General features: G+C 59.7%; 45 protein-coding genes (1 of these 45 running past the window's edge). 26 read left to right on the forward strand and 19 right to left on the reverse strand.

The annotated features are described in order from the left end of the window. Positions 1-33 precede the first annotated feature (33 nt). On the reverse strand, positions 34-318 hold the full coding sequence (locus tag FJV80_RS07730) for a hypothetical protein (protein WP_095770308.1): 285 nt from the start codon (positions 316-318) through the stop codon (positions 34-36). 54 nt (positions 319-372) lie between these two features. Next, positions 373-1,377 carry an alpha/beta hydrolase gene (locus tag FJV80_RS07735; protein WP_095770309.1) on the reverse strand — a complete coding sequence of 335 codons (1,005 nt, stop codon included), beginning with the start codon at positions 1,375-1,377 and terminating at the stop codon, positions 373-375. A 152-nt stretch (positions 1,378-1,529) separates the two neighbouring features. On the opposite strand from FJV80_RS07735, the gene FJV80_RS07740 reads away from it, so the two are divergent. The 11 genes from FJV80_RS07740 (at position 1,530) to FJV80_RS07795 (ending at position 16,035) form a co-directional block, all read left to right on the forward strand. Next, positions 1,530-2,273 (forward strand): competence/damage-inducible protein A, encoded by a 744-nt coding sequence (locus tag FJV80_RS07740; protein WP_095788145.1) that lies wholly within the window; start codon positions 1,530-1,532, stop codon positions 2,271-2,273. Positions 2,274-2,355: 82 nt separating this feature from the next. Next, positions 2,356-3,189: a universal stress protein gene (locus FJV80_RS07745; RefSeq protein ID WP_095770311.1), complete on the forward strand. Its 834-nt coding sequence runs from the start codon at positions 2,356-2,358 to the stop codon at positions 3,187-3,189. Positions 3,190-3,305: 116 nt separating this feature from the next. After that, positions 3,306-3,806 (forward strand): xanthine phosphoribosyltransferase, encoded by a 501-nt coding sequence (gene gpt / locus FJV80_RS07750; protein ID WP_095770312.1) that lies wholly within the window; start codon positions 3,306-3,308, stop codon positions 3,804-3,806. 210 nt (positions 3,807-4,016) lie between these two features. Next, positions 4,017-4,505, forward strand: coding sequence for an NUDIX hydrolase (locus tag FJV80_RS07755; protein ID WP_019857844.1), 489 nt, complete (start codon positions 4,017-4,019; stop codon positions 4,503-4,505). Positions 4,506-4,607: 102 nt separating this feature from the next. Continuing rightward, positions 4,608-4,919 carry a PilZ domain-containing protein gene (locus tag FJV80_RS07760; protein ID WP_095788144.1) on the forward strand — a complete coding sequence of 104 codons (312 nt, stop codon included), beginning with the start codon at positions 4,608-4,610 and terminating at the stop codon, positions 4,917-4,919. A gap of 671 nt (positions 4,920-5,590) precedes the next feature. Next, a complete protein-coding gene (locus FJV80_RS07765) occupies positions 5,591-9,379 on the forward strand; it encodes a vitamin B12-dependent ribonucleotide reductase (protein ID WP_095791526.1) in 3,789 nt (1,262 codons plus the stop codon). Between the two features lie 225 nt (positions 9,380-9,604). After that, a complete protein-coding gene (locus FJV80_RS07770; protein ID WP_142876027.1) occupies positions 9,605-10,735 on the forward strand; it encodes a hypothetical protein in 1,131 nt (376 codons plus the stop codon). Positions 10,736-10,738: 3 nt separating this feature from the next. After that, on the forward strand, positions 10,739-12,967 hold the full coding sequence (locus FJV80_RS07775) for a ThiF family adenylyltransferase (protein WP_142876028.1): 2,229 nt from the start codon (positions 10,739-10,741) through the stop codon (positions 12,965-12,967). Next, the gene (locus FJV80_RS07780) at positions 12,967-14,106 is read left to right on the forward strand and encodes a patatin-like phospholipase family protein (RefSeq protein ID WP_142876029.1); all 1,140 of its coding nucleotides are present in this window, start codon (positions 12,967-12,969) and stop codon (positions 14,104-14,106) included. The genes FJV80_RS07775 and FJV80_RS07780 overlap by 1 nt, the downstream gene beginning before the upstream one ends. 296 nt (positions 14,107-14,402) lie before the next feature. Next, positions 14,403-14,849, forward strand: coding sequence for a hypothetical protein (locus FJV80_RS07790; RefSeq protein ID WP_246688922.1), 447 nt, complete (start codon positions 14,403-14,405; stop codon positions 14,847-14,849). Between the two features lie 343 nt (positions 14,850-15,192). Next, positions 15,193-16,035: a DUF3800 domain-containing protein gene (locus tag FJV80_RS07795; RefSeq protein WP_246688923.1), complete on the forward strand. Its 843-nt coding sequence runs from the start codon at positions 15,193-15,195 to the stop codon at positions 16,033-16,035. A 160-nt stretch (positions 16,036-16,195) separates the two neighbouring features. Here the strand turns inward: FJV80_RS07795 and FJV80_RS07800 are convergent, their stop codons facing one another. From FJV80_RS07800 to FJV80_RS07810, 3 genes are read right to left on the reverse strand one after another with little or no spacing between them, the layout of a single operon-like run. Next, positions 16,196-17,338 carry a hypothetical protein gene (locus tag FJV80_RS07800; protein WP_142876032.1) on the reverse strand — a complete coding sequence of 381 codons (1,143 nt, stop codon included), beginning with the start codon at positions 17,336-17,338 and terminating at the stop codon, positions 16,196-16,198. Next, positions 17,335-21,516: a DUF3883 domain-containing protein gene (locus FJV80_RS07805; protein ID WP_142876033.1), complete on the reverse strand. Its 4,182-nt coding sequence runs from the start codon at positions 21,514-21,516 to the stop codon at positions 17,335-17,337. The genes FJV80_RS07800 and FJV80_RS07805 overlap by 4 nt, the downstream gene beginning before the upstream one ends. Positions 21,517-21,569: 53 nt before the next feature. Then, entirely contained in the window at positions 21,570-22,490 is a 921-nt protein-coding gene (locus FJV80_RS07810; protein ID WP_185975151.1) for a restriction endonuclease, read from the reverse strand. 192 nt (positions 22,491-22,682) lie between these two features. Here FJV80_RS07810 and FJV80_RS07815 point away from each other — a divergent pair, with 192 nt between their 5' ends. Next, positions 22,683-23,951, forward strand: coding sequence for a Shedu immune nuclease family protein (locus FJV80_RS07815; protein WP_142876035.1), 1,269 nt, complete (start codon positions 22,683-22,685; stop codon positions 23,949-23,951). Between the two features lie 47 nt (positions 23,952-23,998). On the opposite strand, the gene FJV80_RS07820 is transcribed toward FJV80_RS07815, so the two are convergent. Both FJV80_RS07820 and FJV80_RS07825 read right to left on the reverse strand, forming a co-directional pair. Further along, positions 23,999-25,549 (reverse strand): hypothetical protein, encoded by a 1,551-nt coding sequence (locus FJV80_RS07820; protein WP_142876036.1) that lies wholly within the window; start codon positions 25,547-25,549, stop codon positions 23,999-24,001. 105 nt (positions 25,550-25,654) lie between these two features. Further along, the gene (locus FJV80_RS07825) at positions 25,655-26,131 is read right to left on the reverse strand and encodes a hypothetical protein (RefSeq protein WP_142876037.1); all 477 of its coding nucleotides are present in this window, start codon (positions 26,129-26,131) and stop codon (positions 25,655-25,657) included. A gap of 205 nt (positions 26,132-26,336) precedes the next feature. On the opposite strand from FJV80_RS07825, the gene FJV80_RS07830 reads away from it, so the two are divergent. Both FJV80_RS07830 and FJV80_RS07835 read left to right on the forward strand, forming a co-directional pair. Next, positions 26,337-26,783: a MucR family transcriptional regulator gene (locus FJV80_RS07830; protein WP_142876038.1), complete on the forward strand. Its 447-nt coding sequence runs from the start codon at positions 26,337-26,339 to the stop codon at positions 26,781-26,783. 209 nt (positions 26,784-26,992) lie between these two features. Next, the gene (locus tag FJV80_RS07835; RefSeq protein WP_142876039.1) at positions 26,993-27,976 is read left to right on the forward strand and encodes a DUF4238 domain-containing protein; all 984 of its coding nucleotides are present in this window, start codon (positions 26,993-26,995) and stop codon (positions 27,974-27,976) included. Between the two features lie 30 nt (positions 27,977-28,006). On the opposite strand, the gene FJV80_RS07840 is transcribed toward FJV80_RS07835, so the two are convergent. Beyond that, a complete protein-coding gene (locus FJV80_RS07840) occupies positions 28,007-29,683 on the reverse strand; it encodes a RecQ family ATP-dependent DNA helicase (RefSeq protein WP_185975152.1) in 1,677 nt (558 codons plus the stop codon). Positions 29,684-30,377: 694 nt separating this feature from the next. On the opposite strand from FJV80_RS07840, the gene FJV80_RS07845 reads away from it, so the two are divergent. Next, positions 30,378-30,959 carry a PIN domain-containing protein gene (locus FJV80_RS07845; RefSeq protein WP_281408727.1) on the forward strand — a complete coding sequence of 194 codons (582 nt, stop codon included), beginning with the start codon at positions 30,378-30,380 and terminating at the stop codon, positions 30,957-30,959. On the opposite strand, the gene FJV80_RS07850 is transcribed toward FJV80_RS07845, so the two are convergent. Continuing rightward, entirely contained in the window at positions 30,936-31,934 is a 999-nt protein-coding gene (locus FJV80_RS07850) for a hypothetical protein (RefSeq protein WP_142876041.1), read from the reverse strand. The genes FJV80_RS07845 and FJV80_RS07850 overlap by 24 nt on opposite strands. A 735-nt stretch (positions 31,935-32,669) precedes the next feature. Here FJV80_RS07850 and FJV80_RS07855 point away from each other — a divergent pair. The 3 genes from FJV80_RS07855 to FJV80_RS07865 all read left to right on the forward strand — a co-directional run bounded on the left by FJV80_RS07855 (position 32,670) and on the right by FJV80_RS07865 (position 36,277). After that, positions 32,670-33,980 (forward strand): trypsin-like serine protease, encoded by a 1,311-nt coding sequence (locus tag FJV80_RS07855; protein WP_142876042.1) that lies wholly within the window; start codon positions 32,670-32,672, stop codon positions 33,978-33,980. Beyond that, positions 33,977-34,846, forward strand: coding sequence for a hypothetical protein (locus FJV80_RS07860; RefSeq protein WP_142876043.1), 870 nt, complete (start codon positions 33,977-33,979; stop codon positions 34,844-34,846). Before FJV80_RS07855 ends, FJV80_RS07860 begins: the two co-directional genes overlap by 4 nt. Positions 34,847-35,119: 273 nt before the next feature. Next, positions 35,120-36,277, forward strand: a complete 1,158-nt coding sequence (locus tag FJV80_RS07865; RefSeq protein WP_142876044.1) for a DUF2235 domain-containing protein — start codon at positions 35,120-35,122, stop codon at positions 36,275-36,277. A gap of 250 nt (positions 36,278-36,527) precedes the next feature. Here FJV80_RS07865 and FJV80_RS07870 read toward each other — a convergent pair whose 3' ends face one another. Both FJV80_RS07870 and FJV80_RS07875 read right to left on the reverse strand, forming a co-directional pair. Beyond that, the gene (locus FJV80_RS07870) at positions 36,528-37,445 is read right to left on the reverse strand and encodes an NADP-dependent oxidoreductase (RefSeq protein WP_142876045.1); all 918 of its coding nucleotides are present in this window, start codon (positions 37,443-37,445) and stop codon (positions 36,528-36,530) included. 230 nt (positions 37,446-37,675) lie between these two features. Continuing rightward, entirely contained in the window at positions 37,676-38,062 is a 387-nt protein-coding gene (locus FJV80_RS07875) for a hypothetical protein (RefSeq protein WP_142876046.1), read from the reverse strand. A gap of 70 nt (positions 38,063-38,132) precedes the next feature. Between FJV80_RS07875 and FJV80_RS07880 the strand changes: the two genes are divergently transcribed. Then, positions 38,133-38,987, forward strand: coding sequence for an AraC family transcriptional regulator (locus tag FJV80_RS07880; RefSeq protein WP_246688924.1), 855 nt, complete (start codon positions 38,133-38,135; stop codon positions 38,985-38,987). Positions 38,988-39,367: 380 nt separating this feature from the next. Here the strand turns inward: FJV80_RS07880 and FJV80_RS07885 are convergent, their stop codons facing one another. Then, positions 39,368-41,305 (reverse strand): AAA family ATPase, encoded by a 1,938-nt coding sequence (locus FJV80_RS07885; RefSeq protein ID WP_142876047.1) that lies wholly within the window; start codon positions 41,303-41,305, stop codon positions 39,368-39,370. Between the two features lie 67 nt (positions 41,306-41,372). After that, positions 41,373-41,567, reverse strand: a complete 195-nt coding sequence (locus FJV80_RS34955) for a hypothetical protein (protein WP_246688925.1) — start codon at positions 41,565-41,567, stop codon at positions 41,373-41,375. Between the two features lie 779 nt (positions 41,568-42,346). On the opposite strand from FJV80_RS34955, the gene FJV80_RS07895 reads away from it, so the two are divergent. Beyond that, positions 42,347-42,598 (forward strand): hypothetical protein, encoded by a 252-nt coding sequence (locus tag FJV80_RS07895; protein ID WP_142876049.1) that lies wholly within the window; start codon positions 42,347-42,349, stop codon positions 42,596-42,598. Here FJV80_RS07895 and FJV80_RS07900 read toward each other — a convergent pair. After that, entirely contained in the window at positions 42,559-42,921 is a 363-nt protein-coding gene (locus FJV80_RS07900) for a hypothetical protein (protein ID WP_142876050.1), read from the reverse strand. The genes FJV80_RS07895 and FJV80_RS07900 overlap by 40 nt on opposite strands. Positions 42,922-43,678: 757 nt before the next feature. Here FJV80_RS07900 and FJV80_RS07905 point away from each other — a divergent pair. Genes FJV80_RS07905 through FJV80_RS07920 form a run of 4 tightly spaced genes read left to right on the forward strand, consistent with a single transcriptional unit; the run spans position 43,679 to position 49,615 of the window. Continuing rightward, positions 43,679-44,299, forward strand: a complete 621-nt coding sequence (locus FJV80_RS07905) for a hypothetical protein (protein WP_142876051.1) — start codon at positions 43,679-43,681, stop codon at positions 44,297-44,299. Between the two features lie 56 nt (positions 44,300-44,355). After that, the gene (locus tag FJV80_RS07910) at positions 44,356-46,602 is read left to right on the forward strand and encodes a Mu transposase C-terminal domain-containing protein (RefSeq protein WP_142876052.1); all 2,247 of its coding nucleotides are present in this window, start codon (positions 44,356-44,358) and stop codon (positions 46,600-46,602) included. After that, positions 46,599-47,639 carry an ATP-binding protein gene (locus tag FJV80_RS07915; RefSeq protein ID WP_142876053.1) on the forward strand — a complete coding sequence of 347 codons (1,041 nt, stop codon included), beginning with the start codon at positions 46,599-46,601 and terminating at the stop codon, positions 47,637-47,639. Before FJV80_RS07910 ends, FJV80_RS07915 begins: the two co-directional genes overlap by 4 nt. Positions 47,640-47,641: 2 nt before the next feature. Next, positions 47,642-49,615 carry a TniQ family protein gene (locus FJV80_RS07920; RefSeq protein WP_185975154.1) on the forward strand — a complete coding sequence of 658 codons (1,974 nt, stop codon included), beginning with the start codon at positions 47,642-47,644 and terminating at the stop codon, positions 49,613-49,615. Here FJV80_RS07920 and FJV80_RS07925 read toward each other — a convergent pair. Both FJV80_RS07925 and dgt read right to left on the reverse strand, forming a co-directional pair. Next, positions 49,569-50,348 carry a hypothetical protein gene (locus FJV80_RS07925; protein WP_142876055.1) on the reverse strand — a complete coding sequence of 260 codons (780 nt, stop codon included), beginning with the start codon at positions 50,346-50,348 and terminating at the stop codon, positions 49,569-49,571. The genes FJV80_RS07920 and FJV80_RS07925 overlap by 47 nt on opposite strands. After that, positions 50,345-52,048, reverse strand: a complete 1,704-nt coding sequence (gene dgt, locus FJV80_RS07930) for a dGTP triphosphohydrolase (protein WP_348643952.1) — start codon at positions 52,046-52,048, stop codon at positions 50,345-50,347. Before dgt ends, FJV80_RS07925 begins: the two co-directional genes overlap by 4 nt. Between dgt and FJV80_RS07935 the strand changes: the two genes are divergently transcribed. Then, positions 51,974-52,495 carry a hypothetical protein gene (locus FJV80_RS07935; protein WP_142876057.1) on the forward strand — a complete coding sequence of 174 codons (522 nt, stop codon included), beginning with the start codon at positions 51,974-51,976 and terminating at the stop codon, positions 52,493-52,495. The genes dgt and FJV80_RS07935 overlap by 75 nt on opposite strands. A 34-nt stretch (positions 52,496-52,529) precedes the next feature. Here FJV80_RS07935 and FJV80_RS07940 read toward each other — a convergent pair whose 3' ends face one another. Next, positions 52,530-53,642 carry a hypothetical protein gene (locus tag FJV80_RS07940; RefSeq protein WP_185975156.1) on the reverse strand — a complete coding sequence of 371 codons (1,113 nt, stop codon included), beginning with the start codon at positions 53,640-53,642 and terminating at the stop codon, positions 52,530-52,532. A gap of 270 nt (positions 53,643-53,912) precedes the next feature. Here FJV80_RS07940 and FJV80_RS34455 point away from each other — a divergent pair, with 270 nt between their 5' ends. Further along, positions 53,913-54,383 carry a hypothetical protein gene (locus tag FJV80_RS34455; RefSeq protein WP_185975157.1) on the forward strand — a complete coding sequence of 157 codons (471 nt, stop codon included), beginning with the start codon at positions 53,913-53,915 and terminating at the stop codon, positions 54,381-54,383. Between the two features lie 114 nt (positions 54,384-54,497). Here FJV80_RS34455 and FJV80_RS07945 read toward each other — a convergent pair whose 3' ends face one another. Together FJV80_RS07945 and FJV80_RS07950 are read right to left on the reverse strand one after the other, a co-directional pair. Continuing rightward, positions 54,498-56,720, reverse strand: coding sequence for a DEAD/DEAH box helicase (locus FJV80_RS07945; RefSeq protein ID WP_246688926.1), 2,223 nt, complete (start codon positions 56,718-56,720; stop codon positions 54,498-54,500). Beyond that, positions 56,701-57,671, reverse strand: partial view of an ATP-binding protein gene (locus FJV80_RS07950; RefSeq protein WP_142876060.1) — the 3' portion only. Its footprint extends 349 nt past the window's final position; the window shows 971 of its 1,320 coding nt (coding positions 350-1,320); its start codon lies off the right edge, out of view — the gene reads right to left on this strand; its stop codon occupies positions 56,701-56,703. The genes FJV80_RS07945 and FJV80_RS07950 overlap by 20 nt, the downstream gene beginning before the upstream one ends.

Consider the following 57,671-nt stretch of genomic DNA (forward strand, 5'->3'; position numbering starts at 1 on the left):
CGTCGTGGGTCCGACCGCTGCCCGGCGGCTGAACTATTTGCCGCAATACTGGTCGTTCACGTTGCCCTGAGCATTCGCATCAGGACCCGCTGTGCCGTATGCACACGGGCCGGCTGGACCAGAATTGCCAAGGCTGTCCAGCCCAGAGCGATCGCCATTGATGCTTCCGGTCGTGTTCTGGTCGACGCCTGAGGACTCTTCGTTGCCGAACGGCCACCAGCTGTGACGGTTCGAATATGCGCCGTCGGACGATTGTGCCATCGCCGATGTGGTGAGACCGATCGTCAGAACCGATGCTGCAAGAAATTTCCTGTACATTGCATTACTCCGTGTCTTGGTCGCCTTGGATGCGACACGGGGTAAACCCGGCGGTCAGCCGGTTGGTTCATTGAAATTGTCGTGAGGCTGTGGTGATGGAAATGTGCGGACCGCAATCCGCTCGATGAAGCCAATCACCCGCTTGGGCTCGGCGAACTGCGGCATATGGCCGACGCCGTCGACGGGTTCGAAATCGAGCCCTGCGATCTTGCCTTGCATCGGCTCGCCATGGATGCGGATGTCGATGACGCGGTCGGCCGTACCGAAGAGGATGCCGGCAGGCATGACAATCTCGCCATAGCGCTGTTCGATGCGGCCGAGATCCTGTTCGACGGCCACCACATCGGCTGATGTCGCCTGGAAATGGACTGGCCGCAGCCCGAGCCAGCCGCCGCCGTCAACCATGTAGTCCGCGGGAAAGACCTGCGGCGCGAAGATGAATTCCATTGTCGGCCGCGCATAGCGCAGGCTCAGGGGTATCGCCACAGTATAGGCCATCATCCAGCGCTGCAGGCGCGAGGGGATATAGAGCAGGTCAAATCCTTGCCGCGCCCTGTTTTCCAGATGCGTCAGCGGCGCCAGCAAGGCGATGCCCGAAATTGCCTCGGGATGTTCCACGGCCAGGGTCAACGTGACGGCGCCGCCCAGCGAGTGGCCCACCACCAGCGGCCTTTCCAGCGCCAATTTTTCGATGAAGCGGCGCACCAGGGCCGCCTGTTCAGGCAAGCGGCCGGTGGCACCGTTCGCGCGCGTCGAATAGCCCGATCCCGGACGATCGAGCGCGATCAGCCGATAGCCCGGGCCGAAATGTCCAAACAGGGTGTGCCGGAAGTGGTGGAGTTGCGCACCAAGCCCATGCAGGAAGACGATCGGCCGCCCCTCGCCGACATCGACATAGTGGATGCGGTTGCCGTCGATCTCGATGAATTTTCCGACCGGCGGCACCAACCTTTGCGCCTTCGCCGCGATCCATAGCGTCGCCAGCACCAGGCAGGCGATCCCCAGGACCGCCAGCAGGAACAGCAGGGCCAGCAGCCACGACAGGATCGATATCAGCATTGTTCACCCGGACCAGAACCCGTTTGAGCTTACCTGCATCCGGTCATGCTGCAACCTTGCATCGTCCAGGCACGGATGTTCACCGCCGAGGTGGCATTGCCGATAGCCACGCGCCGCGCTATTTCAGGCGACCCGTCCTGCCGGAGCCCTCCATGACCGAAATCGTTACCGCCGCCATGCTCGTCATCGGCGATGAGATTCTCTCCGGCCGCACCAAGGACAAGAACATCGGCCACCTCGCCGATATCATGACGGCCGTCGGCATCGACCTGAAGGAGGTGCGCATCGTTCCCGACGAGGAAGAGGAGATCGTCGCGGCGGTGAATGCCGTACGTGCGCGCTACACCTATGTGTTCACCACGGGCGGCATCGGGCCGACCCATGATGACATCACCGCCGATTCGATTGCCAAGGCGTTCGGCGTGCCCTGCGAATACGATGCCAAGGCCTATGCGCTGCTGGACGCAAGCTATGCGGCGCGCGGCATCGAATACACCGAGGCACGCAAGCGCATGGCGCGGATGCCGCGCGGTGCCGACCATATCGATAACCCGGTGTCGGTAGCGCCCGGCTTTCGCATCGGCAACGTCCACGTCATGGCCGGCGTGCCCTCGATCTTCCAGGCCATGCTCGACAATGTCGTGCCGACGCTGAAGACCGGCACGAAAATGCTGTCGGCGACGGTGCACTGTCCGTTCGGCGAAGGCCTTGTCGGCGGGCCGTTGGGTGAGATCCAGAAAGCGCATCCGGATACGATCATCGGCTCCTATCCAAAGTATGGCGACGGCAAGTTCTGGACCGAACTGGTCGTTCGCGCCCGCAGCCAGGAGGCCCTCGACGCCGCGCGCGCCGATGTCGAGGCAATGGTGGCGGGTTTCGTCGCCAAGGCGAGTTGAACCCGTTGTGGCCGGAACAAAGCATGGCGCGCCGGCGTTGCTTTCACGCGAGTTCGAACACTCGCCAGATTGAGGGATCACCATGCGCTTCAGGACCATCGTTGCCATTCTGCAGAACGAGCAGGACGCCGAGCGCGTGCTCGACTGCGCCATTCCGCTCGCCAACCGCTTCCAGAGCCACCTGATCGGCATTCATGCCGAGGCGCTTCCGGTGCCCTACACGTCGGCGACCGGCTTTCCCGATACCGAGTTCCTGCAGGTCTCGGCCGACATGAGCCGGGAGCGGGCCGACAAGCTGCAGGCCGTCTTCCTCAGGCGCATCGAGGATTCCGGCCTCTCCTTCGAGTGGCGCAGCCTGGAGAGCTTCTCCGGCGACAGCGCGTTGACCGGCATTTCAAGCGTGCGCGCCGCCGATCTTATCATTGCCGCCCAGCGCGAAACCGGCGGCGATCCGAGCGCCGATGTCGACACGCTGGTCTATGACGCCGGCCGGCCGGTGCTGGTGGTGCCGAGCGCGGGTCCGCTGGTCACCACGTTCAAACGCGTGCTGCTCGCCTGGAACGGCAGCAAGGAGGCCGCCCGCGCCGCCTTCGACGCCCTGCCCTTCATCATCGAGGCCGAGAAGACCGACATATTGGTCATCGATCCGCCCGATACGTTCGACGAAACCCCGGAGGCCGCCGGCGCCGAAATCGCGTCGGCGCTGTCACGCCACGGCGCCAATGTCAGCGTCTCGGTGCAGAAATCGGGCGGCACCTCGGTCGACGACATGATCCAGAACCGGGTCGCCGAAACCGGCGCCGATCTGCTGGTGCTTGGTGCCTACAGCCACTCCTGGCTGCGCCAGCTGCTGTTCGGCGGCGTGACGCGCACGGTGCTGCGCACGGCACAGGTGGCGGCCTTCCTGTCGCGATAAGTCCACAGCCATCGCGGTAAGCCGCCCTTGCCAAGGCCGAGGCTTTCCAGTTAATTCCGCGCGCATTCCCCTGTTTTTGTGCGCGCGGTCCTCGCGTGCTGCGGAGTGCGCGAAAAATGTCCCTTCCCGAAAAAGCCTTCCCGGTCTCCTGGGACCAGTTCCATCGTGACGCCCGCGCGCTTTCCTGGCGGCTTTCCGGCGCCAACAAGGGGCAATGGAAGGCGATCGTCTGCATCACACGCGGTGGGCTGGTTCCCGCGGCGATCATCGCGCGCGAACTCGGCATCCGCATCATCGAGACGGTCTGCGTCGCCTCCTACCACGACTACACCAGCCAGGGGCAGTTGCAGGTGCTGAAGGAGATTACCCCCGCCCTGCTGGCCGACGACGGGGCCGGCGTGCTGATCATCGACGACCTGACCGACACCGGCAAGACCGCCGGCATCGTGCGCGCGATGATGCCCAAGGCGCATTTCGCCACCGTCTACGCCAAGCCGAAGGGCCGGCCGCTGGTCGATACTTTCGTCACCGAGGTCAGCCAGGATACCTGGATCTATTTCCCCTGGGACATGGGCTTCACCTACCAGAAGCCGATCGCCGACGACCACGCCGGCTGATTCGCGACACGCCGCTTTTTCCAACTAAGCCGCCACCGACGACAATATTTGCTTCCGTGGATGGCTCCCCGGGGCAGGATATCCTGTGAAATCGACCTCTGTTGGCGGGAATCGGCCAGCCTGATCAAAGTTTTTACTTTTATTGGTCAGAATTAGCCGTAAGATTCGTAAGGCGGCAAACGATTCTGGAGGCTGGGGCTAGCTTCTCCGATGTTGACAAGGCCAACGACGCACAACCATCTGGCCGAAAGGGTCCGGCGACTCTTCGGCACCGCTCCGTGCCGTCTGCAGGTTGCCGCGCTGCCCTGGCGCGACACCGGGAATGGCGTCGAGATCATGCTGATCACCAGCCGCGACACGGGCCGCTGGGTGTTGCCGAAGGGCTGGCCGGAAGCCAAGGAGCCGCTCTGCGAGGCGGCGGCGCGCGAGGCAGGCGAGGAAGCCGGATTGCGCGGAACCGTCTCGCATCTCGAAGCCGGCCGCTACTTCTATGCCAAGGTTCTGGCTTCGGGTGAAGAAGTGCCCTGCGAGGTGCTGGTGTTTCCGCTGCACGTCGACAAGATCGCCGACCGCTGGAAGGAAAAGCACTCCCGCACCCGCAAATGGGTCAATTCCAGCGAAGCCGTACGCATGATCAATGAGCCGGACCTTTGCCAGATCATCGCCTATTTCTGCGCCGACCCGCACAGATTCTCCTAGCGGACCTCCGCCTTCTCCATATTCACAACCCTGTGATGTGACGGGCATGAAAGGTTTGCTAATCCTTCTTCGCTAAGAATCGACCAATCTGGCGTTTGATCGATGGCGAATCCTGTAGACCCACTTCAGCAGCATACCGGCGAGCCCGAGCGCGAGCACCGTCCGCGCGTGCTCAAGGGTGGAACCGTCATCACCGGGATTCAAAACTCGGAAATCGCCGTGATGCTGCGCAACCAGCATGCGGGCGGCGCCGAATTAAAAATACCGCTCGAGGCGCGGGTGCCCGATCATTTCCTGCTTTATGTGCCGCTCGACGGAGTCGCCTATCGCTGCGAGGTCCGCTGGCGCCGCAACGACCGGGTCGGCGTGCAGTTCACCGGCACCGAGCCGAAGCCGAAGCTGCATTACGGCTGATATCTGGCATATCGGCCCGACAGGTTTTTCGAGGCGGCCAGATTGCTCACGACCGACGCCTCCCGGCGGTCAAAGTGCACAGATCCACCGCTCGAAACGGCAATCGCCGCGGCGCATTTCTATCCCCGTTATCCACATGTGTGACACACAAGATGTTGGGGTCACAAAAGCTACGCAAACGAATCCTTGACGGCGCAAAACGAGTCGCCTTTTATAGGCCATGTGCTCCTGTTGAGAGCGCGACCGGAAAGTTCTGAGCCCGGTCTTTTTCCCGGATTATGTGCGTTTTTGCCCGCATTTCCGCCCGTTTACGAGGCCGGCGGAAGCGTTGGGATTGTGGGGTGGCGGGGCGACGAAAGGGAGAATTGTCGGACTGGAATAAATTGTCTGTTAATACTATATTTAGTGTTTGCAGGTAGGTTCGACGCTAGATAGTGTGAATTTCCCTCGAGTGAGGGAATCGAAAAAATCAGATTTGAGGGACCCGCAGGGTTCGCCGGCGCGTTGTGACAGAGGCTTCACGAGAAGCCCAGGCCGCAAGTGCTGGGGGAGATCGCGGAATGGAGAGCCGGCCGTTTTCGAACGCCGGCAGACGGCGGACATGCGCGTTTCGCATCAGGGGGAGAAATCCCTGGGGAAAAGCGCTATATATAGACAAAAGGACCGAACCAATGCGCATCGAGCGTCGCTTCACCAAGCAAGGGCAATCGGCTTATGCGGAGATCGAATTCCGCAAGGCGCTTTCCGAGATCAAGAATCCGGATGGCTCGGTGGTGTTCCGCCTCGACAACATCGATGTGCCGGCGCAGTTCTCCCAGGTCGCCGCCGATATCCTGGCGCAGAAATATTTCCGCAAGGCCGGCGTGCCCGCGCGGCTGAAGAAGGTCGAGGAGAACGACGTCCCCTCCTTCCTGTGGCGCTCCGTCGCCGACGAAGCCGAACTGGTCAAGCTGCCGGAAGCCGAGCGCTACGGTTCCGAGATCGACGCCCGCCAGGTCTTCGACCGGCTGGCCGGCACCTGGACCTACTGGGGCTGGAAGGGCGGCTACTTCAAGTCGGAGGAAGACGCGCGCGCTTTCCGCGACGAGCTCGCCTATATGCTGGCCACCCAGCGCGTCGCGCCGAATTCGCCGCAATGGTTCAACACTGGGTTGCACTGGGCATACGGCATTGACGGTCCGAGCCAGGGCCACTTCTATGTCGACCCCTTCACTGGCAAGCTGACCAAGTCGAAGTCCTCCTACGAGCACCCGCAGCCGCATGCCTGCTTCATCCAGGGCGTTCAGGACGACCTCGTCAACGAGGGCGGCATCATGGATTTGTGGGTGCGCGAGGCGCGCCTGTTCAAATATGGCTCGGGCACCGGTTCGAACTTCTCGCTGCTGCGCGGCGAAGGCGAAAAGCTGTCGGGCGGCGGCCGCTCGTCCGGCCTGATGAGCTTCCTCAAGATCGGCGACCGCGCCGCGGGCGCCATCAAGTCGGGCGGCACAACGCGCCGCGCGGCGAAAATGGTCATCGTCGACGCCGACCACCCCGATATCGAGGAATTCATCGACTGGAAGGTCAATGAAGAGCAGAAGGTCGCCTCGCTGGTGACCGGCTCCAAGATCGTCAAGAAGCATCTCGAAGCCATCATGAAGGCCTGCGTCAATTGCGAAGGCAATGGCGAGGACTGCTTCGATCCGGCCATCAACACGGCCCTGAAGCGCGAGATCAAGGCAGCCAAGAAGTCGGCGGTGCCGGAGAATTACATCTACCGCGTCATCCAGTTCGCCAAGCAGGGCTACACGTCGATGTCGTTCAAGACCTACGACACCGACTGGGATTCGGATGCCTACCTGACCGTTTCGGGCCAGAACTCCAACAATTCGGTGTCGCTGAAGGACAATTTCCTGCGCGCCGTCGAGGACGATGCCGACTGGCACCTGACCGCCCGCAAGGACGGCAAGGTCTTGAAGACGCTGAAGGCCAGGGACCTGTGGGAAAAGATCGGCTATGCCGCCTGGGCGTCGGCGGATCCGGGCCTGCATTTCAACACGACGATGAACGACTGGCACACCTGCGCTTCGGCCGGTGCGATCCGGGCCTCCAACCCGTGCTCGGAATACATGTTCCTCGACGACACGGCCTGCAACCTCGCATCGATCAACCTGCTGCCCTACCGCAACGCCGACGGCACGATCGACATCGCCGCCTACGAGCATACCGTGCGTCTGTGGACCATCGTGCTGGAAATCTCGGTGATGATGGCGCAGTTCCCGTCGAAGGAGATCGCCAAGCTTTCCTACGAATACCGCACGCTCGGCCTCGGCTATGCCAATATTGGCGGCCTGCTGATGACCTCGGGCATTCCCTATGATTCCGACGAGGGCCGCGCCATCTGCGCCGCGCTCACCGCGATCATGACTGGTGTGGCTTATTCGACATCGGCGGAAATGGCCTCCGAACTCGGCGCCTTCCCCGACTATGACCGCAACGCCCAGAACATGCTGCGCGTCATGCGCAACCATCGCCGCGCTGCCTATGGCGACAAGGACGGCTATGAGAAGCTCGCCGTCAATCCGGTGCCGCTGGTCGCCTCCGACCTCAAGCAGCAGGCGCTTGCCGAACATGCGAAAGCCGCCTGGGACCGCGCCATCGAGCTCGGCGAGGAGCATGGCTACCGCAATGCACAGGCAACCGTGATTGCGCCGACCGGCACGATCGGCCTGGTCATGGATTGCGACACCACCGGCATCGAGCCCGACTTCGCGCTGGTGAAGTTCAAGAAGCTCGCCGGCGGCGGCTATTTCAAGATCATCAACCGCGCCGTGCCGGAAGCGCTGCGCACGCTCGGCTATTCCGAGAGCCAGATCGCCGAGATCGAGGCCTATGCGGTCGGCCACGGCAATCTCAACCAGGCGCCCGGCATCAACCCCGGCTCGCTCAAGGCCAAGGGTTTCAGCGACGACAAGATCGCCGCGCTCAATGCGGCGCTGAAGTCAGCCTTCGACATCAAGTTCGTCTTCAACCAGTGGACGCTCGGTGCCGACTGGGTGAAGGAGACTTTTGGGTTCACCGACGAGCAGCTCAACGACTTCTCGTTCGAGATGCTGCCGGCGATGGGCTTCTCCAGGAAGGACATCGAGGCCGCCAACATCCATGTCTGCGGTGCCATGACGCTGGAAGGAGCGCCTTTCCTCAAGGCCGAACACCTCGCCGTGTTCGACTGCGCCAGCCCCTGCGGCAAGATCGGCAAGCGCTCGCTGTCGATCAACAGCCACATCCAGATGATGGCGGCCGCGCAGCCCTTCATCTCCGGCGCCATCTCCAAGACCATCAACATGCCCAACGATGCGACGGTTGAGGACGCCAAGGGCGCCTACATGCTGTCGTGGAAGCTGGCGCTGAAGGCCAACGCGCTCTACCGCGACGGCTCGAAGCTGTCGCAGCCGCTCAACGCCTCGCTGCTCGCCGATGGCGAGGAGGATGAGGACGAAGCCGTCGAGCAACTGATCGCGTCCCCGCAGGCGGCGCGCGCGGCGCAGATCACCGAGCGGATTGTCGAGCGCATCATCGAGCGCGTGTCGCGTGAGCAGGAAAAGCTGCCCGGCCGCCGCAAGGGTTACACCCAGAAGGCCAAGATCGGTGGCAACACCATCTTCCTGCGCACCGGCGAATATGATGATGGCCGCCTCGGCGAGATCTTCATCGACATGAACAAGGAAGGCGCCACGCTGCGTGGCCTTCTCAACAACTTCGCCATCGCCATTTCGCTCGGCCTGCAATACGGCGTGCCGCTCGACGAATATGTGCACGCCTTCACCTTCACCAAGTTCGAGCCGGCCGGCATGGTCATCGGCAACGATGCCATCAAGAGCGCGACGTCGATCCTCGACTACGTGTTCCGCGAACTGGCCATCTCCTATCTCGGCCGCAACGACCTCGCCCATGTCGACCAGTCGGACTTCTCCAACACCGCACTTGGCCGCGGCATCAGCGAAGGCAAGACCGACGCCGTTTCCAAGGGCCTGACCCGCGGTTCGCCGGTGAAGCTGGTGTCGAGGGCGATCGGCAATGAGCCGAAGGGCTTTGCCGGCGGCTCGACCGGCACCCCTGCCCGCTCGGCGCCCACCGCCTTCTCCGGCTCCAACGTGCTGGCCCTGAAGCCGGCCAGCGACGAGGCGATCGCCTACAAGCGCGACTATGAGGAGCGGGCCAAGGAACTGGCCGAGGACATCGCCTTCGAGGAAGCGGCGGGCTCTGCTTCGGTAGCCTCGGACGCGACGGCGGCGCTGTTCACCGATGCGGCTGCGAACGAAGCCGCCGAAGCGAAGAAACTCGCCGCCGACCGCCGCGCCAAGTCACTGCTGCAAGGCTACACCGGCAATTCCTGCTCCGAATGCCAGAATTTCACCATGGTGCGGAACGGGACCTGTGAGAAGTGCGACACGTGCGGCGCTACGAGCGGGTGCAGCTGAGGGGATTTGATTGATGGTGCCACACCCAAAGTTGGGTACCTGAAAGCCAATGTTATGTACTTGGAGCGGCTCTGCGGCCGCTCTTGGCTCACCCTCCGGCAAACGTCGGAAATGCAATAAACCCGGGCGCTTCGGCGCCCGGAAGAACAAGAAGGAACAAATTGGCAACGCTCGAGAGAAGCAGTTCAAGCATCCTCGCTCCAATCCCAAAGGAATGGCCTCACGATGACTGCATACCTGACATTTTTCCCCCTCGGCAACGCTGACACTACGTTGATCCGGCTCGCTAACGATGACCTCGTCCTGATGGACTACGCCAACATGCGCAGCACGGACGATCCGACGGACAAGCGCATCGACCTTCCTAACGCGCTCCGGGACGAATTGGATGATGCCGACCGCAAGTCATTTCGCGTCGTCGCATTCACCCATCTGGACGATGACCACATCTGCGGTTCTCGCGATTTCTTCTGGTTCGACCACGCCCGCATCTTGCAAGGAGATGACCGCGTTAAGATCGACGAACTCTGGGTGCCAGCGGCTGCGATCACCGAAACCTCCCTCGAGGGTGACGCTTGGACCATCCGATCCGAGGCTCGCCATCGTCTGAAAGAAGGCTACGGCATCAAGGTGTTCTCGCGCCCAGCCAACCTCGCCAAATACCTCGCCGAATGGGATCTGACCGTGGAGGACCGTGCGGATTGCATAGTCAATGCCGGAGAACTCGTTCCGGGCTTCTCGAAGTGGGACGCGGGCCAAGCGGAATTCTTCGTGCATAGCCCATTCGCCTGGCGCACCGACGACGGCCTCGAGGATCGAAACGAGTGCTCTATCGTGGTGCAGATGACGGCGCGCGAAGGACTGAGCGAGAGTTTCGCCCTTCTAGGCGCCGACATCGATTACGAGTCACTCTCGCAGATCGTCCGGACATCGAGGGAGCACGGCAACGAGCATCGCCTTCACTGGGACGTGCTGAAGCTCTTTCACCACTGCTCGTACAAGTCCCTGTCTCCCGAAAAGGGCGATGATATCACCGAACCCGTTGAAGACGTGAAGTGGCTGTTTGAGGAGCTTGCGCGCCAGCGGGAGATCATCGTCTCGCCGAGCTGGCCGATTCCGGCGAAAGGCACTGCCGACGATAAGGACAAGCAGCCGCCGCACAGGCAGGCCGCGAACTACTACAAGGAAATCATCAAAGACTCGAACGGGCAGTTCAAGGTCACGATGGAAACGCCGACCGAGTCGAACCCGAAGCCGATCAAGCTGAGGATTTCCTCGACAGGCGTAGCGGTCATGATGACGACGGCACCGAGCGTCACCAGCATAGCTGCGGCTAGCACGACGCGGGCGGGATGACGCATGTGGCAGCCCGAAGGAAGCGAACCGATCAGACGGAATGGCCTCGCCATCCCGCTGGCCATCGCCTTTGCGGACCACATAACAAAGGCATGCACCGAATTCGCCCGCTCGGTCGGATACCGCAGGCTTCCCGGGAAAGACTTAGAAATCGTTTCTTTCGAGATCGACCTGGGCGTGCCACAGCGCCCGGTCTACGCCATCAATCCCGTCGAGACAGTCTCGGTCTGCTTCTGGCCGAGCAACGCCGCCCCTCCTCTCGTCGCGGTCGCACGGCCCGACTTCCCCGACACCCCTCACCAGAACATGGTGCCCGAGGGATTGCCGTGCGTCCTTTGCGTAGATGACAGGCCATGGCAGGACGTGCGCAGCGACTATACCGCTTCGGAGCTAATGGCACGTATAGCTGTATGGTTCGAGAAGGCGTGCGAGGGCGAGCTTCACGGCGACGACCAGCCGTTTGATCCTGTCTTCCCATATGACGGTGCCCACGAGCTGATCGTCACGCAGGACGGAGCAGAGGCAATGGCCGAGGGTCGCAAGCTGAGCGTGTGGGCGGCGGACGAGCGCGCCCGCTTCCTGCTCGTGACGAGCGCGCAGGACAGAAGGAGCGTCAATGGTCAAGTAAACGTGCACCTCCTGCATGTGCAGGTTGAGCCGCAGTCGATGAAGCGTATGCGCAAGGCTCCTGGCACGCTAGGCCAGCTTGCGCAGCTTCTGACGGAAAGGGACGCTGATCTTGTGACCGCCCTGAAGCAGGCGATCCTCGAATGGCAAAAGCTGGGTAAGGCAGACGAGGACAGAACCTGGATCACCTGCATCCTGGTCAGTATGCCTCAGCTTCATCCCCACACCGGAGAGATCGGCGCGACGAAGCCGGTGGCGTTTCTTTGCAACGAGAGTCCTGGCAGGATCGGGGAGGCACTAGGTCTTCTCGGCCTGAATCCATCCCAAGCAGCAACGGCTGTCCGCTACGTACCGCTATTTGCGCCCACGATCACCCGATCTGGGTTGGATGACTTTCCAATCCAAATCGCACCCGTCCACCGTGAGCTGGATTCAGCGCGGGCTTGTGAAATCGCAGGAAGAACTGCCGACCTCCGACGACTGGTGCTGGTCGGCGCAGGATCGCTGGGGTCGCACCTAGCTGAATACCTTGCGCGAGAAGGGCTGTTTCGCTGGACGGTGGTCGATGACGACGATTTCCTCCCTCACAATGTGGCACGCCACACGCTGACCGCTGGCCAGATGGGGCAAGAGAAGGCCTGCAACCTGGCTGCGCGCTTGCAACTCATCCGCCGCGATACATCCCCTAGCGCCATCCGGGAGAACGTGTTGGCCCGTGAACAGAGCGATGGGCTTGCGGAGGCGCTACGGGGTGCGGATCTCATTCTTGACGCTTCAGCATCCGTCCCAGTGTCCCGCCGGCTCTCGGACCGTCCAGAGTTCGCTCGTCGCATGTGCGCCTTCTTCACGCCTGACGGACGGTCGGCGGTCCTCATGGCGGAGGCGGCCGACAGGTCGGCGAACCTGCGCGACATCGAAACAACATACCTTCGCGAAATCTTGGCGAACCCCTCGTTGAAGGACCATCTCCGGCCCGGACAACAACTTCGTTACACGGGGGCATGCCGCGCCCTTACCAACAAAATTCCCGCCTCTTCCGTTGCCGTACTCTCGGGCCTCCTTGCGGCAGGTGTCGCGACTGCCTCGCGCGACGATACCGCCGTCCTGCGGATCTGGACGATGCGGGAGGATGGAGGGATCGATTGCTTGAATGCCCCTACTTCCGTGATCAGGAGCTCCATGGCTGGCTGGACCGTCACCCTTCCGGCGGAGCTGCGCGATGACCTAACGGCGAGGCGCGAAGGCGCCTTGCCGAACGAGACAGGCGGACCGCTCGTAGGTGTCGTCGATCAAGAGGCAAAGCATGTCGCTGCGGTCCACGCCCTTACCACGCCCTCTGACAGCGCCGGGACGAGATCGGAATTCGTCCGCGGTACCCGAGGCCTGCGGCGGCTCATTGAGGAGGCACGAGGCCGTTCCGGAGGTCAGGTGCGCTACATCGGCGAGTGGCACTCGCATCCGCGCGGGGCATCGGCATCGCCCAGCACCACAGACATCCGACAGATCTGTCAGCTGTCGCTGGTGCTTGACCTGGATGGCCTTCCGGCGCTTTCGCTGATCGTTGGCGAGCAGGACCTGGCAATGCTTGTCGGCAAGGTGGCCTGATGGGCGGGAAGGTTCCGCTTGGTAAGACCAGCATCGGTCTAGCCCTTTCAGGGGGAGGCTTCCGCGCTGCCGTTTTCCACCTAGGTATCCTTAGGTGGCTGGCAGAGGAACACCTCCTTGAACGGGTCACACAGGTCTCAACCGTTTCCGGCGGCAGCCTTGTGACTGGCGCCATATTCTCAGCTGCTGGCGGGAAATGGCCATCGTCATCGGAGTTCCTACAGACGGTCTATCCTTCTGTCAGAGACATGCTCGTGTCCCGGGACCTCTTTAGCTTTCGAGCGCTAGGGGCTGACGGTTTCCTGCGCCAAAACTTCCGCATTTTCTTCCGCCGCGCAAACGTGCTGGCCTGGCTCATCCGCGAGCGTTGGCAGATCGGCCTGAAGCTCTCCGACCTTCCGGAGAGCCCAATATGGCATGTCAACAGCACCTGTCTTGAGACCGGAAAAAACTGGCGCTTCACGCGCGACTCTATGGGCGACTGGCAGTTCGGGAGGCACTACTCCCCTGATGTGGCGGTCGCGGATGCCATGGCGGCCTCGGCCGCTGTGCCCTACGTCATCGGCGCCCTCAAGCTCGAACTGCCTAAGGAGGGGTGGTGGCAAACTGATCCCGCCACGAAAAGCCCGTTGCGGAAAACGGAGCTGCGCTACGCGAGCGTCCGGCTCTGGGACGGAGGCGCTTACGAGAACATGGCCCTTGAACCTCTTTATAAGCCCATAGAAGGCCTTCAAGGATGCGACGTGTTAATATGCAGCGACGCCTCAGGTCCTCTCGGCCCACCCTCTCGAATTCTGTCGAGCCTGTTGAAAGGAAGGCTCGCGTCGCCACGCCTATTCGATATCGCAAGCGATCAGATACGGGCGCTCCGTTCGCGAATGCTGATGAAGGCTATAAGTCAGGAGGAGATAGCGGGATTCCTTTTCCGGCTCGGCACTTCTCCGAGGCAGTTTAAGATGCAGGCTGGTAACGTAGGGGGCCTCACTGACGAAGAATGTGCATCCTGCCTGAACTATCCGACCAACCTCACGAAAGTTGCGGGTTCAGATTTCGACCGCATCGCTCATCATGGATACGAGGTCGCACGTATGACCATGGGGACGTACGGCCATAGAAACACTGATGCTGTTGGTTGCTGAGAAGGAACCCGTTTGCCTTACATCACCTACGCCATCGGCGACGTCCACGGTCGGGCCGATCTCCTGGAATCCCTGCTTGCTGCGATCTCAGGAGATGCAGGCACGTCCGACGCCGAACCTCGGGTGCTCTTCCTCGGCGATATCGTCGACCGCGGCCCTTGCAGCCGAGAAGCGATGGATCTCGTCTGCGACACCCTCGCCCGGTGGCCGCGGTCACGGCTGATCCGCGGCAACCACGACGCCTATTTCCTGGACTTCATGACCGCCGACCAGGTTGACGAGCAGAGGTTCGGTAGATGGCTGACGCGGATCGGCGGCTACCGACGATGGAGTCCTATGGCCTCCTGTCCGTTGGCAACATCCGGGATGCCGCGAGGATGTTTCGCACCAACCATCCGCATCACCTGCAGGCGCTAAAGGATGCCTCCCCGATCATCGTCGACGATCGCTTCGCCTACGTTCACGCAGGAATCGATCCTACTCGTTCCATCGGCGACCAAGCCCCCAAGGATTTGATGATGATCCGGGACAGATTCCTCGATTATGAGGGGCAGCTGTCGCACATCATCGTGCACGGCCATACCCCGACGTCGGACAGCATGCCAGACCCGAAGACCTGCCGGATCGCCATAGACACGGGTGCCTATGCCTCTGGCAGGCTTACCTGTCTGGCTGTATCCGCCGATTCCTGTTTGCTACGGCTTCGGGCGGAGGCATCGAGGTCGCGCGGGACGGGCCCTTAGTGAATCTGCCCGTGGGAGTCGATCGGCGTTCTTCTGGCAGGCGAGAAGCGATATGACCGCGTCATTCAACCATGGATCGAGAGCCATCGGGAGCTTTGAAGCAGGTATGGGAAGGCTTGCGCAGCAGCAACGTAGATGACGTGATTGTCGCTCAGCTTCTCGATAGTGCCATCTGAAATCCAACACAGCCGATATCCGTACCTGATCGCAAGCCTATCGAATGCACCCGCCTCAGTCGACGGTCCGATAGCCGACAATAGTGCGCACACAATCTGTAAACTCGATTGGATGTAGTTCTCACGAAAGCTCAGTATCGAGAGCTACTGTGATGGAAAGAAATATTGTGAGCGACGAACAGCCCCATATGACCTTTTTCATGGATGATTTCGGGACTCGCACCATGTGCAAGCCAGATGACACCCTACCAATGGAGGCTCATATTTTCAGTTTCGGACTCGGCGGGATTATCGTTCCGTCGGAAGCAGTCCCTGCGCTTTCTAATGCCACAATTGAGTTCTGCAAGCGCTGGGATATACCGGAGCTACACGGAAATAAGATTCGGTCAGGAAAGGGCAAGTTCGGCTTCCTAAAGAAGGATACGGAACGGAAGGACCGCTTTTTCGAAGAGTTAGAGGCCCTGATCATCGATGACCGCATTACGGCCCATGCTTGCGTGATCTGCCGACCGGGCTATCGAGACCGATACTATGAGAAGCACACAGAAGGTTCACGATGGCAAATGAGCCGGACCGCATTCGACATCGCAGTCGAACGTGCGGCCAAGTACGCGAGGCTTCGCGGCCGGAAACTGTCCATCGCCTATGAACGCACCGGCGCTACCGAGGACCGCCTAATCGAGCACTATTTCGAGGGGCTTCTAGAAAACGGTACTGGCTTCGATGCGACGAACTCGTCGAAGCATAGGCCTCTCGCGAAAGATGAGTTGGTAGAGACGCTTCTGACCATCTGGCCGGACGGGAAAAGTAATCCGATGCTGCAATTGGCCGATCTAGTGCTGCACCCTCTTGGTCACCGACCGACTGGCTTGAAGAACCGAGCGCATGACCGTCTGTCAGAAGCGGGACAAATCATCGATTTGAGGAACAACGGCGACGAGACGATCGCTGTTAAGTACTCCTGCTACGATGATCCATACAAGGAATGGGTGAACCCCAGAAACACTTAAGGGACCCGAAGGTCCCTCAAGGCGGTCGGCGTAAAGCCTGACCCCGTGGCAAAGCCATACGTGTTCTATAGAGCATCGCTTTCGATTTTTCAAGAGTTTTAGATCGCAAGACGTCGATTGAGGGAAACGTCGCGGCTCTGTTCAGGGGGACAACCTAGGGTCACCCTGACTCAGGAGCCGTTTCACCGAAGCGGATTTCCATCGTCTTGGGCGGAAGCAAAGCCTCGATATCACAGAGGTCGCCCAGAGAAGTGAAACCGAAAGGGCTCGCAAGCAAGAGACCGTCCTGAACGGCACTGCTTCGGCGACTGTCGAGCATGGAATGTCGGTCGATCTGCTCCAGCAATTCAGTCCGGCGAGGCGCATCCATTACCACCACATGCGGTTCGAAGCCAGCTGCCTCTATTCCTTTGATCATTTCCTCGTCAAGGTCGTGATCTGAGCGAGGAAAAGCGGCAAGTACCCTCCCCCCAAGCCTTTCGTTTATCTCAACCTGGCGTAGATAGGCCGGCGTCGTGGCGGAGCCCGGGGAAGAACTGCTCATGGAGAATGTTCCAGCTTCAGGATCCGCCAAGACGGTCCAAGCCATGGGCGGGTTACCGCTAAATTTCCCGACTATCTCTTTGGCGGGATTGAATGAATCCATTGCCGCGGAATTGTGGTGCTGAAGTATGTCGTAAAAGGCGATACCCCGGAGGATCGCCGCCTGAACCTCGTCATGCGGGACCTTGTCAGCATTCCCGCCGTTGCGCCGTCGAAGGCGCAACCCGTCATCCCAAATGACATAGTCGGCATGCGCGATTCCATTTCTAATGTCGTCACGGAACGCTGAGCCTAGGAGTCTAGCTAAACGCAGCATGCCGATCGCCTCGGCGGTCGTGGCCAGGTCTCGAAACGTCTTATTGGCATTGGGGCCGATAACAGCAGCCGGCTGCTTGCGGACGCGGACAAGGTCTCGGAACGGCCATAAGTTGTAAGGCAGCCGGGTTACGACCCCCATCACGTTTTTGATTGATTCGTATACGCCTCCCGCCTCGGCCAATTGGCAGTACAACATTAGGACAATCCGGTAAGCGGAGCGGCTGAGTGGCGCTCGCTTGGCCAGATAGGTACGCAGCTCCTCCCGCACCTGGGCGGCCGTTATTGTGGTCGACCAACCCGGGTCCTGCGCTCCCCTGAATTCCCCGCCGAGAGCGCCGGCAAAATCGAGCTCGTTCATTTGCCTGGCGAACCCATAGAGACGCGACAGTTCCGTGGCTAGGTCTTCGAGATACTGTTGATCGGCAGGTGTCATTTCGCTCAACGAGATTCAACGAAGGCACGCAACGTGCCAAGTTCGAGCCGTAAAACGGGACCTCGAAGGAGGCTTGCCGGGTTTTGGAAAAACTTAGCGTGGGGAGTTGTGCTTCCAGCTCCGTATACCCGCCACAGCTCGTAGCGCGGCCCCTCGCGCAGCGCTTTTTCAAACTCGGCGATACTCCATTCGAACCGGCCATCCGACCCAGTGGTGGACTTCACCTCGATCCAAATTGTTCCTCCGTCTACCCCGATTGACCGAATGTCGTGATCCGCACCCGGTTCATCCTTTGAGACCCAAACGACATGCTCCTCCGGGTTCTCGTAGCCTAGCGTGCGCACCCGCTCGAGCTCTGCCCGATAGACCAGCGCTTCTCCGCGAAGCCCGACCTCTCGGTCCCGCTCAATCTCCGAAAGCGTGCGCGGCGCCCACACCGAACCGTTTCGCCCGGCAACACCGGATGAGCCATGCCAGGGGAGCGGCGCCTTTCCCTCTGAGACCGACACGGACAGCTTCACTTCATCGAGAGCGGGAAGCGGCGCTGGAGGCACTGGCCCAACTGGCGGACTCGTGCGGGTTGGTGACGGAATTGGAGCTGGAGCGGGTTGTATCGCCAGCGACGGCGGAGAGATGTGAACCGAGGCCACGAGACTTTGGGTAATCTGCTCACGGGTGAGCTCCGCTGGATCCGCCTCAGAGTCTGCATCCGTATTTTGATGCCCCCACGTAGCAGGCCTAATGCCAAGCCGGCGCAAGTAAGCGAGCACCTCGGCCGGTCGCTCGGCTTGAAGGAGCGGCAGCACGCTCGAAGCTAGCGCGCGGACATCCGCCAGACGTGTCGCACCCACCAAGCGGGCCAACTCTAGGGCCAGGATATGATCGTATTCGGACCGGTAGCGTGGGGGCCGTAGGTAAAGAGCATCGCCTTCGATGGCGGCATCCGCAGCCACGCTGACCCGCTTACCCACCTGATAGTTTCGTTGGAGGTCGGTTGAGAACGCGATCTTTCTTATCGCTTGGAGCCGGCGCCGGATCAATCCCATGCGCAACGGTTGAAACTCATTGCTTTGTGCCTGAAGAGCATAAGCCAATTCAGCTAAGCCCTGCGCGAAATCCTCGCGATGAAGCTGCTCCAATGCCTTGCTCGCAGCCTTAGCTTGGAACCAACTCGGAGGGACAGCGGGAGCTCCAACGACCACCCGTCCTTCGCCGCACTTGTTGCTTAGCAACTGGATCCCAAGCGACCGGAAAAAGATGCGGCTCCATTCGTCCGTATCTGCAAAGGATACCTCGGCCTTGGCGGCAATCAGAGCTTCCGCTAGCTCAGGATAGTCGTCCTCCAGAAAGCGCCCTGCGAGCAAATCATCGAGACTGTGCACCGTGCCTTTAATGCTAAGCAGACACAGGGCGGTGCGCGGCAGGTCCGGAAGGCCAAAGCTCCCTCTCGATTTGTAAGCTTCGCGCAGGAGGCTTTGCTCGAAGGCTCCCACCTTGCCTTGAAATTCCCGAGCGCGGCGGTCGATCCATTGGAAGAACGAAACCCAATGGTACGTTTTGGGCAAGGCATGGGCGCCGAGCGCCAAATAGGCATCAGCCAAAGGTCCACCGGACTTGAGGACCGGAAGCGCCATCTGTAGGCATCGAGGCAAACGGAGCGCCACTACAGTCTCATGGGGAGAGACAAATCTCCCCTTCACATAGAGTATCGGACGGTGTGCCAACGGTACCGCAGGTTCTCTCTCAGCCTTCAGTGCCGCGACCAAAGCAGGATAAAGCTGCCCAATGGCTGGCGGTGGTTCATCGGCATTTCTCGCTCGATCTATGACTTCGAGGAGCACGGCCGACGTTGGCAGGGTCTGGCAGCCGAGCCGCCGATAGACAGCCTTGTCCTCCGAGAGAAGCTCTGAGTCCTGCAGGCAATTGAGGTTGAGAGGGGTCGGGAAATACAGGCGGGCCGGCGCGGCGAGGCGCCCACTTCGATTGCGCAAAAAGGCGATCCCCGCGAGGGCTGCGGCCACCTTCGGGGTCAGCAATGGAAGTTGCCGTCGCAAGAGGTCCTCGAACGGCTCAGCGAGTTCCGGGTCTTGCTCGACGGCCTGCGCCATTGTGACAAGGTCGTTAGCGATCACCTTTCGTCGAATTGCCAGTCGCCGGAGAATGTCAGGCCGCTGCCGCCATAGTGCATCCGGTGAGCGGACCACACGGCCGAGGAGAGTGGCGTCTTTCGGTGGCAGAAGGGCAAGGCTATCAGGGCGTGCCCAGCCCCCGTGGTCGTCCCGAACCACTGGACTTTTGCGGAGCACTCCGACCAACCGAGACGTGAGTTTTGCCGCGGGGGCCAACAGATGGAGGTAGAGGGCTTCGTGCTCATCCTCGGCGACTGTCCCAGCTGCCGCCTTTTCTGCCACTTGCTCGATCCAGCGAGCGAGTTCGAACGGCCGGCAATGGCGGGCGATAGCCATGTCGTCGTATAGCCGCTGGTGTAGTCTAGTTTCTAAGCGCTCCGGGCAGGCGTTCCACATCTCGGGTTCAACACGCACCAAGCTATGCGCCGGCGCGAGCTTACCTGTCGCGGAGAGCGTGGTCGGCGTCTCACGTAGGTCTCCCCGATTTTGCGAAGTGAGTTGTCTCTGCAAAATAGTCAGCGCTGCGGCCGTCCTGTGCTGTTCGTCAGGATCCAACGCCTCGCCTGGGTAAGGATCGTAGAAACAAGAGGACTCATCAGCAGCCAGTGCTGTCCGCAAACCCGTAGTCTTCTTTCCCCCGCAGCGCAGATAGACGAGCGAGTTGAGGGTAAAGCGCTTTGCGCCGCACGAAAGGGCAAGCTTGGCGAGATTGTCGTCGTCAACGAGGTCGGGATGGAGATAGTCCTTGGCAGAGAGATGTCCTCTCAGCGCGTCGTGACTAGGGATCACGAGAGTTGTTGCGGCTGCAGGAAGGCCGTCGGAAGCGGGCCAACAATCATTCTTCTTCAGGCGTGCAAGGATGACATGTGCAAAGGTCTGCTCTTCCGAGCCCTGCGGTAGAACCAACTCGAAAGCGCTTTTGCCGAAGCGGCCAAACCAATCGGCACCAACGAGGTCCGCGACCAAATCCGCTGCTTGGCCATTCAGCCACGTATTCCACGGACTTGGAATCGGGCGGGTCCGCTCCCCATCGAGTTGGAATGGGGCCGAGACACTCAATGCGCAGCCAGTTCGAGCGAGGCTTGCCTGCAAGGGATAGTAGTGGTGGCCTAGCTGGCTCGAAATCGGCTTGCCGCTCCTGAGCGCCATAGAGACGGCGATGCGCACCCGACCAGGGGACCTATAGTAGGCAGGAAAGTCGAGCGACTGAAATTCAGGAGGAAGATCTACGAATCGCGAGAACTCGAGCTCCTCGTATTCCCGCCGACTGCTTTTGGCATCGGGGGATACCGATTTCAACCGGCCTCTCCGTCGCGTCACGCTCACGCCCGAGACCTTGCTCCTCTGGTTCTCTGCATCCTGTCGCCATCGGAGCGATCGGCGGAGACGCTCCGAAGTGATCTCAAGCCCCTCAATGCCGCGCCGGCGACCAGGCATCGCCAACTTGACCAGCGTAGGGAAGAGAACTCGCTCGATGTCCGCGAGGGCCTCCTCTTCTCGTTCATGCGTGAATGGCTCGAAACGGCGCAATTGTTCGGTTCGAAGTGGCACCTGGATCAGCACTCCCTTGCGCCCCTTTGACACGGGATCAGCCTGTCGTGCAGTTCCGAAATTCCTGAAATCCAGCACCGCCATTTGCCCGTCAGAACGAACGTGGATGCGATCGCCGAAGTGGAAGAGTGAACGCATTCCGAGGTTCTTGGAGCCGATGCTGCTTTCTTTCGCAGTGATAACCTCACCCGAGGGATCACCGAGAACTTCGCCCGTCCCGATTAGTACTGATAGGCGAGCCCATCCTCTCGGCGAAATCGTTCGCCCAGTGCCGGTAACCTCAAGCTGAGTGTCGGTGATGCGGATGCCTATTTCGGAACCATATGCATCGAACTCGTTCTGAACCAGTTCGCGAAACACATCCGCTGCGCCGTGCGCCGCGACAAACTCGTCGACAGGACTCGATGCGATCCTTTGGCGCAGTGGCGCCGTCAGTTCCGGAATTGAGAAGTCCTGTGCAGATTTGGCCCCCTTGCCCTGTCGGTCTGACGCGGCATCGTTCTCCATTCGCCCCACCCCAACCCCTCTTCGAACCCCGCGACTCTGCCGCGCGTTCGTGTCTAAATCAGTGCTCCGGTATCGGGATCGATAGCGTGCCCTTCGATCTGATCGCCGAAGATGATGATGTCGTCAGTTCCGAAGGTCGTAAGGATCAGCTCCGCAACGCGGTTCGACACGACTTCGAAGGCGTACTGCTCCTCGTCCACGTCGAAGTCGACGACAATCCCATCGAACGGAATTGGCGCATTCTGGGCCACCTGGACGAGCCACCCGTCGGACGGCACTTTGATTTGCAACGCCTTGGGTCCTGCCGGCTCGATAGCGTCGTTCATCTGTGCCGTCAGAAACTCGTTGAAGAGTCTTCGCTCTCCGCCATTCACGAAGTAAACTGGATCCGTGTTACGAGTCCTCTCGGTCAGCCCCATGGAAGCCAAGTCGGACCTAAACCGAAGCAAAGCAGCTTCGCTAAGGTGGATGCTTGCTCGCGCGTTAGAAGGCTGCTGAATCGTCACGCCAACCATAATTTTGACGACCCGGCCTTGCATGTCTTTCGATTCAAACAGGCGAAGCACTGCAAGCTTGATACCCTTTGAGCGGGCGTACTTTCGCGCATCTTCGGTAAATCCCGTGCACGTGATTACAATTCCCACGTCGGCCCCAGTATCCTCGATCACCGACCGGAAGTTGCGGACTATCGCTAAGCCTACTTTCCCGTCTGAAATGTCGAAGTCCTTGCATTCTACGATGATGCGACGTGTGCTGCCTGCAACTTCTAAGGATACGTCGATCTGATGCTTTACCTCCGGATCTTCGCCGGTTAGTTCCATGTCATGGATGACGACACTACGGTCTTCAAGAGCCTTGAAAACCAGTGCAGCCAGCCGCTCGTAGCGAGTGCCCGCCTTTGTCGTCAGGATCGTATGATACTTGTCGTGAAGCTCATCATACCTCGAGCGAGCGGGCGGTTTGGTCGTCTTCATCTTAGGACTAGCTCCATTCAGCATCAGCGAGGAAAGAATTCCGCGGTGGCCAGGCCGCTGTGTTGGGAAGATAGCGCTCCTCCACATCTGAGATCCGATCGATCATGGCCATTTCAGTCAGGATGATTCGCAAAGTAAAGTCCGGTCCGGCGAGCGGTCAATGCTTCGTCAGCCATGTAGGGAGGGCACGCGGTGATTTGGTTCGAGGTTGACGAGAAAGGCGTGACGCTCGAATACGTAGCGGATTTGGGTAACAATCAATGGGTCGCAAGAGAGCTGGAGCAAAATGGCAGAGTGACGCTCACCAAAGTTTTCTTCTTCCGCCAGGCCGACCTCATAGATGACAAGCCTGACGACGGCGATGATGATGATGATGATGATGATGATGAGCAGAAGCTATACCGATTTCGGTTCGCAACGACGAAGGGCGGTTACCATCACATTCCCGGTCGCATACTCGGCTTGAAAAGCGACGTGCTGATCGTCGCGCAAGGGGTCATGCTCGACAGGAAGACCTTCGCAGCCGAGCGCAACATCGGGATTTTTCGGCACATCGCGAAGCTGAAGAAGGATAGCGGCGCCATCGTCATTGGGGGCGACAGAGAGGGCAACATTCCTCTCGAGGCCTTCCTCGAACTGTTGGAGAGATTCCCGAATACCATGGAGTTAAATCGCTACGCGGCCGCAAGGGTTGAGGCCGTTCTGGGCGAGTTTTTCGAAGGCAAGCAGAGTGCCAGGGAGCAGTACGAGACCTACTTGAACAAACGAAACGCCAGTGCCAGCTCGCGGGTGCGGAAAGAGGAATTGCTCCAGGCTGAACTCGACAAGTTTGTGTTCCTTCGGGACACGCTATCCGCCTGGCTGGATCAGGCCACGAACTACTCCGAAAAGCAGTGGCAAGCGATGGTCATCAGCGTGATCCTGTTGCTTTTCCCGAAATACGTGGCGGTGCTCGAGAACGTTAGAATCGCGGATTTCTATTCGACACCGGGCAGGAGGAAGAACCGCTATATCGACCTTTGCCTGGTCGATGCGAACGGCAACATCGACGTCATCGAGATCAAAAAGCCGTTCGACGACGTACTCCTCAGCAAATCCTTGTATCGGGACAATTACGTGCCAACGAAGGAGCTGTCGGGGACCATCATGCAAGCCGAGAAGTATCTCATCCACTTGTCTAAGTGGGGCGTAGATGGCGAGCGCGAACTGTCTGAGCGGTACGGAACCAAGCTACCCGCCGACCTTCAGATTCGGGTGACCAACCCCAAGGCGATGCTGCTCCTTGGCCGAGACCGTCGTGCAGGCGGCGCGGCAGCGCTTACCGAAAGCCAGTCGTTTGACCTGGAAGTGATCAAACGGAAGTACGCTAACATGATGGATATAGTCACCTACGACGACTTGCTGCGTCGTCTGGACCGGATAATTGCCTCCGTGGCGTCGCGCATGGCTGCGGAAGAGTAGTCCACGCCTGGGCATTGCATCATCTCTGCAATTCGCGCACAGTGCCATCAGTCGCGCACGTTGCGGATTTGTACGGATAGCAGCCAGTCCACAAACTCCGCCTGCTCGCTTTCGGACACAATCGCCCGTTCCGGCAGCTGCTGTCGAAGCTCCGCGAGCACCGCTTCCCTCGGAACTCCTCGCTCCATCCGATAATCCATTATGCCTTTCATTCCCGAGACCAAATTCCGGAAGGCTGAGTAAGCTTCATAGGCCGACATATGTGAAAGATTGGCGTGGAGCTTGCGAATTACCCCCTCGTGGTCGACCTCGTGAGGAGCGTTAGGAGTGATCCTTATGAGGCTGTCTCGGATATCGTCCAAGGAAAGATGGCTTTCGGGGGCCGAGCGGTCTTGCTGCCTGGTCGTTTGCTGGACACCGTGACAATCGGAACAGACCTGCACGAAATAAGAATCCCCGACCCATACTTCGTTTCGGAAATTTGGAAACAGTCGCTGGCGCCTGGCCATTGTCGTCGAATCCGTCTCATCGACCAAAACCAGGACGGTCCTGATACCGCCAGACCACTTTCCCTTCCCGCCCTTCCGAACAACGTCTCGCTTGACACGCCCACAACAGGGGCAACTCCAGTTTTGGCTGGCGGCTTCCCAGGCCTGGCGAGATACGGGATCTACGTAGGCGGCATACTCCTCGTCCGATGGTCCCACTGATTTTCGCGCCGAAACTGGCACTGCCAAGCGTCGGGAGTCGAAACTCACAGATCTTGTCAGGAACTCGTCCCGATAGCCCGAAAGCAGACGGCCACGTTCATCATCTCTGCCAATTTGGTCCCGGAGGGCGCGTGAAATCACTTCGCGCTCGTCGAGTCCTATGAGCACTGAGCCGAGGCTGAACCGACCAACATTGGAATTCGAGATACGACCGGCTCCCATCTCGCCAATCAAAGTATCGAGCAAGGCCAGCCTCATCTGGAAGGCATCGAATTGTGCTTGCCAGATGTCCGCAGCCTTTGCGAGGTCGACGTCATGCTCCTGACCAGGGCAAGCAATGACGAACTGTCTGATTTCCGACGCAGTAAAGGTGAAACGAGGATGCATGTCCGGGATGGAGGATTTAGCCTTCCCTTCCGCCGCGTTGCATTGGGAGCAAATCAGCGCGTAAGAGAACCGCGAAACAAGATCCCTGACGATATCCAGAACGTCACCCCCGCCTGGTACTCTCTGCCGCCAGTCTGCTCCAAGAAGCTCATCCGCTCGTGGCCATATCCGGTCGCGAATGTGATCGTGATGTAGCTCAAGCTTGGCAAGCAGTGTCCCTCGCTTTGACAGCCTGAAGCATTCGTTCTTGCTCCGACCGCAGCCCGCGCAGGACCAAAACTGCTCCGCAAGTGCCCAGTTCTCGTTTAGGTCAAGCCCCTCTGCCCCGAGACGCGACATTGCTTCCTGGGTCTGCTCGCTCCACCTTCCGTCGTATCCGCGGAAATGCCAGCGCATCTCCTCGTCGGACAGCTTCGATGGCCGATAGAAGACGAGTCCAACTGTCCAGAAAGAATCGTCTGCAAGGTCGTCGGAATCCTCGTAGTCCACATCGCTATTCAAATCAGGATCCCTCAGCCCTGCGTTTTCGGTTGTATCTACATCCAGTTCCGAACAAACCGTACACGCGACGACTCGTGGGAAAACATTTCCCGAACCCGCTGATGCCTACGAGAGCGATTTAAGCGCGGTCTGAACGCGGTCGGCCAAGCTGTCCGCTCCTGGTGCGGCAACCCAGGTTTGCCAGGCAACGTGAGCTGCTCTGCCTTCCGTCAGGCGACCGGCGAACAATCCTTGAGCTGCCGCCCGTGGCAAAGCAACAGCGTCGTGGAACTCAAATTCCCTGGTCCAGCGCACGGCAGCAATCCAGTCAGCCTTCTCAAGATTGTGTGGCTTGAGCGATATTCGAGGAAAGGGGCCATCCGTCCCAAGGATTCGCGACTTCACCTCGATCTTTCCGTAAATTGGCGATGTGACGTCGCTTCCCCGATTGTTACCTCCGACCACTTCGCCGCTGGTGGCAATAGCGACAACTAGCTCCGCAAGGAGCTGGTGACTGATGCTGTCATAGCGCTTGATGCAATTCGCCGTCCTCAAGATGCTGTACATCTCTGCGGCGTCCTGCCGTGCATATTTGGCTTTCACCGACTGCTCCGTGTAACTATTTGCATAGTCGAGCTACCAGTCGAGGGTTGCGCCAAGCTATCTGCACCCTGCCCCAGAGTGCCAGTATAGCGCGCCAGGGTTCGAAACCGCGATCCAGAAAATCAGTAATAAGCGCGTGGTTCTGTCGTTGATTGCACGGCATCGGCAAGTTAGGAAAGCGAGCGATAGAAAAGGAGAATTTACTTTGGCCGACGAGACCATCAATCTGATCGAACTGACCGCCGACGTTGTATCTGCCTACGTCAGCAAGAACCCGGTGCCCGTGGCGTCACTTCCGGAACTGATTGCCAGCGTGAATTCGTCGCTTGCGAAGATTGGTCAGCCAGCCGAACCCGAAATGCCGGCACAGGTTCCCGCAGTGAACCCGAAGAGGTCAGTATTTCCCGACTACATTATTTGCCTCGAAGACGGGAAGAAATTCAAATCGTTGAAGCGGCATCTGGGTGTCCACTATGGGCTCACTCCTGACGAATACCGTGAGAAGTGGGGATTGAAGTCGGACTACCCGATGGTGGCGCCGAACTATGCGGCCGCGCGGTCCGAAATGGCCAAGGCAATCGGCCTGGGTAGGAAAGCCCCCATCAAGCCTGCCAAGAATGCGCCAGCGATCCGGAAGGCTAAGCCGAGGTAACCGACAAGCCTTCAGACCCTTGGTGGTTAGAGTGGCTGTCGTACCGCCACTGCGGCAAGCCACGGCCCCTTAAGTTGCGCGGAAAGCTAAGCTGAGAATTCGTGCTCAATAACCTGCCGTTGGGAAGCCACCGTCTAGGGCAGCGGCTTACGGAAACAGGTGGGGGAAAGCGCCGGCAGAGACATCTCTATCCGCTCAAAAGCTGCTCAATGAACAAGTCTGCCAACAAGCCAAATAAGCACCATTTCCTCCCGGTTTTCTACCTGCACCAGTGGGCAGGCGCCGACCGGAAGATTGTGCGGTTCACCAAGCCCTACGGCAACATCGTCAGGCCGCTCCGCGTTCATCCCGACGGTGCGGGATACATTGAGCGCCTGTACGCGGTGGAAGGTTTGCCCGACGAAGCGAAGCAAGACCTTGAAACTGAGTTTCTGTCTCCGGTCGACAGCCGGGCAGCTGATGCGCTGAAGGCGATGCTGGCCGGCGGGGACTTCACGCAAGCGCAAAGATTAGCGTGGGCCGGGTTCATCGCCACCCTGCTCTTTCGAATGCCACGCGCTATCGCCAGTCTCAAGGAGAATCTCTCGCAACTCTGGGGAAAGTTCATTCCGGGGCTGGAGAAAATATATGCGGCGCTGCCCGCCTCTGACAGGAACGAGACGCTCGACGATTACCTCCATGGGGCCGGCAAAGGCGAGTTAGCTGCGAAAGCGATGGATGCCGTTCGAAGTCTCATGGGCGACGAGGACGTTGTACGTCTCTTGGCGGCTTTGGAATGGTCGGTTTTGACAACAGACAACGCCAAGCACGAACTTCTCACTTCGGACAGGCCCGTCATCCACTCTGACGGCCTGAACCACGCAGGGTCGCATCTGATTGTGCCCATGGGACCACGAAGGCTGTTTATTGCGGTCAAGGATCGGTCGCTGATAGCGAAGGTGAGGTCGGCGGGCCAAGACAAGCTTGTGCGCGCAGTCAACGATTTCGTTGTCTCCAACGCCACCGTAACCGTTTGCGGTCGCACGGACAGTCAACTGCAATTCATTCAGAATCGAATGGGAAGTGAAACGCAGCCCAGTCTTCTGTCGAGGCTGCCGGAGATGCAACAGGCGATTGTGGCGGACTTGATGCAGGCTTGGGAGATGCAGTCCACTCTTATAGCCGAGGCGCTTCCGGAGCGGCTCAAGGACTAAAACACAGTCGTTGGAAGCCAGGCTCGTAACTTAGCCAGCGATGATCCGGGCAACGTGCCCCACCAATCCCCTGCGTTTGATCTCCGCCTTGTCGCAGTGATCGCAACAGGCGTGGAAACGTCGCACCTTCGCCCGGGTGCCGAATGCCCAATCTAGAATTCTGATTGAAAGGCTTGGACGTCGAGTGACTTTCGGCCCCTGAAAGTACTCCGAGATTGCGGTGCGCATGCAGGATGGGGTCTTCATCAGTTCGCTAACTTGATCAATCTGGCGATAGCGCTGCTCCAGCATCGGCTCCCGGTCGAGCGCGAGGACCTGTGCTGCCTCCACCGTTTTGTCCGCCATGAAACGCAGCCTTGAGATATCGCGGCCGACGCTCGAACCATTGTGGAACATAACCGCCACGGAAGGCTTCCCATCCCTTCCGGCGCGGCCAAATTCCTGAAGCTGATCTTCAATCGAGGCCGACTGCTGCCAATGGATCACAAGGCGGACGTTGGGCACGTCGAGGCCCATGCCAAAGGCGTTGGTGCAGATGATCTGGTCGGCGACTGGCCTGCTTTGCCCGAGGAAGCGCTTGACGAGTTCCTGTCGTTCCCATGCGTTTCCCAACCTGGAATGGTAGAGCGGCACTTCAAGCCCGAGACTGCGCAGCGCCGCTTGCAACTCCTCGCCGACGTTCGTTGACGGCACGAAGACCATGGCCTTCTGTCCCTGGAGCGGTGGCAACCGCAGCAGCGATGCGATTGCGACGGCTCGCTGATCGGCTGCGCATCGCCATCGGAGGAGCGCGATATTGGGTCTGTCAACATCGCGCACAAAGACCTCGGCGTCTTCGACACCCAGCGATTTCAGGATGCGCTGCTGCATGTCCCGCCCGGCAGTAGCTGTGAACGCCAGGACGGGTGGCGCACCTAGCTTTTCACGGACCTCCTTGAGGCGACCGTATTCCCGCCGAAAGTCCCTGCCCCATTGATCGACGCAGTGGGCCTCGTCCACCACGATGAACGAAGGCCGCGTCTGCTTCAGGCGGGCACGTTCGCTCTCGCTCCTGACAAAGAAGCGCTCGGGAGCAAGATAGAGCAGCTTGATCGCGCCCCGTCCGAGCAGTGAAAACCGGATCTGTTTCTCCTCGACGCTCAGGTCGCTATTGATGAAGGTGGCAGGGACCTTTTTCGCCAGGAGATCGGACACCTGTTCCGACATCAGGGTCTTCAGAGGGCTGACAACCATGGTCAGGCCGCCACGAAGGACGGCAGGCAACTGGAAACAAAGGGTCTTGCCCGATCCCGTCGGACTGACGACGAGGACCGACTTTCCGGATAGGGCAGCGAGCACGATCGGCAATTGGCCTTCACGGAAGCGAACCTTCCCGAACAGGCGGAGGACCGGGCCGAAATTGCCAACGCCCTCATAAACCCTCCCCTCAGTGTCAAACCAACGGGCAAGCCTGACCGCCCATCGCTCGATGACGCGCCTTGCAAGGCCACCAGCCAGGTTTGGATGATGGACTGCATGGCAGCCGTCGCACAGGGTAACGAGGTTGGAGAGCTCGTCCGTCCCGCCCATCGACCGCGGCAACAGGTGGTGGACATCCGCTTCGGCCGATTTCACCGGCATCGAGCAGGATACGCAGCGGTAGCTGTCACGCTGGAGAACCTGAAGGCGTATTTCGTGCCACGAATCGGCGGCAATAGGTCGATCCATCTCTGCCCGTGTCCAAGTCCCCAAAAATAATGAAAGTAGCAGAACAGGTTTATAAAAGGCTGACCAATGATGCGTCGATCATCGGCCCTGACATGATGCTGGCGGGGTCTGCGTCAGGGAACTGCGGTCCTTGATCGTGCGCTCGCGCTGGCGGACCTCGATCGCTACGCCAAGCTTCAAGAGAGCGGAACGGCAACCGAGCAGAAATTCCAGCATGCGCAGGCGGCGTCCGACAAAGCCGCTGCCTCGCTTCGTGGCGCTGCGCCAAATCTTTCCGCGCTCGGGAAAACATTTCCCGAACGGCCAACAGCCAGTCAGTTCTTGTCAGCCTTTCCCGCAGGTTCTGCGCGCCCCCCGCTCAGTAGGAGCTCCTTGGCCGCAGGCGACCTGCGGCTCGTTGTTAGAGACAGTTGGAAACTGCGCTCGCGACCGACGATTGTCTGCGGACCATGATTGGCGGCAGCATCAAGCAATTCCGCGAATCTTTCCTGCGCATCGGCAACCGACCAGGAGTTCAAGTCGGTATTCGCAGGCTTTGGCCCCCTCCCTTTTTCCGGACCTTTGCCCATGCCGAATCCCTTATCCTCACTTTGAGACTATGCTTAACGATTTGCCGGTGCTTCTTGCATAAGTTCGCGGCGCACATTCAAGCCACTATAGTAGCCGGATAGCACCCTTGAGCCCACATCTTAGAATGTATGTGTTGGACACGAATGTAGTGAGCGAGCTCATCCGCAAAAGACCGCATCCAAACGTCGTCGGCTGGATAGCCGAGAGCGACTCTTCGCTCGCGATCCCGTTTGGTTGCGTCATCGAGATCCAGCGGGGAATTACGATGCTCCAACAAAGAGACGTTGCTAGATCCGTCCAACTGCAGGACTGGCTCAACCGCCTTCTGAGGTCGGACATGGCTTTCCTGCCCATGGATGCAGAGACTTCTAAGCTGTACGCCCGAATGACACTGGTGCCTCAGCTCAAGGACTTATGGACGCAACCTCCCCAAGCCAAGGCGGCAAGAATGAACCTGGACCTCGCGATCGCGGCGTCCGCCATCGTCCATCGCGCCGTCGTGGCAACGATAAACACGAAGGACTTCCTTCGGATTGACCGTCATTTCCCGCTGCCGGGACTGTTCGATCCCGCCTCGCGCGAGTGGAGCATCCTTCCGAAAGGCGGGCGCCGACGGCCACAAGGGGCGGCGGACCGTTTCGTAGCAGTTGCTCGCCCGCGCTATCTGGCGAGCGCTGCCCCTTCATCCCTTCGAGCCACCCTTTGAGGACGCTGTCCCGACGGCGAACTCGATAGCGGGAACGACGTCCTTGACAAGCCAGGCACCCATGTCCTTGGCGTCGGGCCAGTCCTCGCGTCCGCCGAGCTGGAAAAGAACCAAGGAAACCTTCCCCCATTGGCTTCTATGGGGGAAACGTCCTGGATGGACGATCCACTGGCTGTTGCTCTCCGAGTTCGGCTCTACAAAAACGGCCAGGCTCTGCAGCTCGCTGCGAGCCCGACGGGCTGGATGCTCCAATTTCGCGATGAGCGCTCCCTTGGCGACATTCTTGCCCTCGAAATGGGGCATGAGGGCCCCCTCGATATCGCTGAGCATGCCGCGAAGCCGCTCGACAAGGATCGGCACCCCGCTTTGGACTTTCGCGCGAGCCAGGGCTTTCAGGCCGTCGACGCCGGGGATGTCGGCCGGGTCTTGCTGCGCGGCACTAACTCCGCCCGAAACCAGCGCCTTGATCTCGCGAACGGTCGGCCGCTTGCCTGCCTTAAGGTCCGCAACCACGGAAGCGAGGGTTTCATCCTTTGCAGTGGCCAGCACGTACATGGAGGCCGCAGGCACGCTGCAGCCGACCAAAATCTTCCGATGGGCACGCAGGTTGTTGTGAACGGCGATGTAGTTGCCGGCTCCTCGCCGGGTCAGCCGGCACGCCTGTTTGGACCAACGCTCGAACGCCTCCTGGCTGGGCGCCTTGCCACGCGCCTTCGCAAGCATCTCTCCGCAGACGAAGACCTCCTCGGTCCGCTTCCGGCCGAGCGACGCGAACATCTCGCGGGCCTCTTCGAACGAGGGAATCGCGGCTTTCGGGATGCCGAGGCTGTCGTAGTCGATCGACTGTTCGTCCGCTTTCGCCGAACCGGGCTGGCGGCCGCTTCGCTGCGCCGGTGCGGTCGCCGCGACGTCTCTTGGCCGCGCAACCTGCTCAAATTCCTGAGTGGCTGCGTCCGGTGCCTTCGAACTATCCATCAATATGATCTTCCCACTATCCTTGTTGAAACTACGGCGGAACGAACCAAAAGCTAATACCCGGCCCACATACCAACTGCCGCCACTTAGGACATATTCGTTTAAGGATGCAGCAGAATGTCGGGAAATGTCTTCCCAATTCCGAAACCAATTATAAGGCAATCCGAAGCACGCCGGCTCGCGATGCCCTGCGCGGTCGAAGTATCGCTGCCTACAAGTGCGCGCACTTCGTCGGCCAGCAATCTCTTTTTCGCAAACAAAGTGTCCGCGATTCTGGTTAGCTCCGTCCGTTGGGCTTCAGGCAGGCTCTTGGCACGAGCGAACTCAGCGACCAGGACTCCTTCCACCCTCTTCCTGAGGTCGCCGTCCGTGTGCAACGCAACCATCAGTTCCTGATCGGTAGTTCCTGAGAGGAAGGTCAGCCCGCCCCCCGGAAATCTCAGAGGAGTGTTCTTGTGGCACTTGCTCCATAATGCCGGGGCTTTCGGCGATGTGATTGATAATCGCGGCATGAGAATTTGATCTCGATATGCAGGCACCGATGTCGTACCGGCCGACTGCGGGGGCCGGGCATCAAAGTTCCGGACATTACGATTGCCTGGCTGCGGATGTGAATAGCTGACATTCAGATCAACGCGGGCGTGATTTGTTTCACCACCTCGAATATTTTGTCCACGAGGACTTGCGAAAAACCAAAAAATACAATTTTCTGCGAGTGATGGGGGAGTTGGCGAAGTGAGACTGACAGCAGCGGCTACGCTTGTTTTTCTGGCGCTGAGCTATTCAAGCTTCGCGGGAGATCTGGAATTCAACAATGATTTTGAGATCCAACAAAATTTGAAAGGTACGATAAATAAAGAAGATCTCAACCTGCTTCAACTCAGGCCAAAATCCGTATCGCCTTGGCTCTCAAAGCCGTTGAGAAGCATTGACGGAGATCCGGGGTTTGGCGCTGACGACGGCACTTTGGGCCATGTCGATTGGAATGCTGCATTGCATCCTGATCCGCAACATTGTCCCGGTTGCATCCTCAACCCGCTCGACCCTCTCCCAGGAAACCAGCCCATCAATGTCACCCCTGATATCCTGTCGGGTATTCGGCCGGGCATGACGAAAGGCTCCCGGTACCGAACTCTTATCGCCTCGGGTGGCGACGATAGCGAAGTGCTGGGGTGTAACATGATCAACAGCGTTTATCTAAAGCAGGCCGGAAGGAAATTGCCCCAGTTCTCCTGGCGCCAATTTCCTGAGGTCGTGAGGCTGTTGATTAAGCAGCCCGGGACCGACGGATTCGAGGGCTGCACCGGGACCATCGTTGGGGAGCACTGGGTCTTGACGGCAGCGCATTGCATAACGGCCAAAGACTCGTCGAAACACGCCAGCAATGACCTCAGTCTCCCGGAAGACCAGGACTTTGTGTTCTCACCGCCCTCGGCAGAACAGGCGTTACAGGCAACGGTCAGCAACTCAGTCCTTACCGACGTTGACAAAGTCAGGTACGCCGACAAAGCGATCGTCAATAAGCTGTATGATAGAAGTCTCGCCGGCAATTCCCATGATGTGGCGCTATTGCATTTCGAGAACCCATTTGATCCGTCGGATTTTCCCGAAGCGTCGCTTGCGACCAAATTCGATGGCACCGCCACGCTCGCTGGCTACGGGGTCTCGAATACCAAATCACCCCTCGGGGAGTTTTTTGTGACCTTCCCGCCGGAACTGGTGCAAAACGGGGAGCACCTAATCTTCAAACCCGGTTCAAAAAAAGGGGCCTTCTGCCAAGGGGATTCCGGTGGACCTGTCTTTGTGGGTCTAAACCGCGGTTGCAAATCTGGCGATCTGTTTAGCGAAGTGCGGCCGCGATCGGTCCAAGGGGTCATATCGTTCAATGTAGAAACTTCAGCGAAATCTCTGGCCGCGTCGTGCCTGGAGGCAACCAATATGTACAGTGAGGACGTCACACAGACGGAGATCCACAACTGGATCTGTGGTGCGTCCGGAAGCGAAATCAATGGGTGCAACACACAAACTGCAGGTGCGAGCAAATGAACAGGCGTGAGGTACTGATAGGCGGTGGCGCGGCGGCAACGTTTGCGGCTCTCGGTTTGGCCAGGGCAATGGCTGCTGATAATCTGAACTTCAACCAGACTCTGGCTGCGCTCGAGAACACCGACGTCGTTCTCGTTGGCGCCGGCGGCAGTCTCGAGGCCAAGAACGCCCTGCATGCAGGCGTGGCCGCGTCGGCCGGTGTATCGAATGGTCCGATCTCAAAGACCCCAATCGACCCAGCGGCGATCGACCTGATCGTATATTGCGAGGTCACCAGCAAGAAGACGTATACGAAGAAGTATACCGGGATCATCTGGCCCGGCGGACTGTCGGGCGCCACGTGCGGGATCGGGTACGACGTGGGATACGTCAATGTTGATCGCCTCAAGGCTGACTGGAACGGCTATATTGCGGATACTGATATCGACATCCTTTCAGAAGCTTGCGGGGTCAAGGCTGACAAGGCAAAGAAACTCGTCAAGCACATGCCTGCGGTCCGTATCGATTACGACACGGCTTACCGCCAATTTATCGAAAAGGACGCTCCGCGCTATACAGGTGAAGTGGAAAACATCCTCTTTAATACCAAGTATCTCAGCCCAAAGTCTCTCGGAGCGCTGGTGTCCCTCGACTACAACAGAGGTGCGAGCTTTAAGGCACCCCCGCCGAAAGATCCTCACAAGAAGGATCGGTATTTTGAGATGCGCAATATCTATTCCCACATGCAGAACAAAGCCTTCGGCCTAATCCCACAAGAAATTCGTGATATGACTCGTCTCTGGGAGAACGACCCCAAGGCCTCTGGCCTCGTAATACGGCGGAATCTGGAGGCCCAGCTGTTCGAGGAAGGGCTGGCCCACAGCTGATCTAACATCACGACCGGGGGGTGCGCTCCTTGCGCAACGTCGACCTGAATTTCATTGTTGACGACGTCTGCTCCCGGGTAGTGGCGAAAGCGCAGGCGAACGATGGCAGCTCGATTGCTCGAGGGCGTAGTGCGGTTTTGGCGCGACTTCTTCCGAAAATACTTCCCTTCGCCTGAATTGCCGGCAAGCCGTCATCATGTCGATTAGTTGGGCACCACAACTTAGGGACTGCACGCAGAACGGTATGACAATCACTTGGCAAGGAGGAACCGGATGCCCAAAAACATCCTGATTTTTGCTGATGGCACAGGCAATGAAAGCGGGTTGATGCCCGATGAAAGCCGCACCAATGTCTATAAGCTCTACCGCGCGACGCGCACAGGGCCTGACTCCTCAATCGACCCAGCCAAGCAGGTCGCCTTCTATATCCACGGCATCGGCACGCCTGAGCCGGGTAAACCGATGCGGCTGATCGACCACATTCACCAGATGTTCGGAGGGGGCCTCACAAAGCGAATCATCGACGGCTATTCCTCTGTGATCAGTGTATGGCGGCCGGGTGACCGCATCTTTCTATTCGGCTTCAGCCGTGGAGCCTACACCGCGCGGTGCCTCGGGCACGTCATCGAACTTTTCGGCATCCCCACGCAAGACCAGCAGGGGAAGGCGATCAGCCTCCAGCCGAAGGACCTGCGCGCAATCTCACGGGGCGCGGTACGAGCGCTGTATCTGTGCGGCTACGCCAAGAAGGAATCGCCAAAGCGAACCGCAGACATCGAAGCCTTCCGCAAAACGTTCGCGTGCCAGGCCACGGCGGCCGCACCGTACTTCATCGGTGTATGGGATACCGTCGCCGCCGTAGGATGGTCGCGCTTGCTGAGGCGCGGGTACGACCTTCACCTTCCTAAGAGCGTGCACTTTGCCCGGCACGCCATGGCAATTGACGAGTACCGCAAGGACTTTGCCCGTGTGCCGTGGGGTGGGTCGAACCTGCCGCCGTCTCACGAGGGCGAACCTGAACCGTTCCAACAGGTTTGGTTCGCTGGCAACCATTCGGACATTGGTGGCAGCTATCCGGAAAATGAATCGCGGCTGTCGGACATTTCTTTGAAATGGATGGCTGACTTCATAGAGACCGAGATCCCCGCAGAGGCGCATGTGGAAATCGATCACCGCGTGCTGGCCCTCTACCCATCGTGCGAGGGCATGATGCATGACGAGTGCATGGTTGGGGTCGGGGGCTTGCCTGTTAAATGGTATCCGGCGGACCGCAATGTTCCTGCTGACGCTGTACTGCACGCAACGGTCTATCAGCGTCTTGAGCTGGAGGCCGTACGCAATTTCAGCACCTACGGCCCATATCGCCCTGCACCGTTGCGCAATCACTCAATTGCCGGGAAATACTTTCCTCCGACCAATCCATCATCATAGAGCACGCTCTCGTCAGCAGCCGAGACATAGTCGGCCGCAACGATCCGAAATTGAATGTCAGACGTAGCCACAGGTCCAGCTCGTTGTGCAGATATCTCGAGATATGCTCGGAAATCTAACTGCCAGTAACGCCCTGAAATCAGCTGCTGTCAGCCAACCAACTGGACTGCAGCTTGAGCTTGCAACTCATCTGCGGATTCTGCATGGACGACAATCGAGGAGCGAGGAACCGCCCCCTCTCCCCAAGGTCTTACGGACGGATGCGGATGACCGTCTTCCCCGTGTGTCGCTCGCTCGCGTTGAAGGTCGCAACGGCCTCGTTGAGGGCCGAAACTTTGCCGATGTTCGTCCGCAGTCGTCCGTCCCGCACCCGCTGGACGATCTCACTCAGTTGGGCGCGATCGGACTCGACAACGAAGTCAACCGCCAGGCCGTCTGCGGGCCGCGCCTCGGCCGGGCCGACGACGGTCACCAGCGTTCCTCCCGCCCTGATCAGAGCTGCGGACCGCTTCTGGATGTCCCCGCCGATGACATCGAACACCAGATCGACTCCACCGACGTCTTCCAGGGCGTCGTTCTCGAGGTCGATGAATTCATTTGCGCCGAAATCCAGCGCCTTCTGAAGGTCGGCGGCGCGCCCCGTGCCGATGACATAGGCGCCGGCCTCTCGTGCGAGTTGCGTCACCATCGAACCGACCGCGCCGGCTGCGCCATGTGCAAGGACGCTCTGCCCCACCTGAAGACGGCCGTGCTGAAAGAGTCCCTGCCACGCGGTCAGACCCGAGATTGGCAGGCTCGCGCCCACTGTGAAATCGACGTCGCCTGGCAGCGGCGCGAGGTTGCGTGCTTCCATGGCAATATGCTCCGCCAGTGTGCCGTCGCGATACCAATCCGCGAGACCGAACACCCGCTGTCCCACTGAAAGACCCGTGGTGCCATAGCCGAGCGCGGTGACCACTCCGGCCAGCTCGTGTCCAGGGATCGACGGCGTACGCGCCTGGTCGCGGCGGTCGGTCCAAGTCGAAGGCCACTCCAACTCGGTCGGAACGAAGCCCGACGCATGAACCTGAACGACGACGTCGTTTATCGCTGCCTGTGGCTTGGGCCGCTCCACCAGTGTCATGCCGGCCGTTCCCGCAGACTGGTTTGTCACAATGATCGCTTTCATAGGTGTCGTCTCCTCAGACATTTGTTGGTTCAGGGTAAATTGCAGGCACAGAAGGTCTTTTCGATCTCACGTAACCGGTTGTCGACCCAACACTTTGCGCGACGACCTTGATGTCAATTTGCTCGTGTGCCGCAGCGAAGCGGATCGCTATTGGCGAACCTGGGTGGTTCAAGCACCAGCAGCGGCCGAGGGTTAACTCGGCCGCTGCCACATGATGTCAGCAAAGGCTCTTAGGGGTGCGCCGTCTTCAGCGCGCGCTCCCCGCTTTCGGGCGCGTTGAGCACGAAGGTGACGAGGAGAACCGCAGCACCGTTCGCCCAGTAGTACCAGGCGTCCAGCCCCTGCAGGCCGAGCACGAAGGGCACGGCGACGAAAGTAACGCCGACGAGGCGGTCAACCGCGATATGCAGCCCATATGGCAGCACTCGGACTACACCGGTCCTGTGATCGGTGAACAGGGTCAGAATGAGGGCGGCGACGCCGGTTGCGACTGACACCCAAAGCGCCAGCGGATTGGCATGGCCGAGTCCGAGCAGGAACGGCGTTGCCATAAGGCCCAGCGCGACGGGATAGTCGAGGAAGGCGTGAACGGTCTTTGTGACGAAGCGAATATTCATGGGACTCTCCGGTTGATCGAGGACTGGGGACTTGCACACAGCTCATATGGAAGACTATGGGTGACGCTTGGTGCCAATTATTTTGCTGATCGTCCCGATGGACCCCTTCGCTGCCCTGTTCGCCCACGTAACGCCGACGGCCCGGACGTTCTTCACCGGGAAGCTGTGCCAGACGTTGCAGTTCACTGGTGTGGGCCATTTGCACCTGTTCAAGGCAGGCGCGCTCACGGTTACCCAGGACGGACAAGCCGACCTCGAACTCGTCGAGCCGACCCTGCTGTTTTTGCCGCGCGGGCGGACTCACAGTTTCGCAGTTGATCCCGAGCGGGGAGCCGACCTCGTATGCGCGACGGTCGAACTCGGGGGTGCGGAGGGCAACCCGATTGGCCAGGGCTTGCCTGAATGTGTGGTCCTGCCGCTCGCTGCTCATCCGGCGCTTGGCCCGGTCTGTGATCTGCTGGTCGGGGAAGCCTTCTCCGAAGCTGGTGGCCGCCAGGCGGCGCTCGACCGGCTGTTCGACTATCTCCTGATCCTAATCGTGCGTCACGTCGTTGAGAGCGGCGCCATTTCGACCGGCGTGCTCGCCGGGCTCGCCGACCCACGCCTGGCAAAAGCGCTGACCGCGATGCATGAGGGGCCGAAGAAGCCTTGGAAGCTTGAGGATCTGGCCGACGTTGCGGGCATGTCACGCACGCGGTTCGCCGATCATTTTCGGACGCTGGTCGGCCTTACGCCCATTGAGTACCTGACGGTCTGGCGCATGACGATCGCGCGCCAGCTTCTCGGCAAAGGCAAACCGGTCAAGAGTGTCGCAGCGCAGGTCGGCTACGACAGCGCGGCCGCCTTCTCGCGCGTGTTCAGTCGGGTGACCGGGCAGCCGCCGCGCGAGTCGACGCGCTCCGGGATGGATCTCGCTAATCGATGAACTCGGCACAAAGCGTCCGTACAATCGACGGCATGCTTATGGAGCTGTGCGGACGAGAATTGAAATTAATTGATCCGCGCCGCGGATGTCCGGTCGGTGGCGCAAGGCGGTCATGCCCGCCCTCATCTCCGAGAGGCGACTTCGGGTCCAAATCCGGTTACTCGCTTCTCGCTTGCAGACATCCGCCCCTTGGACGACATCAATTGCGCCCAGCCCACCTGTCTTGGGGCGCGGCTCCCTACTCCGCCGTCGGGCCTGCCTTGAGACTCATCCTCGTGAGTGATGCTCCGCCGTTCCAGCCACTGGCGCAAGAAAGATCGACAGTCCGTGGAAACTAGAGTGAGCTGGTTTCCCGTCTTCCGTGGTGACGGCCTCTCGGGTCAAGCACCGCGTGCTGCCTGCTCGACAAATGCCAGGCGTGGCTGCAGGTCCATCAGATACGACACGTCCTCTGCCGAAAGCATCTTCTTCCGAAGCAAGGACTCGGCGATCCTTTCGAGTTCGGTTCGCTTCTCTTCAGCAAGCTTCTTCGCGCGACGGAATTCGGCGGCAAGGACGTTCTCGACGCGGACCTGCAGACCGCCGTTCATATGCAGCGTCACAAGAAGTTGCTCCTCGCTTGCCCCTGATAAGAACGTGAACCCTGTTCCCAGCCCGTAAGCGGCTTCCACCTGCAGGGCAGTGACTGTGGCGGTGTGAAGGTCGGAACCTTTTCTTCCCCCTCCTCCGGCAGACCTCGAACCGAACACAACCTCCTCGGCTGCCAGTCCTGCAAGCGCGACGGCGATCCGGTCGAGGAATCCAGCCTTGGTCCGCTCCGGAAAGACATGCTCATCGAAACGCGCCCCTCCTCCCCATTGCGTGGACTCGCCTGACGAGTCGAAGGCGTCGATGATCTCCACGCTCCTGAAATCGCCGATGCCCAGCGTCAGGCCGACGACCACGTGACCGGCCTCGTGGATCGCGTTTCGCCACAGCATGGCTTCAGGGAGAGGTACCAGCTCGGGCAAGCCGGCGAGCAAGTCCGCGGTTTCTAGGTCGCGCCGCGCACGGCGCGCACGGCGACGGGCCTGCCGGGCAAGCTGTTCCAGAGCTGCCCCTGTCCAGCCGTTCGTGCGGGCGGCGACGGAAGTCAGGTCCAGAGCAGGCGACGCCGCCGCTAGATGCCAACCGAGAATTCCTTGTCGTCCCGCCATGTCCGGCAGCGGAATGTTCACATGCCTGTCGAGGCGGCCCGGACGGGTCAGCGCCGCATCCAGCAAATGGGGAAAGTTCGTCGCCCCAACCACAACGACGCCTTCCCTGCCACCGGATCCATCGAGGCATTCCAGAAGGCCGTTGACGACCTCGCGGCTATACTGTGCGTTGTGCCCGGAGAAGGCCATTCTGTCTCCGACGGAATCAATTTCGTCAATGAGCACGATCGAGGGAGCGTTCTTCATGCCTTCTGCGAACGTGCCTCTCATCGCCTTCAAAAGGTCTCCCAAGTGGCCCATTGCCTGCCAGCGCGCCAGCGAACCCAAGACAAGATGGACTCCGCAGGTTCGCGCGAGGGCCGCGGCGAACATCGTCTTGCCCGACCCTGGCGGCCCGCTGAGCAGGATTCCCCTGTCGACTTCCGACCACTCGATCTTGCCTGCGCGCCAGTCTTTCAAGTCGACGGCAAGCTCCCTTCCCCATTCGGCAGCGGCGCCCAGTCCATGGAGATCGTCCAAAGTCGGTCCCTCCACCAAGATCGACTTTGGCGCGATCAGGGTCGCGCGAGCAGCTTGCAGGACCTTGTCCAGTGCTCTGCCTTTGCGCCAGATTGCTGCGAGAACATGCAGCGGGACCGTCGACAGGAATGATGCATCCTCGTCTGACAAGATCTGACCGCGACAGAAACGGGCGGCCGCCTTGAGATATCGGGGCTGGACCGCCGGCAGCACCAGCACGGCATCTGCAACCGCGTCGACGTTTTCCGAGAGAAGGTCGCGGGAATGCGTGACGACGATGATACGGTCGTTGGACCCGGCGATCCCGAGGAGGTCGAACCGTTCGGACTTTTTCCGGCCCTCCGGTTTGACTGTCATGACGAGCGTCCGTTCGCGATCGTACCCGCTTCTGCTGATGAGCGATTCCCCCCGCGCCGGGAATTGGGACGCGCCCTCGTAAATATCCACGTCCTCTTCCGTCGGGGCGATCAGCACGATCACGCCCGGCCTTCCGGACAAGAAGTCCCGTTGATGCCGGAGTGCGCGCATCACCGAGCAATAGGCGGCGAACCGCGTTGCGTTCGAGGCGAGCTTGATGCTCAGCGCTGTCGACATGCGTTTCATTTGATGTCCTGACTTGATAGTTCCGGGCGCTCGGCGGCGCAGCGGCGATGGTGTTCGGAAGCCGCATTCAGCCCCGGATGCGGCGAACGGCTGTTTCCGGCCCGATCCGCGCTTCGTCGAGATCGATCTCGACGAAGCGATGCAGTACCAACGACGAAAGCCCCGCTATCGGGACCGTCTCTCGGAAGGCGGCGAGACATTCCCCTACGGACACGGAGCCGGCCTCATCCAGCGCTCCAAGCAACCGAATGCGGTCGCCCAAGGGGCATTCCCATCGGGCGTATCTCAGCAGGTCCTTTGCATTGGCGAGACGAAACCCATCCCGGATGGAAGATTTAGACCATGCCTGGTAGTCGCAACCACGTTCCCTGGCGGCGTGTTCGAGCCAAGGGTGTCCCGGTCCCGAACCCGCGTCGACAAGGGTATGCCGGCGTCCGCGCCTGATCAGGAAATCAGGAATGTGCGTGCCTTCTCCAGGACCGAGGGTGGCCGGAAGGCACGACCAGGCGTCCACTTCATCGTCAACGTCGAGAAGGCAACCAAGGTCGCGTGCCAGCTGTGTCCGGAAGGCTGGCGGTCCCTGGCATCGGACGGTTCCCCGTGGCAAGAAGACGTTCGACTGCGCGCGGCAGAGCGCGGCTTCGAGGACATCGTTCGTCGGGTATGTAAGGCTGGTCACTGCTGCACCTGCGGACTCGTTCGAAAATACCCGTGAAGAGCGGGTTCGGAACGGTCAGCGTATGAGGTGCGCGATGATTTTCATGATCGGAACAAATAGTGAACAAACCGCAGGGAGTCAATATCTTTTTTGCCTGATCCCAATCACCGCAGCGCTGGTCCGCGGTGGGATCCAGCCAAGCTTGTCGTTGGTGGCGTAGGCTTGTCCAACTCGCCGGAGCATTCGGCGAGAGCGGCGGTCATAACATGGTTATCGGATGGGGTGCCGCGCGAACCCCTTGATCCAACAGGCGCGATAACGAAACCGCAAGATTTCACAGGCTACCGGTTGCGAGGTGTAAGTCTTTAAGGGGGAGCTTGATTATGCCTATGCAACATCCTGAATACGAGAATGAAAACGACGAAGCCGACAACGCCGTCAAGTACGAAGAGCGCTTGGTTGATCAGGGTGCGGATGGCGAAATCTATCACGTCACAAGGCCGTATGAGACGCCCGACGAGGAGAAGGGAACCTTCATTTTGATTCCCGACAGAACCAAAGAGCGGCACACCTTTGTCGGCAAGCAGGGCGACGCTCACAAGATGCTCGGAGAACTGAACTTGCGCCCGGGATGAGCGGCGGCATACGCCTCCGCATTCCTGACGCGGACCGGATTCATATCGCCTCGCGCGCGCATGTCGACGAAGATCGGGTCATTTAGATCAAGGAGCGCGCCCTCGCCCCATTCGGCTTCGATCGCCAGCCCCGTCTGGGCCACTTCCAGCCACCGCGCGTATTTCGCCCTGACCTCTTCGGAGGTGGATGTCGCCAGGTCGGCGTAACTGGTCCGGAGGAGGCGATCCAGGGTGCGGACGCTTCCCGACAATTCGAGCGAGGCAAGAATTTCGAGCTTCTTCGCCTCGCTCGTAATGTAGATTTTTCGGCTGCCGTCGGTCATTTTTCTCGCTCCCCTTGACGTGCGAACTCGCCAAGGGTCGGACGTCAGTTCGCACACGTCAACGGCTCCTGTCGCTGTCGCTCTCGACGGATCCGGATCACTAGCCGATCAGAATTTGATTGCCTTCCACTGACGCCCCTCGCGTTTGCCGCACGCCGTTAACCACGTTCGCTAAAAGAACAAACCGGTTTTCAGAAAGCGTTTGACGGGGTCCGCGTCGGCGCCGTATTTGCCCCGCTCGCGGTTCTGTCTGATCAGATCCGCCCACAAGGACAGACTATGTTGATGATGAACATATCGATAGCTGTGCGGATGGCCCGCGAAGCTCAGGGCTGAGGCCCCGGTATGTTCTGCCGGGCATCAAGTCCGGCTTTTTGGTCCCTCCACTATCGAACGGCGGCGAGGCGGTCACTCAGTGGCATCGCGCGTGAGGACTTCGCGACCTGACGGTCGCGTTGGCCGCGCAACTGCCCGTGTTCTTCCGCCTTCCCGTTGGCTTGCGGGTGCTTCGCCGCTCGCCGGCATGCGCATGCCTCGAACCAGGAAAGGGAATAGAAATGCGTTGTCATAACCTGCTGCTCGCCGAAACCCTGAAGAACTACAGCCACGGATTCCAGCTCGGGCACGGACCTGTCGTCGCCCACCGGTTGAAGAGCATCCGTACCTCGGCTGGGGGCTTGTCCATACCGATGACTCTTCACGTGACTGGGGCCGGGACGCCCCTGCCCTAGAAATCGAGGACAGCATCGCTGACCGCGTGCCGCAGCCGAAGAAGCGCGACTCCAAGGTGGGCTTCGTCACCGATCCGTTCCGCATGCGGAGGGTCTGGTACGAGAGTGGCCTTGAAGAATCGGTAGCGTACTTTCTTCTCGCAAAACCCGAGACGCTGGAGCTGCGCGAGCAGCAGAAGGTCCAATACTTCCAGCATGGGCTGAGGCGCATCCACTGGATCGACTTCATCCAGCGGCAATCGGGCAGCCGGATCGCCTACGCCGTGAAGTACCAGATCGACGTCGACGAGGATCTCCGAGAAGCGCTTCGGCTGGCATCCGAGCAGGTGGGGGACCGCATCGCTGATGAATTCCGCATCTTCACCGAGAAGGACCTGACTTTCACGCAAATCGAGAACGCCAAGGACATCCTGGCTTGCGGAGGCGACTACGACTTCGAGGGTCAGTCGATCGTGGCTGCCCTTTTGCGAAGGCTGCCTTCTCAGGTTTCGCTCGATGAGATCGTCGAGGCAAGCGGACTTGGCAATCGAGGCTGGCGGGCGGCCGTCACCTTGATCCAGAAGGGCCTCCTTGTGATCCCTGCCAACGTCCGGCTTGGCGATCAAGCAATCCTTGTGAACCACGGCGCCCAGCACGGGCGCCGTTAATCTATTCATCACGGAAGGTTGATACGGCAAAGGAAAACAACAAAAAGGGGGGAGGCATGAAAGTATTGAATCCTGCCTCGGCAACAAGAGCCGAGAGAGCCCATCTGTTCGGCCGACACGATCGGCTGCTCATCGATGGCCAGTCCTTCAGGGTGGAGCGGAAGGTCAAGGACACGCATGTGCTCCAGCCCGTGACAGGCGACCTGATTGCGGAAGACTACTTCGTCACGAAGTCCGACAAGGAGATCAACGCACTGATCCGGTCGAACCGTATCCGGATCGACGAGGGCCACTATTCGAAGGCCTTGGCCATCCTGCGCGTGCGGTTCGACGACTCCGACTTGACCGACCTATCTGAGGAAGAACTCAGGACTCTCGCATGGAAGAAGGAATGGTGTGTCCGTTTCCTGGACTCCGCCGCGAACGTGCAGGGGCATTGGCGCCCACGCCGCATCATCGATGACTTCGCCCGGTTTATTGAGGAGAACCGCGATCGAATGGATCGATGGTACCTTGACACCTTCGGAGAACGCAGGCGCCCTGGGCGAAGAATTCAGGGTGAGGTTCGTAAGGCTTTTGACTATCCAAGCCCTTCCGGTCTGAAGAAATGGCTGGCGCGCTTCATCAACGGCAACTGCCGCATGGACAGCCTGCGTCCGCACTACTCCGAATGCGGCAACCGCAACCAATTGGACCCTCGCGTAGCCGACGTGATTGCGATCGAGGTCCGGAAATTTGCTAATCTGCTGCAGCCCAGGATGGCCGACATCTGCGAGAACGTGGACCTTGCCCTGTATGACATCAACGAGAGGCTGCCCAAACACCAGCACGTGTACGCGAGCCACAATGCCGTCCGGCGCAAGATCCACCTGCTTGATCCGTTCATGGTGGACGCCGGCCGCAAAGGACTCGACTACGCTTTTCGGAAATACGCGCCGGTCGGCAAGGGATTGCAGGTCACGCAGGCTTTGGGGCGCGTCGAGATGGACGACTGGGAGGTCGATCTCCACACGCTCGTTGCCAAGTCGAAATTCTGGAAATCGTTGACGCCTAAGCAACGCAGCCTCGTGCCGCGTATCCGAACGACTTTCACGGCAGGGATCGACTGCGCGTCGCGAGCCATCGTTGGCTTCAACCTCGCGTTCGGCCCTCCCTCCACCGCCGCGACGAAGAGTGCCCTCAGGTCGGTCATGATCGACAAGAGCGCGCTTGCCAATGCTGCGGGAGCAACGGCGTCCTGGCACATGCACGGTCGCCCGCTCAACGTGGCCACGGACGGCGGCCCCGTATTTCGCAGCGAATTCGACACGGCGGCTTCGAGGGTCAGCGTTCCCCGCGTCGTGCCGGAGCAAGATCCGCGCAAGCGAGGCACGATCGAAGCGTTCTTCAGGGTCATCAAGCGGCTCTGCCGCTATTTCGCGGGCCGTTCCTTCTCCAACGTCGTGAAACAGGGCGATTATCCCGCAGAACAGCTCGCCTCGCTGACCGTAGGGGAATTCTACAGAAGCCTCATCAGGTTCATTGTCGACCATTACCACATGAGACCGCATCGCGGCCTCGAGGGGCGAACTCCCTATGCAAAGTGGGAGGAACTCGCCAAACAGGGGCTGCCGCCTTCTCCCTCGGACGAACAGCTGGTCGTGGCCTTCGGGCTGACGCGCAGGCAGCGGTCGATCACAAAGCACGGAGTGGAGTCCGTCGGTATTTCGTACAACTCAATGGAGCTGACGGAGCTTCACATGAAGGTCGGCCAGAAGAAGGTCGACGCCATCGTCGAGCCCGAGGATCTCGGCCATCTATACGTCCTGATCCCCAAGCATATCCGGGGACGGCTCCAAGGCATCCCCGAGAACCAGCACTTCCTAAGGGTCCCTGCTGTCGACCAAAATTTCAAAGGTAAAACGCTGGCCGATTACCTGCTCGGCAAACGCGCTGTCCGTGACCTCCTAAAGCAAGAGGAGGAGTTGGGAAGGCCTATCCGCATCAGCGCACACCGGGATCTCCTGGACCTGTCCAGGGGTGTCATGGACAGGGCGGCGATCCCGAGCCACGTGGTCACCGAGAAGGCCCTCGATATGCTTGAGAAGCGTATCCGCTTCGCCGCTCAGGCGGCGCTTGGTCCCGACCAGTATGCCGAGGAGACGGATGGCGAGCAGGTGGGCGAACTTGTCACGACAGCAAAGAGACGCCAGTCCAAGCGCGACGAGCCCGACCAATCCACAACGCTACAAAGGCATGACGCTGGAATGAAGTCCAAGCCTTTCGGCGGAAGCTTGAACCTCTATGAGGGAGAAGACAAATGACTGCCACCGAAGACATCGAGGCCGCGCCGGAATGGAGTGACGCTGCGTCCGACGACGACTTTCTCGACGCAGTGTCGGAACGCATGACCGATGAGGAGAAGCGCGTCAAAGCGGCCCTCGAACTGGCCAAGAGCGTTTATGTCCCGTGCGGACGCGACCAGGGTGCCAAAAAGCTTCTTTCTCGATTCGTCGCGATGATGCTCGCGAAGAAAGCTGGCCGGCGAGACGACGGGCGCGTCTTGTTCGTCACCGGGGAAAGCGGCGCCGGCAAGACCGCGCTCGTCGAGCGCATGCTCGCGGAGAACGCTACCCTGGCTCCGATCCAGAGATCGTACGGCCTTATCAAGCCCGTTGTCACCCATACGTTGATGGGACCCTCGACTCTCAAGTTCCTGGGTCTGAACATCCTGAAGGAGGCCGGATACAAGATCACTCGGAAACTAGAGCAGGGCGAGGTCTGGGACATCCTGCCCGAGCAATTGCACCTGCGCAAGAAGCTGCTCATCCATATCGACGAGACGCAGCACCTGTTGAAACTCACTGAATCGGACAAGGAGCGGGATTCAATCAGGAAAGCGATCAAGGGAGTAATGAACTACAAACCGTGGCCAGTAAGCTTTCTTATGTCTGGGATGCCCGGCATCAACGCGCTTGCGGGACTCGACGAGCAGGTCGAGCGACGGTCACGTCATTTGCACCTGCCAGACGTCACGCTTCCTGAGGAGCGTATCCTGATTCTCAACATTGTCACTGCCATGTGCGACGCGGTGGGACTTGGCCATCGCGCAGTCACCGAGAGCGACCTTCCAGACCGCATCGCCCACGTTGCCAGGTATCGGTATGGCCGCATCGCACAGGTGGTCCTCGCGGGGATCGAGCAGGCTGCATTGAGGAGCGCATCCACCCTCACCCGCGACCACTTCGCCTATGCATACATCGACCATTCGCAGGCCCGTGGATTCGATCACATGAACCCTTTCCTCGTTGACGACTGGGAGCGCCTTGAGCCGGGCCTCTTCTTGATCGAGGACAAGTGATCGTGAGGACGAACGGTTGGGTTCTCGGACCGCTAGGTTTCGCTTACCAGCTTGAGGACTTGGAGCCTGCGGCCGGGTTCGCGTCCCGCCTCGCTGCGCTGAATGGCCGATCCCTAAAAGACCTTCTTCGCGACATGAGCATCCGGCAGCGAAGCCTGGATCTAGGCCTCGCCTCGGCGGTACGGGACGTCGCCACTCTCGGACGGGCGGATCCCGAGCGCCTGCTTCGGTACACACCCGTCGGCAAGACCGAAAAGCTGTACGAGGTTGCAGGCGAAACCGTCATGCGTTTGGCGGTCAACCGGACGTATTTTCGGTACTGCCCGCGATGCACCCTTGAGGATATGAGCCAATATGATGGACCAGCACGAAGCAGGCCTTGGCTCCGGCTCGAATGGACGCTTTCACATTTCCGCTCCTGTCCCCGGCATGATGTCTTTCTCACGACGACGAACCCCACGCGCACACCCTTCGCCCCGTTCGATTTCAGTGGCACTATGGAAACCCTGTTTCCTACTCTGCGGCAGGCTGCCGAACATGCTGTGTCTGCAGCCTCCTCCCCCTTCCAGATCTGGCTTCAGGACCGATTGCGCGGCCTTCGTTCCCGCGAGAACTGGCTCGACGACCTCCCGCTCTACGTCGCGGCTCCGTTCTGTGAAGCGCTCGGCGTATCGTCGCTGCACCAGCCGAAGGTCCGGGTGGCGAGCTTTGCGACGTCGGACTGGGCGTTGGCTGCCGACGAAGGATTTCGGATCGCCAGCGCTGGCGAGGAGTCCCTGCGCACTCTCTTGGAAAGGCTCAACGGCGGACAGGCATCGACGCGAGGGGTCTGGGGGCCCCGCGACACCTATGGCTATGCCTACGGGCTCCTGCAGAAGACCGTCGCCGATCCGGCTTACGGCAAGCTCCGCGACGCCGTGCGCACATTCGCTCTCGAGACCATGCCGATCGAGCCCGGCACCGACGTTCTTGGCGAGGTCGCGGGCAAGCGCAAGGTTCACACCGTCCGAACCGCTGCCCGAGATTCCGGGATGCATGCGTTGAGCATCCGTCGGCTTTTTGCTCGAATGGGCGTCGACGAGGCTGCCGATCATTCCGGCATGATGGACCATCGCATCCTTGTCAAATCCGAGGAGGTAAGCCGCGTTGTCGCCGAGTTGAAGGGTGCGCTCACCGCGCCGGAAGTCGAGCGTCTGCTGGGCGTTCCCCGGATTCACCTGAAGGACCTGGTCGCGCGGGGATACTTGGTCGGGCTGGCCGGGACCGGCAGCAGGCGGAACGCAAAGCGCCGTTTCTCGAAGGCCGATGTCGAGGCACTGCGAGATCGACTATTCGACGGCTCCCAGGAGATTTCCGAGCCGACAGAACGTCAGGTTGACGTCACTGGTGCCCGCCGTGCGGCCACCTGCACCATTCCCGACCTCCTGGACATGATCTTCACGGGAAAGCTCGCCTGGAAAGGACGGCTTGCCGGTAGGCATGACTACATGGCGTTGCTGCTCGACGCCGACGAGGTGACGCGGATCGTGCGTTCGGGCGGAGCACGCACCAATCTCACTAAGGCAGAGACCGAGGCGTTCCTTCCCGGTACGCATGAGCGTGTCGTGAACAGGCTTATCGAGGCCGGCCACCTCATGCTCGTTGAGGAATTCAGTCCCGACGCAAGGCGGATGATCCCGGTGATCTCGAGGGAGAGCGCAGAGGCGTTCAGGTCACGCTTCGTCTCACTAGGCGAACTTTGCCAAAAGACCGGAATGCACCACAAGAAGGTTCGTTTGATTCTTCGCCTGGCCGGCATTGAAGCCGTGCTCGATCCCGCTGTCGTGGGCGCCTTCTTCTACAGTCGAGACCTGGTCGACCGATCCGAATGCCAGTCACAGTCGATGTGGTCTTATGAAAAATCAGCGCTGCAAAGAAAATCCCGATCGCTCAGTGGGCCATCCCAGGGAGGCTCATCTGTTTCGCATACACAGTAGCGATCCGCGTCCGATCGTCCTTGCTAGCCAGCAACCGACGCAACGTCTGCGCGTCCCCGAACATAGGGAGGAAAGTCCGTTTGCAGCGCTTGCTCTCTTCTCGAACGAGGCCCTGAAACCCATCGTCGTCGAGATGCTCGTCTAAGAAAGCTCTCAGCTTGGGGCCCGGTTCCAAATCCCATGCGAGAATCCGTTGAACGGCCCTGTACAGATTTCCGAGATAGGAGGGATTGGGTAGCAGGCAGATATCCATTCTTCCCCGTCGGACGCCGTCCAGATAAGAGTCTCCGCAGATTACCTTTCGCTCTTTCAGGTCGTAAAGGATGGCATCCCAATCAAAGAAGGTGCAACGTGTGATGTCCTCCAGACGCTTGACCTCGACGTGCCCTTCCCTAGCCGCCCAAGTCGTCTCCAAGGCCCAGAAATCCAGCTTCCACCCTTCCTCAACGAAGGAATAACCACCGAATTGATTGCGCCGAGCGCCATTCCTTGCCGCCACCTGGGCAACGGCGGCGGCCGGCGCCTGTATCACCAAGTCGATGTCGGAATGAAACCCTCGCCTGCCGGCTCGGGCCATATCCCTGACCATCCCGCCAACAATCGCAACGCGCTCGAAATCAAGGAAATGCTTCTTAAGCAAAGAGCGCAGACGCACGTTTGTCGTGGATTTTTCCCACCAAAGGTACTCATCCATTCTCCGCTTCACGATCCGCTGCTCTGCTGCGACCGTCACTCCGGGATTTCCTTTATCTGTTTCCACAACTTCAACGCGAATGAATCGGTCATGCCCGACACCATATCCGTCAGCAGATGCAGTTCGCGATACCGCATCGCCGATGCATCCCCTGAGCCTAAACCGCTTCGGCCTGCCTCTTCAATATAGTTCGAACTCACAATGGACCAGCCGTATTTTGCCAAGGCGCCATTCCGCCGTGACCCAATGTCGTCAAAATCCTTTCTGTCGCTGATCGAACGCCAGAAGAACGTCATAAGGCCGTCTAGCGCCGCGGCTCCGATAGCCTCCATCTTAAGGACAGACGGGTTTGCAAACGCGTGCTTTTTTGCCACGTCTTTGAGGGCACTGCAAAGCGCCACGTCCTCCATAAGTGGCGTATCATGGGTTTTGGCCAATATGGCGTCTGACGAGGCCACGAAGCTCTTGCTCGCCTCCTGTATCAGCTCCTCTATGAGGTAGGCCCGGAGGTAACCGATCTTGATGTCCCGCGCCACGTCCGCGTCTCTCCCGCTTGCCTGAACCTTTGTAAACCTGTCTCGGGTTTTCATCACCGCCCCGGAGGATGAGCTGCGCGGGTCGTGGAGGAGGATCGCTAAGACGTCGTCAGGAGATATGATCTTCTTTTTCATGACGTCGTCCACATCAAGGATGCTGTACGCGATGTCGTCGCAAGCCTCCATGATCCAAGTGAGCGGATGACGTTCCCCTTCGGCCATTCCGGTTTCGGCACGGACCCAATCCACAATCTCGCGTTCGGATTCAAAGTATCCAAATTTCTTGTTCACCAGGTGGTCCGGGTCGATGTTGCTGGCACTCACCGGGTATTTCAGCAGGGCGGCGAGTGTACCTGCAGTTAGGTGGAGACCCGCATGATCGACGTTCGTCTGTAGACGTGTCACCAAGCGGAACCCTTGTGGATTGCCGTCGAACTTGAGGAATTCCCGGTGTAAGTGGGGTGGTACTGGTTTCTCCAGTTGCGCTTCATGGCCCTCCATCTCGTGAGTGAAGATCCAGTCCGAGCGTTGGGAGAACCACTTGCCGATGGCGGCCTCCCCTTGATGGCCAAACGGTGGGTTGCCCAGGTCGTGGGCTAATCCAATTGCCAGAAGGACGGGTTGGACGTGCGTATGTAGGTCTGCGCCGAAGAATGAAGTGCCCTTATCGAGCGCTATTCTCGATCCGATAGACCGGGCGAGATTGGCCACCTCATGCGAATGGGTAAGACGGGTTCGAACCCCATCGTTTTCCTCCATGGGCCAAACTTGAGTCTTGTCGGCAAGCCGCCGGACCGGAGTCGAAAACAGAAGTCGGTCATAGTCCTGCTGAAAGACCGATCTCCACCCTGGTGGGTCGGAATCCAAAGATCTGTCACGTCCCCAGCGCGCGGTAGACCAAATTGAACTCAAATCACACCCTCCAGTTTGATTTCCGGGAGGGAGATACCTCAAACTTGGTTGTAAAAGTGTTCGTGACAACTGTCCGTCTCGCCGGCAGCCAGAACCGACACTGGTGGAAGGACGAGGCACCCTTCCAAGGGGGGTATCGTCAAAATTGATGGCCGCTTTGAAACTTGCAGGTCCGCCCGCGACAATGGCTGGAACGAGCGAGAGGATAGGGCGGACATGGGCCGAAGGCGCAACAACAATGGAGTAGAGGGCCAAGAAGGAACCCGACATACTCGTAACTTCATCGTCCATTTCCGGCGCAACGAGTTTTACGATCCGGGATTTCCGCCTTTCTGGGAACTGACGGTTTCGAACTCCAGGCATTCGTACCGGGTCATGGTGGGCGTCCCTGCCGACCAGCTCGACCTGGCAATTACGAAGCTGCCGGAGCCATCAGCCGAAAGGCAGGGCGTCGACTTCATGCAAGCCTACAAGGAGGTCTACCTCCCGGACGACATCAGGCGGCTCACTGGCGAGAGCTTGATGGGGTTCCTCATCTACAAGGTGAAGTTCGCGCCGCCAGGATCGCCGTTCACAGAGGGGCGGTATTACAACGATGCCGACCTTGCCCGCCCGATCACCCAGACCGAGGCGGACACCGCCGCCAACGACAGGCGCAAGGAAGCCCTATTGGGAAGGCTGGAAGCCGAGAGAGCGTTCCAGCGAGTCCAACGTCATAACTACCGGATGCCCCGATAACGCATCCGAACGGTTTCACTTCACCTTCACCAAATTAGCCGCCGACGAGTGTCGCCACGAGCGGCGCCGGCTGGCTCTTCGCCACGCTTTCAAGAGCCATCAAATCTTTAAGGAGAGCCAAGATGCGGCTTGATCCGTCATGCAATCCCCGGGGATCCAGGCCAATGCCGTAGTACGCTCCCTCGTGTGCAACCGTAAGCCACTCAGGTGGCGGTGGGTTCCGGTCCACCTTGAAGAGAAAATATCGGTTGGTGGCGTCTGTTCTGAGGCCAGTATCCTCGCGCCCAACGTCGGGATTGAGGCCCAATTGGTATGCGGCGATTTTTCCAAGGTAGATAAAGCCAGCCGCAGCCGACCTGGGATGAAATTTTATCGCGACTTTGTTCGCGTCCTTGCTCTCTTCCTTCTGTTTCGCCCCACATATGTCGGAGGGAGATATCTTAAAGTTTCGAAGAAACCTAAATCGGTCGATATCGGTGACTTGACCAAAGTCTATTTGCCCGTTCGCCGTTCTCGGTCGGAAGCAAACCCTAAACTGGGATGTATCCTTTACCAAACTATAGCGACCGTTCTTCATCGAGACCCTTGGCGCCTTATCGGCTGGGGCAAGGAGCGCGGCAAGCACTTGCGGCTGTTCCAATCTGGCCGCAGAAAGTGACGGGCCGATTTGCTTCTCCGTAGAGATGTCTTCAATGTTCATCCCTCCATCGGAAACCAGCAGATCGACAACTTGCTGGAAAGGCAAGTAGCCATCTCTCCATCGCTTTGGATCGTTAGAGATAATATCCTCTCCCTTCTCATTGTAAAATATCAAGTCGGATGCCAACAAGCCAAAGACAATCCGGGGTTCGTACCCTTGTTGAATGAAGGAAAACAGGGTGGATTCCGAGAGAGGATTATGCAGGCCTTGGTAAAAATCTTGATCGTCTTGCGACGAGGAAGAAAAATTGTTTGACAGAGATGCCTGGGAGCTGATGTTGGCGCTGATCGTTTGCAGCGGCAACGGCGATGCGTGCCCACCTCGGAACGGGAACGGGATGGTCGCTCCGGCGGTCCCGTTTAGCGAGTTTATTCCGGTTGTTCCCGAGAGGTTCGAAAACTGCAGAGGCTCGGCGTAGGCCGCGCGAACGACGTTCTCCAAGATCATTCGATTTCGGAAAGTGTCTGCTTGGTCGTTAAAGGTCGTTGCACGGGGCGAAACCGCATCGACCGCCGCGCAGCGGGCTGAACCGAACATGAGCGCACAGAGCAATAAGAAGTTAGAACATATTGCCCAGAATCTGCTAGAATCCTTCGACATTGCGGTCCCCGCACTAATTGGCCAACCCTTCTACTATAGGCCTTCTACGATTCGTCGATGGTAGCAAGACCGAGATCATGTAAAAGGACTCTTGATAACAACTTTCGGAGAACCTCGATGTCTGAGCATGAAAATAACTATCCCGCCGCCAAGTTTTCAGCCGCCAGGATGTTTGCAGCGCTTGGCAATCGATCTGGCTTATCGGTGACCGGAGTTGTAAAGCCAGGCAAGGGCGATGCGTTTCATTTCGCGGACCCAGCCAGCGACGAAGATTGGCTAACAGTCAGAGAGCAGCGCGTTCACAGCTACGAGCCACTGGGATTTGCGACATTCCAGGGGCGAAGGTATCCGCGCGTTCGACTTCATTTGACAACCCCAGATACAGCTACGGAAAAACTGTACGCTAAAGCCGTAAGCGCCAGCTTTGGAGATGGCGGCGCAGGCAGCGGTCATTTTCCGCAAGACGGAGGATCGGGCAGCGGCACTTCTGATGGCGGCACGGGTTCCGGGCATCTTCCCCAAAAGGGAGGTTCCGGCGCCGGCAGCTCTGACGGCGGCACGGGTTCCGGTCATCGACGACAGGGGTAGAGGCAGCAAGGCACGCTTTGCAAGGCTAGTGGTCGGTCTCGACAGGTCGCTATTCCCCAGACGAACCCACTTTGCCAGAACCCTCCATCAGATCGTTCTGGCACCCTTTTGGATTCAGCGGCGCCGATCCGACAATTCAGCCGCGATGGCGCCGATCTCCTTCCCTATGGTCGCCCGCGCCTTTGCCCATAGTTTCCTCAAAAGGGGCTTAGGCACCAGTCCGTCAAATCTCGCTGTCTCGATATTCTCGACGAACGCCGAAATGGACTGAATGTCCGGCGGGCGCTCGGCTACCTGCCGAAGGACCGCCTCAGCTTCTTCAGGCGTAGTCTCCAGGACTGTCACGCCGACTTCATGCACCACGCATTCAAGACCCGCTGAAACTAGCGTGAAGGCGAGAACGGCATTGGCTTCGGTGCCTCTCCAGCTCAGGACGTGCGTATCCTTCCCTGCTGGCAGGAATCTGATCTGCCGCAGTCCGAGTTCCAGATAGGCCTCCCTTCCCTGGCGCAGGAAGTCAGCGGCGGCCGCGTCGAGATAAGCGGGAATGTCGTCGCCTTCCAGTACCGCCCGCATCTCGGCCGACAGCCTGTCGTGGACAGGCTCGCTCATCACGTTGTCGAACTTTGGAATCTTCCCAGACCGATGCCGCTCCACCTCGAGCACCTTGCTGCGGTCGTCCACCGATGCGATGCGCCAGCGTTGCCCCGCGAACGCAATGACTACCCCGACGGCGACCGGATTGGAGATCGGAATGGTGCCGAGCGTCCGGCCACCGGAGACGATGCGCCACTCCTCGTCCGTCGAGAACACCGCGTAGAAGTCGCGGCCAGCCGTGAGCCGCTCTCCGATCTCGCCGAGCATAATTGTCCCATCGGGCGCTTGCTCAAGCAGCCGATTGTCCTGCGATGCCATCGCTCGCAGGAGCTCGACGTAGTCGCCCTTTCCCAAAACGGATAGCGGACCAGCCGAACATATCGCGTCGAAGAGGCGATCGGCGCGTAGCCCGCCCTCCTGAGTGATCAAGGAGAGCGTCTGGTGAAGCGCGACCGTCGCGATGCCGTCGACGAGGGAAGGCGGCTCGACGAACTTCGCGACGAGCAGGCGCACAGTCGCAACTGCACGCACAGTCTCCAACCTCAGATGATCGAGTGGGTCGGAATCCGGCCCGAGATTTCGTTCCCGCACGTACATGCGAAGGATTGCCGGAACGCCGCGCCGCCGGCCGCTGCGTCCAAGACGTTGGCGGAGCGATGCGACCGACCGGGGCGCCCCGACCTGGGCCACCGACTTGATCGATCCGATATCGATGCCGAGTTCCAGCGTCGTCGTCGCGACCGCTGTCGTGGGCAGGTTGGACTGCTTCAGCCTGTCTTCGAGTTCTTCCCGCAACTCCTTCGATAGGCTGCCGTGATGGGGGAAGAATTCATTTGGGACGCCGCCATTCTCCGATCGCGTCCGCAGCCTGTCCGCCAGGGCCTCCACGCGCTTGCGTGACCCGGCGAATACAAGGTTGTTCGCTCCACGAAGCGTCGCGAACATGTGGTCGGCGATGAAGTCCAGTGCGACAGGCTTCTCCTCCGCCTCCAGCCCGTCGATTTCTTCGGCGTCCTCGCCATCCGCGTATGCCCGCACCTGGAGCCTTAGCTCAGGCGAGTCGGTCGAGGACTCCACGATCGAAACGGACGAAGGCGAAGCCGGGTGCAGCCAGCCGGCGGCAACGGATAGGTCGCCTATCGTGGCGGAAAGCCCGATCCGCCTTGCCGGTTCCGCGGACAACGCATCCAGCCGCCGCAGCAGCGTTGCCAGATGGAGGCCGCGAGGCCCGCTCAGGAAGGCATGCAGTTCGTCGATGACGATGAAGTCCAATGCGCCGAGCATCCTCTTTGCATCGCCCGGACGACGCAGGAGCATCGCCTCAATGGATTCCGGAGTTATCAGGACGACGCCGCTGGGGTCGCGTCTTGTCCGCTGCTTGGCGGCTTGCGGCGCGTCCCCGTGCCATCGCACGACGTCGATCTCCATCCGCTCGCACAGATCGTCCAGGCGACGGAACTGGTCGTTGATCAGGGCCTTGAGCGGACTGACGTAGAGGACCGACACGCCCGGCTCGGTCCTCGCAGCCACTTTGGTCAGGACAGGCAGGAAGGCGGCTTCCGTTTTCCCGGCCGCCGTGGCGGCCGCGATCAGGACATCATTCCGGCCGCCTAGGATCGCGTCGATCGCCTTGTCCTGGACGTCGCGGAGCTCTTCCCATTTCCGCTCCCAAATCCAGCGCCGGATCGTTTCATGAAGCCTGTCGAATCCGGAGGGGGCCTCAGAGCCTGACGGTGGCAAGATCCTCGTCCCCACCCTCGGTTTCGCCCTCGCTCTCGTCTGCCGAAGAGCTTTCGGCATCCGGCGCGACGTCGACACGGCCCACCAGGCTCGCCCATTCCGTTCCAGGATTCTGTTCAAGGATTGCCAGGAACTGCACGAACGCCTTTATCGTGTTCCGGGGCGTCCTGAAGTAGGCGTCGCCGACGTGCTTGTTGCAATGCTCCATGAACGCTGGGAGCGCCTCGTCGGGGACGAGATTCTTGTCTGGATCGCCGGAGGCAAACACTGCTCGGATATTTGAAAGAAGGATCAGAAGGTCCTCAGGCGTGAGGCTTTGGAGGCGAAGCACCGGACCGGAAAGATCGATCAGGCCGTTCGTCGCGAACGCATTCTCGGACAGGCGGGACTGCAGGGCGGAGTAGCTGTACAGGCCGCGGCGGGTGTCCATGAGGAACTCCGGCGTGCCGCCGAACGCGAACCCGAAGCCGCCGAAGGTGCCCTGCAGCACGTCGTTGAGCACGCGCAGGATCTGCTCGAAGTTCTGGTTGCGCGCCTGGGAACTCTGAAGCTTGTATAGGTTCACCATTTCGTCGAAGACGACGAACAGCCCGGCGTATCCTGCAAGCTTCACGAACGCGGCCAGCAGCTTGAGGGAATCATAGACGTTGTCGTCATAGATGATGTTTCGGACGCCAAGCGCTTGGCGTGCCTCCGTCTTCGTGGAGTATTCCCCGCGCAGCCACCGGAGGGCCGAGGCCTTGAGAATCTCGTCGCCCTCCTCGTTTCCTCTCCAGTACGCCTTAAGCACTGTTGCATAGTCGTAGCCGCCGACGTGTTCCTGCAGGTGCGCGAGACGCTGGTCGATGATGCGATCAACCGGCACGCTCGCTTGGCCCGCCTCCTGGATGCAGTCCGTAACGAAGCGCTCCACCACGCTTGGCAATGCACCGCCGTCGGGCCGCGTGCGCG

It is taken from the genome of Mesorhizobium sp. WSM4310 (assembly GCF_007003935.1).
Lineage (GTDB): Bacteria > Pseudomonadota > Alphaproteobacteria > Rhizobiales > Rhizobiaceae > Mesorhizobium.

Bases quoted from the DNA above. Each gene is read 5' to 3' on its own strand.
- FJV80_RS07900 (WP_142876050.1), bottom strand. From the start codon at position 42,921: ATGACCGACGGCAGCCGAAAAATCTACATTACGAGCGAGGCGAAGAAG.
- FJV80_RS07755 (WP_019857844.1), top strand. From the start codon at position 4,017: ATGTTGACAAGGCCAACGACGCACAACCATCTGGCCGAAAGGGTCCGG.
- dgt (WP_348643952.1), bottom strand. From the start codon at position 52,048: ATGGACGATGAAGTTACGAGTATGTCGGGTTCCTTCTTGGCCCTCTAC.
- FJV80_RS07935 (WP_142876057.1), top strand. From the start codon at position 51,974: ATGGGCCGAAGGCGCAACAACAATGGAGTAGAGGGCCAAGAAGGAACC.
- FJV80_RS07865 (WP_142876044.1), top strand. From the start codon at position 35,120: ATGCCCAAAAACATCCTGATTTTTGCTGATGGCACAGGCAATGAAAGC.
- FJV80_RS07770 (WP_142876027.1), top strand. From the start codon at position 9,605: ATGACTGCATACCTGACATTTTTCCCCCTCGGCAACGCTGACACTACG.
- FJV80_RS07765 (WP_095791526.1), top strand. From the start codon at position 5,591: ATGCGCATCGAGCGTCGCTTCACCAAGCAAGGGCAATCGGCTTATGCG.
- FJV80_RS07810 (WP_185975151.1), bottom strand. From the start codon at position 22,490: ATGAAGACGACCAAACCGCCCGCTCGCTCGAGGTATGATGAGCTTCAC.
- FJV80_RS07885 (WP_142876047.1), bottom strand. From the start codon at position 41,305: ATGAAACGCATGTCGACAGCGCTGAGCATCAAGCTCGCCTCGAACGCA.
- FJV80_RS34455 (WP_185975157.1), top strand. From the start codon at position 53,913: ATGTCTGAGCATGAAAATAACTATCCCGCCGCCAAGTTTTCAGCCGCC.
- FJV80_RS07790 (WP_246688922.1), top strand. From the start codon at position 14,403: ATGGCTGACGCGGATCGGCGGCTACCGACGATGGAGTCCTATGGCCTC.
- FJV80_RS07860 (WP_142876043.1), top strand. From the start codon at position 33,977: ATGAACAGGCGTGAGGTACTGATAGGCGGTGGCGCGGCGGCAACGTTT.
- FJV80_RS07740 (WP_095788145.1), top strand. From the start codon at position 1,530: ATGACCGAAATCGTTACCGCCGCCATGCTCGTCATCGGCGATGAGATT.
- FJV80_RS07915 (WP_142876053.1), top strand. From the start codon at position 46,599: ATGACTGCCACCGAAGACATCGAGGCCGCGCCGGAATGGAGTGACGCT.
- FJV80_RS07870 (WP_142876045.1), bottom strand. From the start codon at position 37,445: ATGAAAGCGATCATTGTGACAAACCAGTCTGCGGGAACGGCCGGCATG.
- FJV80_RS07735 (WP_095770309.1), bottom strand. From the start codon at position 1,377: ATGCTGATATCGATCCTGTCGTGGCTGCTGGCCCTGCTGTTCCTGCTG.
- FJV80_RS07910 (WP_142876052.1), top strand. From the start codon at position 44,356: ATGAAAGTATTGAATCCTGCCTCGGCAACAAGAGCCGAGAGAGCCCAT.
- FJV80_RS07940 (WP_185975156.1), bottom strand. From the start codon at position 53,642: ATGATCTTGGAGAACGTCGTTCGCGCGGCCTACGCCGAGCCTCTGCAG.
- FJV80_RS07760 (WP_095788144.1), top strand. From the start codon at position 4,608: ATGGCGAATCCTGTAGACCCACTTCAGCAGCATACCGGCGAGCCCGAG.
- gpt (WP_095770312.1), top strand. From the start codon at position 3,306: ATGTCCCTTCCCGAAAAAGCCTTCCCGGTCTCCTGGGACCAGTTCCAT.
- FJV80_RS07730 (WP_095770308.1), bottom strand. From the start codon at position 318: ATGTACAGGAAATTTCTTGCAGCATCGGTTCTGACGATCGGTCTCACC.
- FJV80_RS07805 (WP_142876033.1), bottom strand. From the start codon at position 21,516: ATGGAGAACGATGCCGCGTCAGACCGACAGGGCAAGGGGGCCAAATCT.
- FJV80_RS07850 (WP_142876041.1), bottom strand. From the start codon at position 31,934: ATGGATAGTTCGAAGGCACCGGACGCAGCCACTCAGGAATTTGAGCAG.
- FJV80_RS07835 (WP_142876039.1), top strand. From the start codon at position 26,993: ATGAACAAGTCTGCCAACAAGCCAAATAAGCACCATTTCCTCCCGGTT.
- FJV80_RS07745 (WP_095770311.1), top strand. From the start codon at position 2,356: ATGCGCTTCAGGACCATCGTTGCCATTCTGCAGAACGAGCAGGACGCC.
- FJV80_RS07895 (WP_142876049.1), top strand. From the start codon at position 42,347: ATGCCTATGCAACATCCTGAATACGAGAATGAAAACGACGAAGCCGAC.
- FJV80_RS07775 (WP_142876028.1), top strand. From the start codon at position 10,739: ATGTGGCAGCCCGAAGGAAGCGAACCGATCAGACGGAATGGCCTCGCC.
- FJV80_RS07840 (WP_185975152.1), bottom strand. From the start codon at position 29,683: ATGGATCGACCTATTGCCGCCGATTCGTGGCACGAAATACGCCTTCAG.
- FJV80_RS07780 (WP_142876029.1), top strand. From the start codon at position 12,967: ATGGGCGGGAAGGTTCCGCTTGGTAAGACCAGCATCGGTCTAGCCCTT.
- FJV80_RS07845 (WP_281408727.1), top strand. From the start codon at position 30,378: ATGTATGTGTTGGACACGAATGTAGTGAGCGAGCTCATCCGCAAAAGA.
- FJV80_RS07875 (WP_142876046.1), bottom strand. From the start codon at position 38,062: ATGAATATTCGCTTCGTCACAAAGACCGTTCACGCCTTCCTCGACTAT.